The 57,671-nt window shown below is 71.6% G+C and carries 44 protein-coding genes, 1 pseudogene and 1 riboswitch (2 of these 46 only partly in view); of the genes and pseudogenes, 29 read left to right on the top strand and 16 right to left on the bottom strand.

The features are described 5' to 3' along the window. Nucleotides 1-1,172, top strand: the 3' portion of a protein-coding gene (locus ACFZBB_RS23135; RefSeq protein WP_391125432.1) for a glycoside hydrolase family 2 TIM barrel-domain containing protein. 628 nt of this gene lie to the left of the window's left edge; only the last 1,172 of its 1,800 coding nucleotides appear in the window; the start codon falls outside the window, past its left edge; its stop codon occupies nucleotides 1,170-1,172. A gap of 89 nt (nucleotides 1,173-1,261) precedes the next feature. Here ACFZBB_RS23135 and ACFZBB_RS23140 read toward each other — a convergent pair whose 3' ends face one another. The 6 genes from ACFZBB_RS23140 to ACFZBB_RS23165 all read right to left on the bottom strand — a co-directional run bounded on the left by ACFZBB_RS23140 (nucleotide 1,262) and on the right by ACFZBB_RS23165 (nucleotide 9,207). Beyond that, a complete protein-coding gene (locus ACFZBB_RS23140) occupies nucleotides 1,262-3,496 on the bottom strand; it encodes a TIM-barrel domain-containing protein (protein WP_391125435.1) in 2,235 nt (744 codons plus the stop codon). Beyond that, complete coding sequence (locus tag ACFZBB_RS23145) at nucleotides 3,493-4,605, bottom strand: glycoside hydrolase family 15 protein (RefSeq protein ID WP_391125438.1); 1,113 nt, start codon at nucleotides 4,603-4,605, stop codon at nucleotides 3,493-3,495. The genes ACFZBB_RS23140 and ACFZBB_RS23145 overlap by 4 nt, the downstream gene beginning before the upstream one ends. Before the next feature lie 115 nt (nucleotides 4,606-4,720). After that, nucleotides 4,721-5,989, bottom strand: a complete 1,269-nt coding sequence (locus tag ACFZBB_RS23150; RefSeq protein WP_391125441.1) for an extracellular solute-binding protein — start codon at nucleotides 5,987-5,989, stop codon at nucleotides 4,721-4,723. A 77-nt stretch (nucleotides 5,990-6,066) separates the two neighbouring features. Beyond that, a complete protein-coding gene (locus tag ACFZBB_RS23155) occupies nucleotides 6,067-6,984 on the bottom strand; it encodes an ABC transporter permease subunit (RefSeq protein WP_391125444.1) in 918 nt (305 codons plus the stop codon). Beyond that, complete coding sequence (locus tag ACFZBB_RS23160) at nucleotides 6,977-7,933, bottom strand: ABC transporter permease subunit (RefSeq protein ID WP_391125446.1); 957 nt, start codon at nucleotides 7,931-7,933, stop codon at nucleotides 6,977-6,979. Before ACFZBB_RS23160 ends, ACFZBB_RS23155 begins: the two co-directional genes overlap by 8 nt. Next, on the bottom strand, nucleotides 7,930-9,207 hold the full coding sequence (locus tag ACFZBB_RS23165; protein WP_391125449.1) for an ROK family protein: 1,278 nt from the start codon (nucleotides 9,205-9,207) through the stop codon (nucleotides 7,930-7,932). Before ACFZBB_RS23165 ends, ACFZBB_RS23160 begins: the two co-directional genes overlap by 4 nt. A 310-nt stretch (nucleotides 9,208-9,517) precedes the next feature. On the opposite strand from ACFZBB_RS23165, the gene ACFZBB_RS23170 reads away from it, so the two are divergent. Then, on the top strand, nucleotides 9,518-12,454 hold the full coding sequence (locus ACFZBB_RS23170; RefSeq protein ID WP_391125452.1) for a BTAD domain-containing putative transcriptional regulator: 2,937 nt from the start codon (nucleotides 9,518-9,520) through the stop codon (nucleotides 12,452-12,454). A 19-nt stretch (nucleotides 12,455-12,473) separates the two neighbouring features. Here the strand turns inward: ACFZBB_RS23170 and ACFZBB_RS23175 are convergent. The 7 genes and pseudogenes from ACFZBB_RS23175 to ACFZBB_RS23205 form a co-directional block, all read right to left on the bottom strand. Further along, a pseudogene (locus tag ACFZBB_RS23175) lies at nucleotides 12,474-12,908 on the bottom strand (LuxR C-terminal-related transcriptional regulator); the annotation flags it as partial. Between the two features lie 46 nt (nucleotides 12,909-12,954). Beyond that, nucleotides 12,955-13,680: a hypothetical protein gene (locus ACFZBB_RS23180; protein ID WP_391125455.1), complete on the bottom strand. Its 726-nt coding sequence runs from the start codon at nucleotides 13,678-13,680 to the stop codon at nucleotides 12,955-12,957. Beyond that, entirely contained in the window at nucleotides 13,677-14,405 is a 729-nt protein-coding gene (locus ACFZBB_RS23185; RefSeq protein ID WP_391125458.1) for a hypothetical protein, read from the bottom strand. Before ACFZBB_RS23185 ends, ACFZBB_RS23180 begins: the two co-directional genes overlap by 4 nt. Nucleotides 14,406-14,419: 14 nt before the next feature. Further along, nucleotides 14,420-15,850: a hypothetical protein gene (locus ACFZBB_RS23190; protein WP_391125461.1), complete on the bottom strand. Its 1,431-nt coding sequence runs from the start codon at nucleotides 15,848-15,850 to the stop codon at nucleotides 14,420-14,422. Nucleotides 15,851-15,972: 122 nt separating this feature from the next. After that, nucleotides 15,973-16,251, bottom strand: a complete 279-nt coding sequence (locus tag ACFZBB_RS23195; protein WP_355335544.1) for a hypothetical protein — start codon at nucleotides 16,249-16,251, stop codon at nucleotides 15,973-15,975. Further along, a complete protein-coding gene (locus ACFZBB_RS23200; RefSeq protein ID WP_391125464.1) occupies nucleotides 16,251-20,672 on the bottom strand; it encodes an FtsK/SpoIIIE domain-containing protein in 4,422 nt (1,473 codons plus the stop codon). The genes ACFZBB_RS23195 and ACFZBB_RS23200 overlap by 1 nt, the downstream gene beginning before the upstream one ends. A 77-nt stretch (nucleotides 20,673-20,749) precedes the next feature. Beyond that, a complete protein-coding gene (locus ACFZBB_RS23205) occupies nucleotides 20,750-21,049 on the bottom strand; it encodes a WXG100 family type VII secretion target (RefSeq protein ID WP_188285763.1) in 300 nt (99 codons plus the stop codon). Nucleotides 21,050-21,486: 437 nt separating this feature from the next. Here ACFZBB_RS23205 and ACFZBB_RS23210 point away from each other — a divergent pair, with 437 nt between their 5' ends. From ACFZBB_RS23210 to ACFZBB_RS23235, 6 genes are all read left to right on the top strand, one after another. Continuing rightward, a complete protein-coding gene (locus ACFZBB_RS23210) occupies nucleotides 21,487-22,908 on the top strand; it encodes a ricin-type beta-trefoil lectin domain protein (protein ID WP_391125467.1) in 1,422 nt (473 codons plus the stop codon). Between the two features lie 179 nt (nucleotides 22,909-23,087). Continuing rightward, nucleotides 23,088-24,059, top strand: coding sequence for an aldo/keto reductase (locus ACFZBB_RS23215; protein WP_391125470.1), 972 nt, complete (start codon nucleotides 23,088-23,090; stop codon nucleotides 24,057-24,059). 187 nt (nucleotides 24,060-24,246) lie between these two features. Next, entirely contained in the window at nucleotides 24,247-26,061 is a 1,815-nt protein-coding gene (locus ACFZBB_RS23220) for an amino acid permease (RefSeq protein ID WP_391125474.1), read from the top strand. Between the two features lie 105 nt (nucleotides 26,062-26,166). Continuing rightward, on the top strand, nucleotides 26,167-27,306 hold the full coding sequence (locus tag ACFZBB_RS23225; RefSeq protein WP_391125477.1) for a cation diffusion facilitator family transporter: 1,140 nt from the start codon (nucleotides 26,167-26,169) through the stop codon (nucleotides 27,304-27,306). A gap of 193 nt (nucleotides 27,307-27,499) precedes the next feature. After that, a complete protein-coding gene (locus ACFZBB_RS23230) occupies nucleotides 27,500-27,898 on the top strand; it encodes a DUF779 domain-containing protein (protein WP_391125658.1) in 399 nt (132 codons plus the stop codon). 160 nt (nucleotides 27,899-28,058) lie between these two features. Next, nucleotides 28,059-28,871: an SAM-dependent methyltransferase gene (locus tag ACFZBB_RS23235; protein WP_391125480.1), complete on the top strand. Its 813-nt coding sequence runs from the start codon at nucleotides 28,059-28,061 to the stop codon at nucleotides 28,869-28,871. Between the two features lie 75 nt (nucleotides 28,872-28,946). Here ACFZBB_RS23235 and ACFZBB_RS23240 read toward each other — a convergent pair whose 3' ends face one another. Together ACFZBB_RS23240 and ACFZBB_RS23245 are read right to left on the bottom strand one after the other, a co-directional pair. After that, nucleotides 28,947-29,849 (bottom strand): helix-turn-helix transcriptional regulator, encoded by a 903-nt coding sequence (locus ACFZBB_RS23240; RefSeq protein ID WP_355335562.1) that lies wholly within the window; start codon nucleotides 29,847-29,849, stop codon nucleotides 28,947-28,949. Nucleotides 29,850-30,011: 162 nt separating this feature from the next. Then, complete coding sequence (locus ACFZBB_RS23245; protein ID WP_355335565.1) at nucleotides 30,012-30,248, bottom strand: DUF397 domain-containing protein; 237 nt, start codon at nucleotides 30,246-30,248, stop codon at nucleotides 30,012-30,014. A 371-nt stretch (nucleotides 30,249-30,619) separates the two neighbouring features. On the opposite strand from ACFZBB_RS23245, the gene ACFZBB_RS23250 reads away from it, so the two are divergent. The 4 genes from ACFZBB_RS23250 (at nucleotide 30,620) to ACFZBB_RS23265 (ending at nucleotide 35,167) form a co-directional block, all read left to right on the top strand. Further along, entirely contained in the window at nucleotides 30,620-32,680 is a 2,061-nt protein-coding gene (locus ACFZBB_RS23250) for a GTP-binding protein (RefSeq protein ID WP_391125483.1), read from the top strand. Nucleotides 32,681-32,935: 255 nt separating this feature from the next. Next, entirely contained in the window at nucleotides 32,936-33,781 is an 846-nt protein-coding gene (locus tag ACFZBB_RS23255) for an LmeA family phospholipid-binding protein (RefSeq protein WP_391125485.1), read from the top strand. A gap of 141 nt (nucleotides 33,782-33,922) precedes the next feature. After that, a complete protein-coding gene (locus tag ACFZBB_RS23260) occupies nucleotides 33,923-34,576 on the top strand; it encodes a hypothetical protein (protein WP_391125487.1) in 654 nt (217 codons plus the stop codon). Nucleotides 34,577-34,672: 96 nt separating this feature from the next. Beyond that, entirely contained in the window at nucleotides 34,673-35,167 is a 495-nt protein-coding gene (locus ACFZBB_RS23265) for a DUF1269 domain-containing protein (RefSeq protein ID WP_355335575.1), read from the top strand. Between the two features lie 27 nt (nucleotides 35,168-35,194). Here the strand turns inward: ACFZBB_RS23265 and ligD are convergent, their stop codons facing one another. Next, nucleotides 35,195-36,085, bottom strand: a complete 891-nt coding sequence (ligD, locus tag ACFZBB_RS23270; protein ID WP_355335577.1) for a non-homologous end-joining DNA ligase — start codon at nucleotides 36,083-36,085, stop codon at nucleotides 35,195-35,197. A gap of 38 nt (nucleotides 36,086-36,123) precedes the next feature. Here ligD and ACFZBB_RS23275 point away from each other — a divergent pair, with 38 nt between their 5' ends. From ACFZBB_RS23275 to ACFZBB_RS23355, 17 genes are all read left to right on the top strand, one after another. Then, nucleotides 36,124-37,365 carry a Ku protein gene (locus ACFZBB_RS23275; RefSeq protein ID WP_391125491.1) on the top strand — a complete coding sequence of 414 codons (1,242 nt, stop codon included), beginning with the start codon at nucleotides 36,124-36,126 and terminating at the stop codon, nucleotides 37,363-37,365. Nucleotides 37,366-37,584: 219 nt separating this feature from the next. Then, complete coding sequence (locus ACFZBB_RS23280) at nucleotides 37,585-38,604, top strand: substrate-binding domain-containing protein (RefSeq protein WP_391125494.1); 1,020 nt, start codon at nucleotides 37,585-37,587, stop codon at nucleotides 38,602-38,604. Between the two features lie 400 nt (nucleotides 38,605-39,004). Then, nucleotides 39,005-40,369 carry an extracellular solute-binding protein gene (locus ACFZBB_RS23285; protein ID WP_391125497.1) on the top strand — a complete coding sequence of 455 codons (1,365 nt, stop codon included), beginning with the start codon at nucleotides 39,005-39,007 and terminating at the stop codon, nucleotides 40,367-40,369. Then, entirely contained in the window at nucleotides 40,366-41,337 is a 972-nt protein-coding gene (locus ACFZBB_RS23290) for an ABC transporter permease subunit (protein ID WP_391051199.1), read from the top strand. Before ACFZBB_RS23285 ends, ACFZBB_RS23290 begins: the two co-directional genes overlap by 4 nt. Before the next feature lie 13 nt (nucleotides 41,338-41,350). Continuing rightward, nucleotides 41,351-42,238: a carbohydrate ABC transporter permease gene (locus ACFZBB_RS23295; RefSeq protein WP_355335587.1), complete on the top strand. Its 888-nt coding sequence runs from the start codon at nucleotides 41,351-41,353 to the stop codon at nucleotides 42,236-42,238. Between the two features lie 82 nt (nucleotides 42,239-42,320). Beyond that, nucleotides 42,321-44,891 carry a CBM35 domain-containing protein gene (locus tag ACFZBB_RS23300; RefSeq protein WP_391125501.1) on the top strand — a complete coding sequence of 857 codons (2,571 nt, stop codon included), beginning with the start codon at nucleotides 42,321-42,323 and terminating at the stop codon, nucleotides 44,889-44,891. A 111-nt stretch (nucleotides 44,892-45,002) separates the two neighbouring features. Continuing rightward, complete coding sequence (locus tag ACFZBB_RS23305) at nucleotides 45,003-46,673, top strand: alpha-amylase family glycosyl hydrolase (protein WP_391125504.1); 1,671 nt, start codon at nucleotides 45,003-45,005, stop codon at nucleotides 46,671-46,673. Nucleotides 46,674-47,264: 591 nt separating this feature from the next. Further along, complete coding sequence (locus tag ACFZBB_RS23310) at nucleotides 47,265-48,311, top strand: ABC transporter permease subunit (RefSeq protein ID WP_391125507.1); 1,047 nt, start codon at nucleotides 47,265-47,267, stop codon at nucleotides 48,309-48,311. Next, nucleotides 48,308-49,120 carry an ATP-binding cassette domain-containing protein gene (locus ACFZBB_RS23315; protein ID WP_391125510.1) on the top strand — a complete coding sequence of 271 codons (813 nt, stop codon included), beginning with the start codon at nucleotides 48,308-48,310 and terminating at the stop codon, nucleotides 49,118-49,120. Before ACFZBB_RS23310 ends, ACFZBB_RS23315 begins: the two co-directional genes overlap by 4 nt. Before the next feature lie 132 nt (nucleotides 49,121-49,252). Next, nucleotides 49,253-50,278, top strand: coding sequence for a transporter substrate-binding domain-containing protein (locus ACFZBB_RS23320; protein ID WP_391125513.1), 1,026 nt, complete (start codon nucleotides 49,253-49,255; stop codon nucleotides 50,276-50,278). A gap of 54 nt (nucleotides 50,279-50,332) precedes the next feature. Next, nucleotides 50,333-51,448, top strand: a complete 1,116-nt coding sequence (locus ACFZBB_RS23325; protein WP_391125516.1) for an FAD-dependent oxidoreductase — start codon at nucleotides 50,333-50,335, stop codon at nucleotides 51,446-51,448. Between the two features lie 44 nt (nucleotides 51,449-51,492). Then, on the top strand, nucleotides 51,493-52,284 hold the full coding sequence (locus tag ACFZBB_RS23330) for a GNAT family N-acetyltransferase (protein ID WP_391125519.1): 792 nt from the start codon (nucleotides 51,493-51,495) through the stop codon (nucleotides 52,282-52,284). Nucleotides 52,285-52,354: 70 nt separating this feature from the next. Next, nucleotides 52,355-52,466, top strand: a riboswitch (SAM riboswitch). Nucleotides 52,467-52,499: 33 nt separating this feature from the next. Continuing rightward, nucleotides 52,500-52,631: a putative leader peptide gene (locus ACFZBB_RS23335; RefSeq protein ID WP_391125522.1), complete on the top strand. Its 132-nt coding sequence runs from the start codon at nucleotides 52,500-52,502 to the stop codon at nucleotides 52,629-52,631. A gap of 92 nt (nucleotides 52,632-52,723) precedes the next feature. Continuing rightward, nucleotides 52,724-53,989 (top strand): LLM class flavin-dependent oxidoreductase, encoded by a 1,266-nt coding sequence (locus tag ACFZBB_RS23340; protein WP_391125661.1) that lies wholly within the window; start codon nucleotides 52,724-52,726, stop codon nucleotides 53,987-53,989. Nucleotides 53,990-54,008: 19 nt separating this feature from the next. Continuing rightward, a complete protein-coding gene (locus ACFZBB_RS23345; protein ID WP_391125525.1) occupies nucleotides 54,009-55,394 on the top strand; it encodes an NtaA/DmoA family FMN-dependent monooxygenase in 1,386 nt (461 codons plus the stop codon). Further along, complete coding sequence (locus ACFZBB_RS23350; RefSeq protein WP_391125528.1) at nucleotides 55,391-56,509, top strand: LLM class flavin-dependent oxidoreductase; 1,119 nt, start codon at nucleotides 55,391-55,393, stop codon at nucleotides 56,507-56,509. Before ACFZBB_RS23345 ends, ACFZBB_RS23350 begins: the two co-directional genes overlap by 4 nt. Before the next feature lie 101 nt (nucleotides 56,510-56,610). Beyond that, nucleotides 56,611-57,671, top strand: the 5' portion of a protein-coding gene (locus tag ACFZBB_RS23355) for an LLM class flavin-dependent oxidoreductase (protein WP_391125531.1). 70 nt of this gene lie beyond the right edge of the window; only the first 1,061 of its 1,131 coding nucleotides appear in the window; it begins with the start codon at nucleotides 56,611-56,613; its stop codon lies beyond the right edge, outside the window.

Here is a 57,671-nt window from a genome sequence, read left to right on the forward strand (position 1 = left end):
TCAGCCGCTGGCCGCGCGGCCCGCGCGACCTCACGGTCCGCCTCACCGTCGGCGAGCGGGTGCTGGCCGAGCAGCGGATCCGTACCGAGGGCCAGGAGACCGCCTTCGACATCTCCGTCCCCGCGCTGCGGCACGGCCAGGACCTCGACGACCTGCTGTGGCGCCCGGAGAAACCGCACCTGGTGGACGCCACCGTGACGGTCACCGACCCCGCCGACGGAGCCCGCCTCGACCAGGTCTCCTCCTACCTGGGCCTGCGCGACCTCGGCTGGGACGACGGCGTCTTCCTGCTCAACCACCGGCCGTACTTCCTGCGCATGGCGCTCCAGCAGGGCTACTGGCCCGAGTCCCACCTCGCCGCGCCCGGGGAGGCGCTGCGCCGGGACGTGGAACTCGCCAAGGAACTGGGGCTCAACGGGCTGCGGATCCACCAGAAGATCGAGGATCCGCGGTTCCTGTACTGGGCCGACCGGCTCGGCCTGCTGCTCTGGGAGGAGATGCCGTCGGCCTACGTGTTCGGCGCGCCGACCGTGGAGCGGGTGGCGCACGAGTGGACCGAGGCGATCCGCCGGGACCTCAGCCATCCCGCGATCGTCGCCTGGGTCCCGGTCAACGAGTCCTGGTCGGTGCCGAATCCGGCGCTGGTGCCGGAGCAGCGGCACTTCATGGACGCCCTGTACCACCTGACCAAGGCGCTCGACCCGACCCGGCCCGCCGTCTCCAACGACGGCTGGGAACTGTCGGCGGCCGACATCTGGGGCGTCCACGACTACACCCAGCACGCCTCGGTCCTGGCCGACCGCTACGGCCACGCGGCCCTGCGCCAGGGCGCGTTCACCGAGCGCTGGCCCGCGGGCAAGCGGCTCACCCTGGAGGGCGTACGCCACCAGGGCCAGCCGGTGGTGCTGAGCGAATTCGGCGGCGCCACCTTCGAACCGGCCGACGGCGAGAACTGGTTCGGGTACGACACGGTGGCCACCGACGAGGACTTCATCGCGCGCCTCGACGCCCTGGTGACCGCCGCCGTCGACTCCGGCCTGGCCGGCTTCTGCTACACCCAGTTGACCGACACCCTCCAGGAGACCAACGGCCTGCTCACGGCGGACCGCGAGCCGAAGGTGCCGACGGAGACGGTGCGCGCGATCGTGGGACGGCCGCGGACGCTCGGATGAGGCGGAGGGCGCCGCCCCGACGCCGCTCAGGCGCAGTCGGGGCGGCGTCGGGGCGGCCCGTCCGGTGCGCCACCGTTCTGCGGCGTCGGTCAGCCGCCGGTCGTGAAGACCGGTTCCAGGTCGGCCCACCGGTCGGCGGTCGCGTACACGGGGATGAGGTCCAGCGGCGCGGCCCGTTCGACGACCCGGCTGCCGGTGTGGGTCCGCCCGGTCCAGACGTCGACCCAGTCGCCGTGCGGCAGATAGACCTCACGGCCGGTGGCGCCCGGCTCGGTGACCGGGGCGACCAGGAGCGCGGAGCCGAGCCGGAACTGGTCGGGGAAGTCCCAGATGCGCCGGTCCCGGGGATCGTCGAAGAACAGCCCGCGCATCAGCGGCTTCCCCTGCGCCAGGCCGGTGCGGGTCTCCTGCGCCAGGTACGGCACCAGCCGCTCGCGCAGGTGGGTGTACGTCCGGGAGATCTCCAGCACGCGCGGGTCGCCGGAGCGGTCCGCGATGTTCCACGGCGTACGGTCGCGCAGCGGCAGCCGGTGGTGGTTGTACTCCGAGTGGTACTGCATGATCGGCATGAAGCAGGACGCCGCGACGGCCCTGACGTACAGTTCGGCGTCCGGGACGTCCCCGGAGAACCCGGCGATGTCCCAGCCCCAGTAGACGATGCCGCAGGCCGAGGCGGTGATACCGGCGGTGAGGGAGTGCCGGTAGGCGTCCCAGGTGGAGTCCTCGTCGCCCGCCCAGAAGACGCCCGCGTTCTGCGAGCCGGTGAACCCGGCACGGCTGAAGGTGACCGGCGCCTTGCCGCACTCCCGCAGCAACTCGCCGTACGCGCGCGGGTATTCGACGGTGAACAGATTGTTGGTCAGCGCGCCCGTCGTGCCGTCGTCGTACCGCAGATCGTCGCCCCAGGCGTGTTCGCCGCCGTCCGTCTTGAAGCCGTCGACGCCGACCTCGTCCACCAGGTAGCGGCGCTTGGCGAGCCACCACTGGCGTGCCTTGGGGTGGGTCAGGTCCGGCATCAGCGCCTGGGGGAACCACCAGCCGCGGTTGCGGTAGGGCCGCGTGCCGCCCTCCTCCATGACGGTGTATCCGTGCTCGATCATCGCGCGGGCGTCGGCGGCGGCCTGGCCGCGCGGCGCCGGGCGCGTCTTCATCAGCGGGATCTGCCAGAGCAGCACCTTGATGTCGCGGCTGTGCAGCTCGTCGACCATGCCTTTGGGGTCGGGCCAGGCGCCGTCCGGCGGGAAGGTGAAGTCGCCCAGGCGGTGCGGGGCGCCGTCCTCCGTGACCGGGTACTGCGCGTCCCGGAAGGCGGTGAAGGTCGCCTCGTCGCTCCACGCCTCGATGACCAGCGCTCCGACCGGGATGTCCTCGTCGCGGTGGCGGTCCATCTCGGCCATCACCCTTTGCTGGGTGTTCCATTCGTTGCCGCTGGCCCACAGGCGGAAGACCCAGTCGGGCAGTTCCTCGGGGCGGCCGGCCTCGTCGAGGAAGGCGGACAGCAACTCGTGGGGCGCGCCGCCGAAGCAGACCGTCTCGACCGCGCCGTCCGGCGGTGTCTGCGCCTCGATCCACAGCAGGTCCGGGTCGCTCGCCGCGATGTCGTACCAGGTGCGTCGCGAAGTGCGGACGTGGAAGGCCCAGTTGTCCGCGCCGTCCCCGCCGAGCACCATCGCGAACGGCATGGGCAGATACGTACGGGTGGTGAAGCCCTGTCCCTTGTACTGCTCGAAGACCTGGGCGTCCAGGGTGTGTCCGCGTTGGTCGACGGCGTTGTAGCGCTCGCCGAAGCCGACCACATGCGCGTCGGGCGCCAGCCGCAGCGCGAAGCGGACCCGCAGCACCGCGCCGTCGGCGGCCACCAGGCTGGAGGCGGACCCTTCGACCAGGCGGCCGGTGTCCGCGGTGACCCGCAAGCGCGCGGCCCCTTGCCGCCACACCGCGGGGGCGACGGTGTGCCAGGACGTGGCGCGGGTGCGGCCGTCGCGGTGCCTGGCCACGAAGCGGTAGCGGGCGGCCGTGCCCTCGGCGAGCGGGGCGGGACGGACGACCCACCGGGTACGGTCGCCGCGGCCGCTCGCGGCCGCCGCGAGGTGACTGTCCGAGTCCCCGCCGTTGTCACCGGCCGGGTCGGTGCCGCCTTCGACGGCGGCGGTCAGCGCGGTGACGCCGTCACCGGCCTCCCACTCGCACACCACAACCTCGACATCGGCTCCGGTGGAGGCGCGTACCTCGAACGGCTCGCCCGCCGACGGGATCACGGGCACGCGCTGGTCGTCGGTCGGCTCGTAGGGGTGGCCCGAGCCGTGCGGACGGTGGCGGATCATACGGAGACTCCGAGTTCATGGGCGAGGATGAGGTACATGGCGTGGGACCAGAGCAGGGGGGTGGCGTTCGGCCCCCACCGCTCCTCCCACTCCGCGAGGTGTTCCGGCGCCAGCAGGCGTACGCCCGGGGCCTGTTCTGGCAGCAGTCCGTCGGCAGTGGACCGCGAGGCGATCCACTCCAGCTCGCGCAGAGCGTCGCCGGTACGGCCGACGCGTGCGTAGTGCCACCCGAGCAGCCCGGCGAGCACGGGCCACTGGCCGCCGCCGTAGAAGACGTCCTGGAGGTAGCGGTGCACGCCGCCTTCGGGCTCCACCAGGTCGCGCTCGACCGCGGCGAGCGTCGCGCGCGCGACCGGTCCTGCCGGGTCCACGGAGCCGAACGGGGTCAGGCAGGCCAGCAGGCTCGCGTCCACCGCCGCCCCGCCCAGCCATTTCGCCAGGCCGCCGCCGTACACGCCCTGTTCGCGGACGAGGGTGTCGATCCGGGTGACCGTGGGTCCGCACCGCCCCGCCCCGTCGAGCCCTGCCGCGCCCACTGCCGCGAGGCCGCCGCGGATGGCGCCGAGCGTGGCCACGTGCCGGTGCTCCTTGGACTCCTCCCACCAGTCGTAGCAGGGCAGGTCCCACGTCGCGGCGAGGTAGCCGACGGTGAGGCGGATCGCCTCGCGGTAGGGGGCAGGGTCGCCGCCGTGCCGGCGCAGGTGCTCGGTGAGCGCCCACAGCCAGGTGCCGTAGCCGTCGGTCTGGAAGTCCCACCAGCCGACGTCCCCGGTGTCCGCGCCGTCCAGGGTGTACCGGGTGGGCAGCAGATCGGCCTCGGCGGGCTGTCCTCCCGCGGCCCGTGCGGCGATGATCCGCTCGATACGGGAGGCACGGTCCGTGATCACCTTGGCGCACCACCGGTGGAAGGCGTCGGCGGAACCGGTCGCGCCGTACCGCGAGGCGGCCTCCGCGACGAACGAGCCGTCGCGGAACCAGGAGTAGCGGTAGACCTCGTAGCCGGGGCAGGCCGGGTACGCCCCGGAGGCGGCCTGGTGGGCGGTGATCACCTCCAGGCTGCGGCGGGCGAGGCGCGCGTGGCCGGGTGACTGCGTCGTGGAGGTGGACAAGGCTGGTGTCTCCTAAGCGGGCGATACGGGTGTCGCCGGGTGTGGCGGAGGGGTGCGGGGAGCGGGGGTCCGGGCGCCCGCGTGAGTGTCAGGTCTCCCGCGGGCGCCCGAAGTCTCACTTCAGCAGGGCGGTGACCTGCGTGGCCGCCTGCGACAGCGCCTTGGCGACGTCCGTCCGGCCGGCGGCGGCGTTGGTGAGGGCGTTGTTGATGATGTCCTGCATCTGCTGCTGCTTGGCGATGACGGGCGAGGCGGCCTGGTTCTTCAGGGAGTCGAAGACGGCCTGGCGGTTGGCCGGCTTGCCCGCGGTGAGGTATCCGGCGACCTTGCCGGTGTCGGACAGCGGCGGGAGCTCCCAGGAGGAGTCGACGCGGGTCTTCGCGGTGATGTCGGACGTGGTCAGGTAGTTCAGCCACTTGAAGGCCGCGCCGGAGTGCGCGGTGGCCTTGGAGACGGCGACGGAGTTCTGGAAGACCGCGCTGGCCTTGTGGGTGTCACCGGGTTCGACGGCCACGTCCCAGCCGAAGGGGACGTCCTTCAGGGCGCTGAACTGCCAGTTGCCGTTGTGCCACATGGCGAGCTTGCCGGCCTTGAAGAGGTTGGTGTCGAAGTCGGGGGTGCTCGCGCTCTTCGCTGCGTCGGGCATCGTCCGGTTGTTCTTGTCGATCAGCCATCTCGCGGCGGCGACGCCCTGTGGGCTGTCGAAGGTGGCTCTCGCGCCGTCGGCGGAGAAGAAGGAGCCGCCCGCCTGGTCGAGGGCCTTGGTGAACTCGTTGAAGCTGATGGGCTGGTAGTCGCCCCACACGCCCTTGGCGCGGTCGGTGAGCTTGAGCGCGGCGGCCTGCTCGTCCTTCCAGGTCCAGTCCGCGGTGGGGACGGGGACGCCGGCCTTGGCGAAGAGGTCCTTGTTGTAGATCAGGACCACGGTGGAGAAGGACTCCGGCAGCGCGTACTGCTTGCCCTTGTACTGTGCCGCTTCCAGGTTGGCCGGGGCGTACGCCGAGGCCTTGTAGGCCCGTTCCTCGGCGGCGGGGTCCGTCAGGTCGAGCAGGGCGCCGGAGGAGGCGTAGGTGACCAGGCTCTGCTGGTCGAGTTCGAAGGTGTCGGGCGCGGTGCCGCCGGCGATCGAGGTCTGGAGCGTCGTGGCGTAGTTGGCGTAGGGGACGGCCTGGACCTGGATCTTGATGGTGGGGTTCTGCTTCTCGAACGCGGCGACGATCGTGTCGAGGTCCTTGGTGTGGTCGGGCGCGGAGGAGAACGTCATGTAGCGGACGGTGGTCACGCCGTTCTCCGAGGTCGTTCTGGTGGCGGAGCCCTGGGAGCAGGCGCTGGTCAGGGCCAGTGCCGCGAGACCGGTGGCGAGGGTGATGTGGCGGGTGCGCATGTCGGATTCCTTGGGGTGGTGGCGAGTGGGAGGGTGTTCGGGAGGTGCGCCGGGGGCGGGGCCGCTCGGGCCGCCGGCTACTTCAGGCCCGACTGGGCGACGCTCTGGACCACGTGCTTCTGGGCGAAGAGGTAGATGGCCATGATCGGGAGGGTGCTGAGGACCGATCCGGCCATCACCACGTTCCACTGGGTGCCGAACTGGCCCTGGAGGTCGGCCAGTGCCAGCGGGAGGGTCTTGAACTCCGGCGAGCGGATGATGACCAGCGGCCACAGGAGGCTGTTCCAGCTGGCCATGAAGGCGAAAACGGAGAAGGTCGCGAGCGACGGGCGTACCAGCGGCAGCACCACAGAGCCGAAGATCCGCAGGTGGCCCGCGCCGTCCAGCCGGGCCGCCTCGTCCAGTTCCCGGGGTACGGCGTCCATGGCCTGGCGCAGCAGGAGGACTCCGAAGCCCGAGGCGAGGGTCGGTGCGAGCAGGGCGAAGTAGGTGTCGACCAGGTTCAGGGCCTTCATCTCCGCGAAGAGCGGGACGATCAGGACCTGGAGCGGGATCATCATGGTGGCGAGGTAGAGGGCGAAGACCAGGCCCCTGCCGCGAAAGCGCAGCCGGGAGAAGGCGTACGCGGCCATGGAGCTGGTGACCAGCTGCACGACGGTCGAGATCAGGGCCAGGCCGAGGCTGTTGACGGCGACCCGGGTGAAGGGCATCGCGCGGAAGAGGCTGCGGTAGCCGTCCGCGCTGACGGTGTCGGGTATCAGCGAGGGGGCGGAGATGCCGCTGCCGTGCGGTTGCAGCGAGGTGATCAGCACCCACAGGAACGGGAAGAGCATTCCGGCCGCCCCGAGGACGACCAGGGCGGTGACGCCGGCGGCCCGCAGCCGTCGGCGGGTGCTCGTCCGCGGGCCGCGGTCCGCGGTGCGGGACGGCGGGACGCGAGGGAGGTCCGCCGCGGGCGCGGGCTGTCGGGCGGGGGTCGTGGTCAGTTCAGGCATGGGTCACCCACCGCCGCTGGACTCGGGTCATGACCGCGGTGACGGCCATCATCACGGCGAAGAGCAGCCAGGACAGGGCTGAGCCGCTGCCGACCTGCCCGTACCGGAAGGACAGGTCGTAGACCTCTTCGACGACGGTGCGCGAGGACCCGGCGGGGCCGCCGCCGGTCATCACGAAGACCTGGTCGAACACCTGGAAGCCGTTGATCAGGGAGATGAGGACGACGAAGTAGGCGGAGGGCGAGAGCAGCGGAAGCGTGATGCGCCGGAACCGCTGCCAGGCGTTCGCTCCGTCGATGGTGGCCGCTTCGTACAGCTCCCGCGGGATCGCCTGGAGCCCTGCCAGCAGGATGACCATGACGAAGCCGAGGTCCTTCCACGCCGAGGCGAGGATCACCGAAGGCAGCGCCCAGGTCGGTGAGGCCCACCAGTCGGGGGTGGGCAGGCCCACGCCGCCCAGGACCCGGTTGAGCAGTCCCCCGTCGGGGCTGAGGATCCACTTCCAGGTCAGCGAGACCATCACCCAGCTGGTGATGACCGGCAGGAAGTAGACCGACCGCAGGACGCTGCGGCCCCGCATGCGGCGGTTGAGGGCGAGCGCCAGGACCAGGCCGCCCACGTACACCAGCGGGAGGTAACCGGCGATGAAGTACACGGTGTGCAGGAACGCGACCCGGGTGTCGCCGTCGCCCAGCAGGTGGCTGTAGTTGGCGAATCCGACCCAGCGCATCGGGGAGATCAGGTCCCAGGAGTGGAGGCTGATCCACAGCGAGGAGACCATCGGCGCGAAGGTGAACAGCAGCAGCGGGACGGCGCTCGGTGCCAGGAAGAACAGCACCGCGCCGCGGTTGCGCCACTTCCGCCGTCGGGCGGCGGCGGCTGCCGGGACGGACGCCGGGGCGGACACCGGGCCCCGGCCCGGGCGTCCGGAAAGGGGGCCGATGGTCATCTCACGGTCCGTTCGACCGCCGCGCCGCCGAGCCCGTGGATCCGTCGGCGCGGATCGACGCTGCCGACACCGCCGTCCAGGGACGCGGCGAGCACCAGGGCGGCGGCGCCCTGCGCCCAGATGGTCTCCGTGTACGGCTCGACGGTGATCGCCAGTTCCCGGGCGCGGCGGGGGGCGTGGCGTTCGAACGCCTCTCGGACGCCGGGCTCCCACCAGGGCCAGGAACGGGTCCCCTCCCCCATGACCACGATCTCCTGCGGGTCCAGGAGCGTGGCGAGTCCCGCCAGTTGGCGGCCCAGGAGCTGTCCGGCCTCGCACAGGACGCGACGGGCCGTCGCCGTACGGTCATCGGCGCCGTCCGAGTTGTTGGCGCCGTTCGAGCCGTCCGCACCGTTGGCGCCGTCCGAACCGTTCGCGAGATCCGCGAGGTCCGCGGGCGTGGCGCCCTCGCCGAGGATGCCGGCCGAGCGCGCCGTACGGAGCAGGGCGTCATCGCTGATCAGGGCTTCCAGGCAGCCGCGACTCCCGCAGGTGCACGGCGGCCCGTCCGGATCGACCGGCACGTGGCCGAAGTCTCCGGCGCCCCCGTGGGCGCCCCGGTAGACATGCCCGCCCGCGACGACGGCCAGGCCGATGCCGCGGCCGATGGTGACCACCAGGAAGTCGTTGAGACTGCGTCCCCGCCCGTACAGACGCTCACCGCTGCCCAGGGCGTTGACGTCGTTCTCCACCAGGACGGCGAGCCCCAAGGAGGCGCCGAGCATGGTGCCGAGCGGCACGTTCTCCCAGTTCAGCATCGCCGCGTCCACGACCCCGCTGTCCGGGCGGTCGACGGTGCCCGGCACGCCCACTCCTATCCCCAGCAGCGGCGGCACCCCCTGCGCGGACTCGGTGAACGGACGCAGGAGTTCGGCGATCGCGGGCACCGCCTCCAGCGCCGTGGCGTCGAAGGGGACCGTCATGGTCTCCGTGACCCGTCCGTCCAGGCGCATGTCGACCAGCGCGACGTGGTCGACGGCCACCTTGACGCCCAGCGCCCGGCCCGCGCTGCCGACCAGACCGATCAGCCGACCGCGACGGCCGCCCCGGGAGGGCTCCTGCCGGTCGAGCTCTTCGATCACTCCTTGCGTCAGCAGCCGCCGCGTCACCTGGGTCAGCGTCGCCGGACTCATCCCCAGGTCCCGCGCGAGCGCGGCCCGCGACATCGGCCCTGCCCTGCCCAGCAGTGCCAGCACGGCGGTGCTGGTGAGATCCTCGCCCGACGACCCGTTCATTCGCACTCTTTCTTTACTGGATAAATAAACTGCCTGAACGTTAGAGCGGGCTCACGACCACGTCAACCCCCGGTTTCCATGACGTTTCGGCCACCGCCGGGCGCGCGTCCGCCGCGGCCCGCGCACCGGCGCGCCCGGTGGGACGCCTGGGGCGTCAGTGCTGCCGGAGTGCGGGCTGTCGGACGGTGTTGGCGCGGCCTATAGTGCGGTTGCGACGATGCGACGCGGAGGAAACCACGACGTGAATCGCAGTCGTGGAACCGCGCGCGTGCCGCGCGGGGCCGGGGCACCGCCTCCTGGGAGTTCCGTGATGGACAACGGTCGTCTGAGGGTTGAGACGCTCGGGCCGCTGCGCGCGTACGCGGCGGGACGGGAACTCGCTCTCGGCCCGCCGAAGCAGCGCGCGGTCTTCGCGGTCCTCGCGCTGAGTGGCAACGCGGTCGTCTCGCGCGACCGTCTCATCGACGGAGTGTGGGGCGAGTCGCCGCCGACCACGGCCGTCGGCAGCCTGCACACCTACGTGTCCGGCCTGCGCCGGGCGCTGGACGGTCTCGGCGAGCCGCTGACCAGTTCGGCGGCGGGTTACTCGCTGCTGCTCGACCCCGACGGCCTCGACGTCACGGTGGCCGAGCGGCTTGCGGCGCGGGCCAGGTCCCTGGCCGCCGGGCGGGAACCGGCCGCCGCGGTCACCGTCTTCGAGGAGGCGCTGGCCCTGTGGCGCTCGGGCACGGCGCTCGGCGGCCTGCCGGGACCGTTCGGCGCGGAGCACCGCACCTGGGCGGCCGACCTTCGGTTACGGCTGGTTGTGGAGCACGCCGAACTGCTCCTGGAACTGGCCCAACCCGCCGCCGCGGCCGACCGGTTGGCGCTCCACGTGGCCGACCATCCCTACGACGAGCGGTTGCGCGCCCTGCTGATCACGGCCCTGAGCCGCAGCGGCAGGACCGCCGACGCGCTCGCCCGCTATCACGATCTGCGCAAGCTCCTCGCCGAGGATCTGGGCATCGACCCGTCGGCCGAACTGCGGGCGCTGTACGCGTCGTTGCTGGCCGACAGCGCCGGCGCGGACACCGCGCCCGCCGCCCTCGCTCCCGCCGCGACCCCGGTGCGCCCCGCGCAACTGCCGCGCGAGGTCGCCGACTTCATCGGCCGGGAGGACGCGGTGCGCCGGGTGCTGGACGCGGCGCGGGACGCCGCGCCCGACGGCGGGGGCGAGGCCGCGCCGCCGCGGATCGTGATGGTCGTCGGGGTCGGGGGCGTGGGCAAGACCGCGCTGGCGGTGCGGTGCGCCCACCTGCTGGCCGACGCGTACCCGGACGGCCAGTTGTATGTGAACCTGCGCGGCTTCGACCCCAAGCGCCCGGCCCGCTCCCCCGCCGACGCGCTGCACCACCTGCTCGCCTCCTCGCACGCGGGCACGGTCCCGACCGACCAGGAGGAGCGGGTCGCGCTGTGGCGCAGCACCGTCCGGGACAAGCGCATGCTCATCGTGCTGGACAACGCAGAATCAGCCGACCAGGTCGAGGACCTGCTGCCGGGCGACGGCCCCTCGTTCGTCATCGTGACCAGCCGCAACCGGCTCAGCGGCCTCGCGGTGCGGTACTCGGCGCACCGCGAGACGCTCTCCCCGCTCACCGCCGACGAGTCGCTGAGCATGCTGCGCACCTCGATCGGGGACGCGCGGGTCGGCGCCGAACTGCCCGCGGCCCGGCGGCTGGCCGAGCTGTGCGACCGCCTGCCGCTGGCCCTGCGGATCGCCTCGGAGCAGGTGACCTCCGGGTCGTCCCGGGTGCGGATCGCCGACCTGGCGGCCGAGTTGGAGGACGTGCGGTACCGGCTCGACGCGCTCCAGATCCCGGACGACGAGCTGTACTCGGTGCGCGGCGTGCTCTCCTGGTCCTACGCCCGGCTGGACGCGCGGGCGGCGCACGCCTTCCGCACGCTGGGGCTGTTCCCCGGGGTGAGCATCCGCGCGGAGGCGGCCACCGCGCTGCTGGACGTCCCGGCGCCGGTGGCCGCCGCCGCGCTGCGCAATCTCGCCGCGCAGCACCTGATGGAGACCACCGGCAACGGCTACTGGATGCACGACCTGACCCGTATCTACGCCGAGGAGGTCTCCGGCGACGGCGAGAGCGCCGAGTCCCGCAAGGGGGCGCTGCGCAGGGTGCTCCACTGGTATGTGCGGACCCTCACGCAGGACTACAAGTCCAACGCGGTCAAACTCCCCTTCACCCTCGACCCGGTGGCCCCGCACGCGCCGCTGCGCTTCGCGGACCAGAAGGAGTTGGTGACCTGGTGCGTGCAGGAGTGGGACAACATCTCCCCGCTCCTGCGCACGGCGCAGCGCATCGGCTGCCACGACGAGGCGTGGCAGTTGGCCTATCTGCTCTTCGACTACTTCTACGCGGCCGGGCAGACCAAGGACTGGGTCGAGGTGCTGCGGCTCGGGGTGCGCAGCACCGAGATGGTCGAGGACCGGCGGGCCCAGGCGGTGCTGCTCAACCATCTGGGCGTGGCCTACTCCCGGTTGGGGGACAACGAGGCCGCCGTGCACGAACAGCGGCGCGGTCTGCGGCTGTTGGAGGATCTGGGCGACGACGTCCTGCGCACCAGCCTGCTGGGGAATCTGGCGTCCACGCTCCGTGAGGCCAAGGAGTACCGGGCCGCGCTGTCCTACGCCAGCCAGGCCCTGGACCTGGCCCGCCACAGCGGCCACGAGTACTACGAGGCGGGCTGCCTGGACGTGCTGTGCGAACTCCACGCCGAGCTGGGCGAGTTCGAGGACTCGCTCTGGTACGGCACCTTCGGCCTCGCGGTGTCACGGCGCTGCGGGAACGTCCTGCTGGAGGCCAACATCCTGATCAATCTGGGCGGCGCCGAGTACGGGCTCGCCCACGACGAGAAGGCGCTGCGGTACTTCCAGGAGGCGTTGACGCTGTGCGAGTCGAGCGGCGACCACTACCACGAGGCGCTGACGCTGTTCGGTCTCGCCAAGGTGAAGCGGGCCAGGGCGGAACCGGACTCCGCGCGCGCCCTCGCGGACCGGGCGCTGTTGCGCCTGAAGGAGCTGGGCGCGGAGGAGGTCGGCGACGTCACCGAGTTCCTGCGCGCTCTGGACGCGGGACCGCAGGAAGCTCCGGCCGAGCAGCCCGGACCGCGCGCCGGTCGGTACCGTCCCACGGTCCGCGCTGTCCCCGCTGCCAGATCAGCACCGCCTCGACCCGGCTCTCGGCACCCAGCGACCTGAAGATCCGGTTGATGTGGTTCTTCACGGTCTTCTCGCTCACGTGCAGGCGCGCGGCGATCTCGGCGTTGCGCGCGCCTCGGGAGACCAGGGCCATCACTTCGTGCTGACGGCGGGACAGGGCCGGGGCCGTGTCCTCGGGGGCGGTGTCCTCGGGGGCCGCGGGCGCGTGCGGCCGTATCTCCAGGGCCGGTTGTCCCGCGGGCGGCACGCTCTCCACCGCGACCGCGCTCAGCCGGTACTCCGCGCACAGCCGGCGCGGGTCCTGCCCGGCCTGCGGGACCGCGGGCGCGGCGGCGGGGGCGACGGCCACCTCGACGTAGGGCATCCGCAGGAATTCCACGTCGAGGTTCTTACGGGCGAAGACCTGGCGGATCTGGGCGAGGATGTCCGGGCTCACAATGGCGATCCGCACCCGGGTCGGGCTGATCGGCGCGGAAGCGGCGACGACTGTCATACGGCCAGCGTGGCCGGGCCCGCTTCATACTTTCTTCGCGTTCGGTTCACGCGCCGGAGGCGTCGGCCGACGGCTCGCTCCGCGCGGAGGCCGACGAGCCGGTCGGCTGGTGATCCGGCGCGGGCTGGTCCATCTCGGCCAGTTGGGCCAGCACCTCGTCCTGGGTGGGGACGTCGACGCGGTTCGCCCAGCGCAGAGTCGTGACGATCATGTCGAAGAGCAGCACGACGGCCTGTACGGGTTCCGCGTCGATGTCGCCGTCGGTCAGCACGGTGAAGGTCAGCAGCCCCCAGGTGCCGGGCGCGTCAGGGTTCGAGACGTAGTACGAGACCCGCCAGGACGGCGCCTTGCGGCCGACCCGGCTGCTGTCCACCACCGAGGCGACCCGTACCGCCGGGGCTCCGCCGATCTCCAGATAGGTGCCGTCGGCCCCGGCGTCGGCGAGGAGGGAGGCCAGCAGCTTCTCCGGGTCCTCGGTCTCGTCCTGGCTCTCCAGGACCGTGACCAGCATCGATCCGGGCAGCCGGACACCGCTGAACTCCTGGAGCGGGAGCAGCACCGAGCGGGCGTTCTGCCGCGCGGCCTCCTCCGTCGCCTCCGTCAGCTCCTTGCGCAGCATCCGCCGCCACGGGCCCGCCGAGTCGCGCGGCAGCGAGTCCGGCACATGGTGGCGGATCACCGCGTCGACGGTCCTGCGGCGCAGCGCGGTCGTGTCGGGCGTGGTGGGAATCTGCACCCAGCCGTCGGGGAGTACGAGTTCGAAGTCGATCACCGCTGGCTCCCCTCGGTGGTGGTGGCGAACCCGAGCCTGGCCGGGCCCCCGTCGGCCGGGGGCGCGCAGTCGTGGGCGATCTGCTGCATCAACTGCTCGACACCGGCGCTGATCAGCGCCATCAGCCCCATCTCGAAGACGACGGTGGTCAGTACGACGTCGGAGCTGACGCTCGCGGCGCCGCCGACCGGCGGCACGTCCAGGCGCAACGCGGCTTCGGCGCGTCCGAACGCCGCGCCCTCCGGGGTCCGTCCGAGGGCGAAGACCTGCACTCCGTCGCCGATCGGGGTCGTCACGTAGTCGATCGTCGGCTGCCGGGCGTCGCCGTCACGGCCGGAGGCGCCGACGACCTCCATGAGGTAGTTGGGGTCCTCCTCACGGGGGCGGCGGAATTCCACCACCACCGGGACCGGCGCCCAGCGCGCGCTGCCCTGCACGAACGCCGCCCCCCAGGCGAGTCGGGACCACGGGGGCAGTTGGCCCGCCCGGTGCAGCAGCCATGCGGCGGCGCCCTGCCCCACCATGTCGGACGTGAAGGGGAATTCGACGCCGGCCTCGGCGGGCCAGGCCAGCCGGGCCGCGTCCAGACCCTCGGACGTCCAGTCGGCGAAGAGCGCCACGATGTGCGCGGTCCAGGCCGCGTACTCCTCGTCGTCCGGCCGGATGTCGGGCACCCATTCCCAGTGCCAGGGCAGTCCGTTCGCCGGGGCCGGGTCGTCGCTCATGTCGTCTCCACTGGTCATGAGGCGGCCACACCGGGCGGGTTGACCGCGGGAATCCAGCCGACCAGGCGTCCGCCGGTGTAGATCAGACCGCCCATGCCGAAGGCGCCGTTGAGACCGCCCCAGACGTACCAGAGCGGGGAGATCTTGCCGCCGATGGCCGCCATGACGGCCGACAGGTCACGGAAGCCGCTCAGACCGCCGATGACGCCCGCCCAGTCCTTGGCGAAGTTCAGCGGATCGGTGAACAGCTTTCCCCACATCGCGCCGGCGCCCTTGAACTGGAGTCCCGCCGACTCCCAGAAGCCGAGTTCGGGGGTGATGGCCCCGAACTTGCCCAACAGCCAGTTGGTGGCGGGGTTGTTGAACCAGTCCGACATGTTCGTCCAGCCGGTGGCCGGGTTGATCGGCATGACGAAGTCGCCGGGCACGGTGTTCACCCCGCCGATCACGCTGGGCCCGGTGCGGGTGCCCGCACCCGCCGCGGGACCCATCGGGGTCAGCTCGATCGGCGCGCCCGGACCCCAGTGCAGTTGCGGGGGGTTGGTCGTCACCGGGCGGGGCCGGCCGGCCAACTGGCCGAGCGTCTTGGCCGCGTTGGCCAGGCCCTTGGCGGCCAGCGAGGCGATGGCGCCGATGCCCGCGAGGCCGAGACCGACGGCCCCGAGGATCACGTCGACCAGACTGCCCTTGCCGTGCGCGTACAGCACGATGTTGGCGACCAGGGTGATCGCGCCTGCCACCACTCCGGCGATGATCAGCGCGTTCACACCGGGGATGAGGATCGCGAGGACTCCGAGGATCATGCCGATGATGGCGAAGATCTGGCTGATCTTGGCCATGACGGCGTCGAGCTTGTCCTTCCAGGAGTCGGTCAGGCCGTCGTCGTACTTCTTGCAGTTGACCGCGTCGCCGAAGCGCTTGCCCGCCACGTTCAGCGCGTCCATCGCGTTGGTCAGCCGCGTCTTGGCCGCCGCCAGCTTCCCGTCCGCGTCGGCGTTCGCCTTGTCCTTGTCGGAGCCCTTCTGCTGCTCCTCGGGGGTGGTGGTGCCGTCCGACTGCTTCTGCGGGTCGGGCATCGCGTGCGCCTTGGTCTGGTCGTTCTTGGCCTCTTCGGCGTCGGTACGCGCGGCGGCCGTCTCGTTCAGCCCCTGTTCGAGGTCGGGCTCGTACTTCTTGATCTCCGCGGCGACGTCGTGGTAGCGCACCGCGGCCTTGGTGAGGCTGTCCTTGACGCTGGTCGCCTCGGACCTCAGGCCCTCCACGTACTGGCCCGCCAGGCTGTCGCTGTCGGTGTCGACGATCCGCTGGAGCTTGGTGATCGCGTCGTCGATGGTGTCGGCGATGTGCTGGTAGCGCGTCTGCGCGCCGCTCACCACGTCGAGGTCGGTGTGGATCGGGTCCGAGTGCCGGTCCAGTGGCGACCAGTCGAGGTTTCTGATGGACATGCGGTTCTCCTTGTGACGCTCGTCAGCCGTCCTGGCGCTCAGCCGTGGACCCAGTCATGGCCTCAGCCTTGGGCCCGGCCATGGACCCGGCCATGCACCCAGTCGTGGACCCAGCCATCGGCTCAGCCGTCCTCGAACGAGTCCAGCAACTGCTGGTCCGCCTGCGCCCACGCCTCGTCGACCTTGTTGACCTTGTCGCGCAGGCTCTTCATGGACTTGACCATCGCGTCACGGTGCACGGTCCAGTTGTCGGCGAAGTCGCCCATCGACAGGTTGGCGTTGAGCTGACCCCACAGGCCCTTGTCGTCGTTCTGGAAGTCCAGCGCTCCCTCAAACTGACCGATCAGCTCGCTGAGGTCGCTCGCGAGGCTCTGGAGGTCCTTCACCACGAGGTCCGCCATCACTGCTCCCTGTTGTCGTGTGCGGAGTTGTCGCGTGCGGGCTCGCCGACGGTCGGCGGCAGCGGGATCTGGGCGGGCAGCAGGCTGCCGCTGCCCAGGTGCACCAGGGCCGCGCCCGGTACGACCCTGGCGGCGAGTTGGGAGCGGGACAGCCGCACCCCCACCAGGTCGCCGTCGTTCAAGGTGGGCGGCGACAGCAGGACACCGCGCCGGTTGCGCTTGACCTCGGACTGCCAGCCGGAGAAGCCCATCGCCACCGAGGCGACGTCCCCGCCGAGGACCACGCCCCGCTTGCTTCCCGACGCCTTCTTCACGAACGCCTTCAGCCAGTCGCGGCACGGCAGGTCGCGCCAGGTCTCGGCGTCGTCGACCACGAGGACGACGGGCCCGTCACCGGGGTTCAGCAGATCGGAGAACTGCTGCTCGGTGGGGGCGTCCGCGGTGATGACACCGCGCACCCCGGTCCTGCCCTCGAAGGCCCGCAGAGGTGAGTTCATGGGAGCGCCGATGACGATCTCGACGCCGCCGCGCAGCAGCGATTCGGTCATGACGGTCAGCGCGGTGCTCCGCCCCGACCTGGACGGTCCCGCGACCAGGAAGGTCGGCTGATCACCCATCAGGTCGGCGCCGACGGGTTCGAGGTCGTCGCCCGCGACGCCCACCAGGGCCCACATGGGCTTCGGCGTCTCCTCCACCATCTCCCACGCCTGGTCGAAGGAGAGCTGGGTGGGCAGCACCGCGATCCGGTTGGGGCGGGCCGATTTGGGGACCCCCGCCTCGCGCTCGGTGAGCCGGGCCGCCAGCGCGTGCACGGCGGCGGCCTGCGCGGGGCCCGCCGGGTCGTCCGCCACAAGCCCGACCTGGGTCTCGATCGCGCTGGGCGCGCGGTAGCCGCGGCCCGGCGGCAGATTCTCCGGGATCTTCCGCGAGTTCAGCCCCGCCAGGCCCATGTCGCTGCGGTCGGAGAGCCGCAGCACCAGCTTGTCGTCGCACAGCGAACTCATCCGGCCGCTCAGCAGCATGTGGTCGCCCGCGATGACCAGGTGCACCCCGGCGCTCGCGCCTTCCCGGTGCAGGGTCTGGATCAGATTGGTCAGCGACCCGCTGTCGTACTCGCTGAGGGTGCCCATGAACCCCTCCCAGCGGTCGAGCAGCAGTACGATGTGCGGCAGCCTTTCGGCCTCGGGCCGGGCCGCGCGCTGCTCGGTCACATCGGCGAACCCGCCCTCGCCGAGCAGTCGTTGACGGTTCTGCACTTCGGCGTGCAGCCGCCTGAGCAGCCGGGCGGCGCGGTCGGTCTCCGAGCGCTGCACCACCGCGCCGCAGTGCGGCAGCCGGGTGAGCGGCAGCAGGGCGCCGTTGCCGCAGTCGAGCCCGTACAGGTGCAGGTCGGCGACGGTGGACTGGCTGGCCGCCGCGGCGGCGAAGGTGCGCAGCGCCATGGAGCGGCCCGAGCGGGGCGCGCCGACGATGTGCAGGTGGCCGAAGGTGGCCAGGTCCACCGTCACCGTCTCCTGGCGCTGCCGCATGGGCAGGTCCTGGATGGCCCACGAGAAGGACGGGTCCTGCCGGGAGCCGCGGACCGGGTCGGCCGTCAGGTCGACCACCGCGGACAGCGGCAGCGGCGGCAGCCACGGGCGGCGCTGCGCGGCGATGCCCAGCATGGCGTTGGCCTGTCCGATGGCCGACACCAGGACCGACAGGTCGGTGACCTCGTCGGTCTCGGCGACGGTGCGCGGGCGCTGGGGCGCTGGCAGGCCGAGGTCGAGCCAGGAGACCGGGCGCAGGAAGGGCGCGGCCGTCGCGGCGGTCCTGTCGGCCATGGGACGGCGGCCCCCGACCCGGCCGGTCTGGAACGGGATCAGCGAGCTGTGCCCGAGCCGCGCGTACGCCCGTCCGGGCGTGGCCGTCGTGATGGCCGCGGCCTCCCGGGCGTCGATGACGTCGGTGCTCTCCCCCGCGTCGGTCACCCGCAGGGCGACCCGCAGGTTGGTGTTGGCGCGGATCTCCGCCGACACCACGCCGGACGGGCGCTGCGTCGCCAGGATCAGGTGGATGCCGAGGGAGCGCCCGCGCTGGGCGATGTTGACCAGGCCGGTGACGAAGTCGGGCAGTTCACGCGCCATCGAGGCGAACTCGTCGATGACGATGACCAGTCGGGGAATCGGGGGCAGTTCCGGCCTGCGGCCCGCATAATCGAGATAGTCCTCCAGGTCCTTGGCGCCCGCCGCCGCCAACTGGTGCTCGCGGTGGGTGAGTTCGGCGCTCAGCGAGGTCAGGGCCCGCTCGACGAGATGCGGGTCGAGGTCGGTCACCAGGCCGACGGTGTGGGGCAGGTCGACGCAGTCCTTGAACGCGGCGCCGCCCTTGTAGTCGACCAGGACGAAGGTCATGGCGTCCGGGCGGTTGGCGACGGCCAGCGAGGCCACCAGGCTCTGCAGGAACTCCGACTTGCCCGAGCCCGTGGTGCCCGCCACGAGGCCGTGCGGGCCGTGGTTGACCAGGTCCAGGGCGAACGGCCCGTTGAGCGAGTAGCCGACGACGGCCTTGGTGCCACGGCCGGAGGAACGCCAGCGGGCGGCGATCGCCGCGGGGGTCGGCTCCTCTAGGCCCAGGATCTCCAGCAGCCGCGCGGAGGCGGGCAGCGCGGCGTCGCCCTGGTTCTCGCTGACGTCGCGCAGCGGTGCCAGTCTGCGTCCGGCCGCGGCGTACCAGCTCTCCGGGACCTCGTCGGAGACGATCCCGTCGACCTGCGCGGCGCGCTGTCGGCGCAGGGTGGCCGGGCGCGAGCCGCCGCCGATGACGACGGTCGCGCACTCCTCGGGCAGTGTGCGCTCGTCGGCGTCCACGCAGATGCTGTAGACGCCGACCGCGGGGCCTTCCTGGAGGATCGCCACCACTCCGGGCAGCGCCCGCAGCCGCCGGGCGCCGTCCATCAGCACGACGACGTCGGGGTCCGCGAACGCGGCGCCGACCCCGGCGTTGAGCCGGGCCTGCTGGCGTACGTGGATGAGTTCGCTCAGTTCCGCGACCCGGCGGCCGAGGGTCTCGGCGTCGGCGCCCATCAGGGACAGGGCCTGCTGGCCCAGCAGCGGCCGGGAGTGCGGCAGCCAGGCGGCCCACTCCCACAGGGACTCGCCCGCCGGATCGGTCAGGACGTACAACTGCACGTCGCGGGGGCTCTGGAGGACGGCGAGCTGCCCGGTCAGCCAGCGCGCCATGTGCCGCGGCCAGCCCTCGGGTCCCACGACGCCGACGACTCCGGCCTCCGCGATGGAGAAGGCGGCCGGTACGTCGGGGGCCGCCCGCAGGTCCCGGCCGCGCCGCGTGCCGTCGCCCTGCTCGACGGCGATGGCCGTGGGCAGGTCGGCGATGCCGACCCTGACCAGCAGGTGGTCGGGGTCGGTGCGGCGGCGTTCCCAGAGCCGGGACCGCGGGCCGGTGGCGATGACGAGCAGTTCGGCGGGGTCGGGGCTCGCGGCGCGGCGGTCGCGGCGCTCCTGTTCGAGCGCCGTCGCGATCTCGGCCTCGGTCGCCTCCAACTGGGCGCCGTACTCGGCCACTTGACGGCGGTGGCTGATCCGGCCCTGCCGCCGTCCGGTGAACCAGCTCCCGAGCATCATGACCGGCGACATCGCCGCCATCATCAGGAACATCGGGTTGTGGAACATCACCGCGATGAGGCTGCCGAGGACGGCGGGCAGGGCCGCGGTCAGCCACGGAAGCGCGTTCAGGGAGGGCGGTCTTGGCTGGGACGGCAGCCGGAACACGGTGTGCTGCACGGGGGGAAGCAGCCGGGGAGGGCGGTTGTAGTCGAGGTACTCGCCGTCGGGCGAGGGTTCGACGACCGCGTCGGGGCGCAGCAGGGGGTGCGCCTCCAGGAAGGTCTCCCCGACCAGGAGTTGGGCCGTCTCGGGCCAGGTCACGTCGTGGTCGGGCAGGGCGACGCGGTCGAGCAGCGCGGAGTGCCCGACGGCGCGCACCCGTACCGAGGCGTCGAGGGAGATCCGGACGACGGCGGCCACCGGCGGCCCGCCGCCCACGTCGACCTGGCAGTCGGTGCCCGATCCGACGCGGTACTCGCCCGCGCCGAGGTACCAGATCCGTCCGGCGCCCGCGCCCGCGACGGCCCGGACGGTCACCAGGCCGACAGGCGGGGTCTCGACGGGTCCCGGCCGGTCGAGCCAGAGCACGGTGCCGTCGTGGATGCCGCTGCCGGCCAGGGGCAGCGAGAGGTCGAGCGGCTGGTCGGCGAGGTAGACGGCCGCCTCCGCCGAGCCACCGAGCGTCGGGGGCCGCGACCCGTCGAGACTGTCCAGCAGATTCTTGACGACATCGCGGAGCGGGGTGGTGGGATCGGCGTCCACCGCGACGTCGGCCGACCAGTCGGGGGATCGGGCGATGGTGATCATCATGGGCATGGTTCCCCCCTCGTGGATCGGACGCCCGCACGCCCGGCGCGGGGTGCGGGCGGCGCCGGTGGACCGGCCGCGGCCCGCTACTTCTGGTTGAGCGAGCTGGCGAGCTGGGTGTCCATGTCCTGCATCGCGTCCACGGCCTTGTCGAGCCACTGCGACAACTGGTCCAGCGTCTCCATGGCCTGGTTGGCCGACGTGACGAATTCGGTGTGCACCTCGTCGAACCTGCCGGACGCCTGGTCGGTGACGAACCCCGAGCCGGTGAGGTTGTCGACGATGTTCTTGCACTCGGTGAGCTTCTGGTCGATGTCGGCCTTGTTGTTGCGCATCTTGCTCGCGCTGTCCGACATCTCCTGATACGTGATGTTCAGATTCGTCATCGTGCGTCCCTTCTGACGTTGCCGGGCTTGCCGGTACGCGGCGGCACGCCGGGCCCGGACGCGGTCGATGCTAGGAACGGCTCCGATGCCTGGTCCAGGGCTCGCGGGCGACCTTGGGCCCCTGGGCCCAAGGGGTCGCCGCCGCCCCGCGCCCGGCGTTGACACCCCCCGTGGCGGGCAACCACCGTTCACAGGACACAGCGTGCGCGGCACACCGCGGGCGCGGCGCGACCGTCCTGTGACGACGTGAGTGAACGTGCTGACGGCGTGGGCGGACGCGAGTGAAGACGTGAGTGAAGGAGACACAGGTGACACCCCCGTCCCGATCCGCCGATCGCCTTCCTCGCCGCACCGACTGGAGCGCCCGGCTGCGCCGGTCGCGAAGGTCCGGGCAGCGACCGGGTTCGGCGCCGCGTGCCGATCACGGTCTGTGGACCGTGGACCGGGTCATCCGCGTCCTGGCCACCGCCTGCGACCGCGAGAACCGCGCCGTTCCGGTGGCCCATGTGGTGGTCGTCGGGCCCGAGACCGTCTGGTTCCACCTCAGGACGCCCGATCAACGGCCACCGGCCGGGTGGACCGCGGACCAGGACGGGCGGACCTGGCACGCCCAGTTGCGCTGGCTCCAGAGCGCGAGCGTGGCGGAGTCGCTGCCGGAGCCGTATCCGCGACTGGTCCCGCTCGGCAACACCAGCAAGGGCTTCGTGCTGCTCAACCTCGGCGAGGTCGGCGGGCTCATCGGCCTGGAGGGCGACGCCCGGCAGGCGCGGGCCCTGGCCCACGACTGGGCCCGCGAACTGGCCGCCAGCCCCTGGTCCCGCGAGGTGCGCGTGGTCCGCGTCGGCTTCAAGCCGGTCCCCGGCGCGGCGGCGCCGGCCGAGCCGCAGGACCCGGCCGACACCGACGCGGCGCTGGAGGACGAGGCGGGCGGGGTGCTGCTGCTGGGCGGCTCGCCCGGCGGCCGGGACCGCGAACGCTTCCAGCGGCTGGCCGACGATCCGGACGGCCGGTGGGCGGTCGTCGTCGTCGGCCGCACCGATCAGCCCCGCTGGCGCTTCACCATCGACTCGGCCGGCGTCGTGGACACCGGGCTGCTGGACGAGCGGGTCGCGCACCGGCTCGACCCGGACGCGGAGTTGCCCCCGCCCCGGGAAGGCGACGACATTCCCGTCGGCCGCACGGCCGGGGGGACCGCCGAGCCCGGCCCGCGGACCAAACCCGTCGTCACCCGGGGCCGGGTCGTCGTCGCGTCGGTCGCCGTGCTCTGCCTCGCGGGGGTCGGGCTCGGGCTGGCGCTGCACGGTTCCTCCTCGCCCTCGACCACGGTCGCGCACGCCGCCGACACCACGACGGCGCCCGCGCCGACCACGGCCGGTCCGTCGCCGTCGGCGGCCTCGCCGTCCGGTGCCGCGCCGGGCTCGGCGCCGCCCGCGTCCGCACCGCCCGCGTCCGCGCCGGCCTCGGGACCGGCGTCGGCGGCCAACGCGCCGAAGCCGCCGGGGGCTCCGCTGAAGAACGCGGCGACCGGCAAGTGCCTCACCGCGGGCGCGGGTACGGACGGCACCCCGCTGGCGCTCGCGGCGTGCGACGACAGCCTCGTCCAGCAGTGGCACATCAGCCCCGATGGAACCATCCGCGCCAACGACCTGTGCATGGACGCCGCCTGGGGCGGGACCACCCCCGGCACGGTCATCCAGGTCGCGAATTGCAGCGGCAACGTCGCGCAGAAGTTCTCGCTGCGCGGCAGCACCGTGTACTCCGCTCACGCGGCCCTGTGCCTGAGCGAGGTCGACAACGGCACCGGCGTCCGTCTGGCTCCCTGCGGCGCGGGCGGCCCCGAAGCCTTCAAACGGCCCTGACCCGAACCTCGACCCCTCTCCGACGCCCGGCCGCCGCGATGGCCGGACGGCGGAGAGGGGCCCTGCCACACCCCCGCTGTCGCCCCTCCGCCTGTCCCGGCCTGTCGTGGGCGGGCGGAAAGAGGCAGGCTTGGCCGGACAGGACAAGATCGCCGCCGTCCGCCAGGAGAGAAGAAGCGATGAAGCACATCACCCTGCGTGACCTGGACGTTGCCCGGATCGGCCTGGGCGCGATGGGCATGTCCCACGCCTACACCGGCGCGGGAACCGACGACACGGAGTCGATCCGTGCGCTGCACCGCGCCCTGGAACTGGGCGTCACGTTCATCGACACCGCCGAGGTCTACGGCCCCTACACCAACGAAACGCTCGTCGGCCGCGCACTCAAGGGCCGCCGCGACGAGGTCGTGCTGGCCACGAAGTTCGGGCTGATCTCGCACACCGGCCGCCAGGGCGCGGACAGCACTCCCGCGAACATCCGCGCCGCCGTCGAGGGCTCGCTGTCCCGGCTGGACACCGACCGCATCGACCTGTACTACCAGCACCGGGTCGACCCCGGCACCCCGATCGAGGACACCGTCGGGGCGCTCGCCGAGCTGGTCGCCGAGGGCAAGATCCGGCACATCGGCCTGTCCGAGGCCGGCCCGGAGACCATCCGCCGCGCCCACGCCGTCCACCCGGTCACGGCGGTCCAGTCGGAGTACTCCCTGTTCACCCGCGACCCCGAGGCGCGCGTGCTGCCGGTGCTGCGCGAGCTGAACATCGGCTTCGTGCCCTTCTCGCCCCTCGGGCGCGGCTTCCTGACCGGCGCGATCCGCTCCACCGACCAGTTCGACGCCGACGACTTCCGGGCCGACAACCCCCGGTTCACGAAGGAGAACTTCCAGCACAATCTGCGGCTGGCCGACGAGGTCGCCGCCGTCGGCGCCGAGATCGACGCCCCCTCGGCCCAGGTCGCGCTGGCCTGGCTGCTGGCCCAGGGCGACGACATCGCGCCCATCCCCGGCACCCGGCGCGTCGCCCGCGTCGAGGAGAATTCCGCCGCCGACGCCGTCGAGCTCAGCGCGGAACAGCTCGACAGGCTCAGCAGCCTCCCCCCGGCCGCGGGAGACACCCACAACGAGGCCCAGATGCGCATGATGGAGCGCTGACCCACGCCGCCGCACGACTGACGGGCCGCACGGGAGCGAGCGACACCCGGCCGGGGAGGCGGCACCCGGCCGGGGCCGGCGGCCGCGCGGGCGGTCTACGGCCGCGCCTCGGCCGCCCTTCGCTGACGGTCCGTCAGACTGGGCATGACGCGTCCCCGCGTGTCGTCCCCTGCACCCCGAGGTACCGATGACCTTCGGTCTGGCCCGCCGCGAACTGCGGCCGAGAGTTCCCCTGCGGCCGGGCGAGGGGGACAAGCAACACCTGACCAGCATCGAAGGGCTGGCGGCACTGTCACTGGACGCGCTCAGCTCGGTCGCGTACGGGCCCGAGGCGATCGTGCTGGTCCTGATCGCCGCCGGTTCCGGGGCGCTCAGCGCGACACTGCCGGTGACCCTGGTGATCGCCGGCCTGCTCGCGGTGCTGGTGGTCTCGTACGGGCAGGTCATCGCCGTGCACCCGGACGGCGGTGGCGCGTACGCGGTGGCGAAGAAGGACCTCGGGCAGGGCATCAGTCTGCTCGCCGCCGCGAGCCTCGTCGTCGACTACGTACTCACCGTCGCCGTCAGCCTCGCCGCGGGCGCCGCGAGCCTCGCCTCCTCCTACCCCTCCCTCGCGCCGCATCTGCTGCCGGTGTGTCTGCTCGGGCTCGCCGTGCTCACGGCCGTGAATCTGCGGGGCGTGGCCGAGAGCGCCCGGGTGCTGATGCTGCCGACGGCGCTGTTCATCGCGAGCGTCCTCGGGATCATCGTCTTCGGCCTGGTGCGTTCGCACCCCGTGGCCGTCGTCGGCACTCCCCAACCCGTGCACATCACCGAGTCGTTGGGGCTGCTGCTGCTCCTGAAGGCGTTCTCGGCCGGCTGCTCCTCGCTGACCGGCGTGGAGGCCATCGCCAACGGGGTGCCCGCCTTCCGCAACCCGCGGGTCAGGCGGGCGCAGCGCACCGAGCTGATGCTGGGCGGGCTGCTCGGGCTGATGCTGGTCGGGCTCGCGGTGCTGATCCGCCGCGACCATGTGGCGCCGCGCGGCGACGTGACCGTCCTGGCGCAGCTCACCGCGGGGTCCTTCGGGACCGGCTGGCCGTACGACGCGACGAATCTCGTCGTCACCCTGGCACTGGCGCTGGCCGCCAACACCAGCTTCGGCGGGCTGCCGGTCCTCATGAGCCTGCTGGCCCGCGACCACCGGCTGCCCCACCTGTTCGGTCTGCGCACGGAGCGCCCGGTGTACCGCTGGGGGGTGGGCGCCCTCGCGCTGCTCGCCGCGCTGCTGCTGATCGCCGTGGACGCCGACACCCACCGCATGCTGCCGCTGTTCGCGATCGGCGTGTTCATCGGCTTCACCATCAGTCAGATCGGCCTCGTACGGCACTGGCGCGGGGCGCGTCCCCGCGGCTGGCGTCAGCGCGCGACGCTCAACGGCTTCGGCGCGGTGCTGACGGCGATCGCGGCCGTCGTCCTGCTGGCCGACAAATTCCTCGCCGGGGCCTGGGTGGTGGTGGTCACCGTGCCGCTGCTGATGCTGCTGTTCGCCCGTATCCAGCGCTACTACACCGAGGTCGGCAAGGAGTTGGGGCTCGGTGAGGTGCCGCCGCCGGTCCGGCGCACCGTGTCCCTGGTGATCGTGCCGGTCGGCGAGGTCAGCAGGCTCACCCAGCAGGCGCTGACGGCGGCCCTGAACCTCGGCACCGCCGTCGTCGCCGTCGCCGTGCAGGGCGACCCCGACAAGGCCCGTGCGCTGCGAGAGAGTTGGGACCGCTGGAATCCGGGCGTACGGCTGGACATCGTGGAGAGCCCGCACCGTTCGCTGGTGCAGCCGATCGTCTCCTACGTCGAGCGCGAGGTGGCCAAGGGGCAGCACGTCTCCGTCCTCATCCCCGAGGTGGTACCGCGCCACCGGCGCTACCAGATCCTCCAGAATCAGCGGGGCCTCCTGCTGGCCTCCGCGCTCAGAGCCCGTACCGACGTCGTGGTGTGCACGATTCCGTACCGGCTGAGCCTGTGAGCGGCCCCTGTCGCCCAGCGGGGGCTGTTGCGAGGGCGTCGCAGCTGGTCACAGGTGGTATTTCGGGAGTGGCCGCAAGGGGTTCGGTGTGCCACGGTGTCCGGCATGGCGGGGACTGAGCACACCCACGGCGAGGCGCACGGCGCCGGTCACACACACGACCACGATCACGCCGACGACCACGGCCACGACCGCGCGCACGGCCACGCACGCGCGACGGGCGGTCGTACGCACCCCGGATCGTGGCTGCGGCACCGGCTCGGGCATCTCCTGCGGCCCCATTCGCACGAGGCGGCGGACAGCGTGGACGCGGCGCTGGAGTCGTCGGCGCGCGGGATGCGGGCGCTGTGGGTGTCGCTCGCGGTGCTGGGCGCGACCGCGCTCGTCCAGGCGCTGATCGTCGTGGTGTCCGGGTCGGTGGCGCTGCTGGGCGACACCGTGCACAATGCGGCGGACGCGCTGACGGCCGTGCCGCTGGGCATCGCCTTCGTCCTCGGTCGCCGGGCCGCCGACCGCCGCTATACGTACGGCTACGGGCGGGCCGAGGATCTGGCCGGGGTCGCCGTCCTGCTGGCCATCGCCGCGTCGAGCGCCTTCGCGGCCTGGACGGCGGTGGACCGGCTGCTCGATCCGCGTACGGTCACCCACCTGTGGGCGGTGTCCGGTGCGGCGCTGGCCGGGTGCGTGGGCAACGAGTGGGTGGCCGGATACCGGATCCGCGTCGGGCGCGACATCGGCTCCGCGGCCCTGGTCGCCGACGGCCTGCACGCCCGTACCGACGGCTTCGCCTCCCTCGCGGTCCTGCTCGGCGCCACCGGTACGGCCCTGGGGTGGCGCCTCGCGGACCCGGTCGTGGGGCTGCTGATTACCGTGGCGATCCTGGCGGTGCTGCGGGACGCGGCGCGCGGGGTGTTCCGGCGGCTGATGGACGCCGTCGACCCCGAACTGGTCGACCGGGCCGAGCGGGCGCTCGGCGCGGTGCCGGGGGTGGAGGGGGTCGGGCCGGTCAGGATGCGCTGGATCGGGCACGCGCTGCGGGCCGAGGCCGCGGTCGTGGTCGACCCCGGCCTCAGCGTCGTCGCGGCGCACGCCGTCGCCGTACGGGCCGAGCACGCGCTGCTGCACGCCGTGCCGCGGCTGCGGGCCGCGACCGTCCACATCGACCACGCCCCGGTCGGTGCCCACGTCCACGTCCACGGCGCCGCGGACCCGCACGCGCTCCTCGCCCACCACCAGCCCGTCTGACGCCCGGTGCCGGGCGCGGTCCGGTCCCTGGACGAAAGCCGTCGCAGGCGGGAGGCTGGTACGAGAACGCCGACGCATCCGGCGGTCGGCGGATGGGAGCCCCGTGATGGACGCCACCAGGTCCGATACCGCCCGGCCCGACACGGCCCCGGCCGGCCCCGCCTCGCCCGGACGTCCTGTGGGGCGCGTCGAAATGACCCCGGCCGCCGAAGCGATGGTCGACCAACTGGCCCGGCGGCACGGCCCCCTGATGTTCCATCAGTCCGGCGGCTGCTGCGACGGCAGCTCACCGATGTGCTACCCGCGCGGTGAGTTCCGGGTGGGCGGCGCGGACGTCCTGCTCGGCCGGGTCGCCGGGGACACCCCGTTCTGGATGAGCGCGAGCCAGTACGCGTACTGGAGCCACACCCACCTCACCGTGGACGTCGTGCCCGGCCGCGGCAGCGGCTTCTCACTTGAGGCCCCCGAAGGTGTCCGCTTCCTCCTGCGCTCCCGGCTGATGACGGACGAGGAGGTCGAGCGGATGGAGGCCGAGCCGCCGCTGCCCACCGGGAACACCGTGGACACCAAGGACACCGAGGCCGCGGGCTAGGACCGGGCCGCGCCCGAAGACGGACCGGACCGGAACCGGGCCGCGCCCGGAGTCCCGTCACGCAACCGCCTGGTCTGCGCTCTCGACCGGACGATCACGTCTCCCTAGGATGGAAGTCGTCACCGCAGCTTTCGATCAACGAACCACCGTGAGGGGCCCGATGGAGCACCGGGACGCACCGCTTTCCGACAAGATAGATGTGACGGTGCCCGCTGTGGCACGCATGTACGACTACTTGCTGGACGGGAAGGACAACTACCCGGCCGACCGCGAGGCCACGGAGCAATTACTCCTCCAGGTCCCCAGCATGAAGATCCTGGCCCTGAACAACCGTCAGTTCCTGCGCCGGGTGGTGCGCAGGCTCGCGGAGGACTACGGCATCAAGCAGTTCGTGGACCACGGCTCCGGTCTGCCGACGCAGGACAATGTGCACGAGATCGTGCAGCGCATCAACCCCGACGCCCGCGTGGTGTACGTCGACAACGACCCGATCGTGCTCGCCCACGGCCGCGCGCTGCTCCAGCAGAACGAGAACACCTCGGTGATCCAGGCGGACTTCCGCGACACCGAGAGCATCTGGCAGCACGAAGAGCTGACGCGGCTGATAGACCTCAACGAGCCGGTCGCCGCGCTCTTCGTGTCGGTGCTGCACTGCATCCGCGACACCGACGACCCCGCGGGCGTCGTCCGGCGCGTCGCCGACAAGCTGCCCAAGGGAAGCTTCCTGGTGGTCTGTCAGCTCGTCAGCGACGACCCCGAGACCCGCCGCTTCGTCACCGAGTTCATGGACCAGTCCACCGGCGGCCACTGGGGTGAGGTGCGCAAGCCCAGCGACCTCGCCGGTTTCCTCGAAGGCTACGAGATCATCGAGCCGGGCCTGGTGGAGGTCTCCACCTGGCGCCCCGACAGCGACCTCGGCCTCAAGCAGCCCAGCAAGGAATGGATCGAGTACGGCGGCGTGGCCCGCGTGTAGCAACGCCCAGGACAGAGCTTCGGCCCGCACCCCCGACGAGGGGGATGCGGGCCGGCGTCGTTCTCGCGAGCCGCTCTACTTGTAGCGCTTCAGCGCCTCTTCCAGCAGTACGCGGCTTTCCACCGGCGTCGCCGCCAGCGCGCTCAACTCATCCAGCGCGGCACGGTACTTGTCCAGCTCTTCCAGCCGGTCCAGGTACATCGCGCTCGTCATGTGCTCCAGATAGACCACGTCGGGCAGGAAGCCCTGGGCGAAGCGCAGATACGTGACCGCGGAGCCGGGCGTCGCCGCCGCGCTCGCCGACCAGGAGGCGATCTGGAGCCGCACACCGGGCTGGCGCAGCACCACCAGCAGATACTCCAACTGCTCGCGCATCACCGCGGGGCCGCCGACCGGGCGGTGCAGCACGCCCTCGTCGATCAGCGCCCACAGCACGGGAGCGCCGGGCTCCGCCATCCTGCGCTGGCGCTCCAGCCGCAACTCCACACGCCGCTCGACCTCTTCGGGCGAGGCGAGCCGGTGGCCACTGCGCACGACCGCCTGCGCGTACGAGGGCGTCTGGAGCAGGCCGGGCACGAACTGCGTCTCATACGTACGGATCACGTGGGCGTCGCGCTCCAGACCGATCAGGCCCTGGAGCCAGTCGGGAACGACCTCGCCGTACGGCTGCCACCATTCGGGCTTGGCCGAGCGCTGGACCAGAAAGGCGATCTCCGCCCGTTCCTGCTCCGCGACGCCGTAGAGCGCGAGGAGGTCGTCGACGTCCCTTAACTTGAGGGAGACGTGCGCCGTCTCCATGCGGCTGATCTTCGAGGCGTGGCCACGGATGCGCTCCCCGGCCTGTGCCGGGCTGACCCCGGCGGCCTCGCGCAGGGCACGCAGATAGTTGCCGAGCACACGTGCCAACGCCTTGGCGCCCATGTCCGGGCGGCGCTCCAGCAGTTGCAGCGGTGATACGAGTTGCGGCTGAGCGGACATGCGGGCTCCCGGTAGAAACTGGACGCACGCCAGTATTGCACTGCGGGGCGCGCTGTCGCGCCCCTACCGGAGTCACGAATTCCCGACTTCACGCCGTCGCGCTCAGCCGTCAACCGTTCTTGTCGTCATTCACTCAGACGGACGCGCCTGAGCGTAACCGCCTCACGCGGTGAGGAAGTCGAAGTCCCCGTCCTTGGCGCCACCGATGAAGGCGACCATCTCGTCGTGCGTGTAGACGAGCGCGGGACCGTGCGGGTCACGGGAGTTGCGGAATGCAACGCCGCCATCAGGCAGTTTGGCCGCCTCGACGCAGTTGCCGCTCTGATTGCTCCGCCCGCTCTTGACCCACTCGACACCCGGGATCTCGTCCGCCCGCACTCCGTTGTCGAACTGCTTCATCCGGCACCACTCCTCTGTGAGTTGTACTCGATCGCTCGCAGTCACAAGCATGCCCGCGACCGCAACTGCGGATGCAATTCCAGATGCAATTGCATCCAAAGTCGTCTCGCTGATGATACTGACAACGGAGGTGTGATCGAGACTCCTGAGCCCCACCAGTACGTGAAGAAACGGCGGAGGCCGAGGCACGGACGCCCTCGTACGCGGACAAAACCGGTTGTCCGTCGCGTACGGCTCTGCTGTACTCCCGACGACAGTCCAACGGCCCCGTACGACCGGACCGGCCGACCGTACCCAGGAGATGATCATGCGCGGAACTTCAGTCCCCACCCAGACGGCAACTCCCACCGATCTAGAGGACTTGAAGCTTCTTGCGTACGTTGAACCTGGGCATCCTGGCGCACGTCGACGCCGGTAAGACCAGCCTGACCGAGCGGCTGCTGTTCGCCGCCGGAGTCATCGACGAGGTCGGCAGCGTCGACGACGGCAGCACGCGGACCGACACCCTGGCGCTGGAGCGCCGACGCGGCATCACCATCAAATCGGCCGTCGTCTCCTTCGAGGTCGACGACGTCACCGTCAATCTCATCGACACCCCCGGCCACCCGGACTTCATCGCCGAGGTGGAGCGAGTGCTGAGCGTGCTCGACGGCGCGGTGCTGGTGATCTCCGCGGTCGAGGGCGTGCAGGCGCAGACCCGCGTCCTGATGCGGACGCTGCGACGACTGCGCATCCCTGTCCTGATCTTCGTCAACAAGACCGACCGCCGCGGCGCCCGCTGCGACGAGGTGCTCCGGAGCGTCCGGGGCAAGCTCGCGCCAACCGCCTTCCCGATGGGCCGGGTTGAGGAATCCGGCACGCGGGGCGCGCGCAGCGTCCCGTTCACCGACGCCGACCAGGACTTCGTCGCCGGTCTGGCCGACCTGCTCGCCGAGCACGACGACGCGTTCCTCGCCGACTACGTGGCCGACGAGTCCGCGGTCTCGTACGACCGGGTGCGCGCCGAGTTGGCGGCGCAGACCACGCGCGGACAGGTGCATCCGGTCTTCTTCGGTTCCGCGATCACCGGCGCGGGCGTCGACGCGCTCACGGCCGGTCTCACCGAACTGCTGCCCGCGGCGACGGGTGACGCCCACGGCCCGGTCTCGGGGCGGGCGTTCAAGATCGAGCGCGGCCCGTCCGGTGAACGGACCGCGTACGTACGGCTGTTCTCCGGGACGGTACGCACGCGGGACCGGCTGCCGTTCGGCCCGGACTCCGCGGTGAGCAGCGAAAAGGGCCACGGGGACAACGGGGCCGCGTCGGCCGGCGAGGCCAAGATCACCGGCATCAGCGTCTTCGAGCGGGGCGCCGCCGTGCCCGCCGCATCCGTCTCGGCCGGGCGGATCGCGCTGCTCAAGGGCCTGGCCGACATCAGGATCGGTGACACGGTCGGCGATCCGGGCGCCGCTCCCCCGGACGGCCGGCACTTCTCGCCTCCGACGCTGGAGACGGTGGTCGTCCCCACCCGCGCGGGCGACAGGGGGACGCTGCATGTGGCGCTCGCCCAACTCGCCGAGCAGGACCCGCTGATCAATCTGCGGCTGGACGGAGTGCGGCAGGAGATCTCGGTCTCGCTCTACGGCGAGGTGCAGAAGGAGGTCGTCCAGGCCACGCTGGCCGACGAGTTCGGGGTCGATGTCACCTTCCGCGAGACCACGACGATCTGTGTCGAGCGCGTGGTGGGCTCCGGGGAGGCCGTCGAGTTCAACAAGAAGGACGCCAATCCGTTCCTCGCGACGGTCGGGCTGCGCGTCGAGCCCGCGCCGCCGGGATCAGGGGTGGCGTTCCGCCTCGGGGTCGAACTCGGCTCCATGCCCTACTCGTTCTTCAAGGCCGTCGAGGAGACCGTGCGCGAGACGCTGCGCCAGGGCGTCCACGGCTGGGAGGTGATCGACTGCGTCGTGACGATGACGCACTCCGGCTACTCGCCCCGGCAGAGCCACGCGCACGCCGTGTTCGACAAGAGCATGTCCAGTACGTCGGGCGACTTCCGCAATCTGACGCCGCTGGTGCTGATGGACGCGCTGCGCGGGGCCGGGACCAGGGTGCACGAGCCGATGCACCTCTTCCGGCTCGACGTCCCCGCCGACACCTTCGGCGCGCTGCTGCCCGTCCTGTCCCGGCTCCGCGCCGTACCGCGCGCGCCCGAGCCGCAGGGCGACTCGTACGTCCTGGAAGGCATGGTCCCGGCCGCGCGGGTGCACGAACTGGAGCAGTCGCTGCCGACGCTCACGCACGGCGAGGGCGTGCTGGAGTCGGCCTTCGACCACTACGAGCCGGTGGTCGGCGCGGTGCCGGAGCGGCCGCGGTCCGACCTCAACCCGCTGAACCGCAAGGACTACCTGTTGCAGGTGCAGCGCCGGACGAGCGCGGGCCGGGAGGAGGCATGAGGCGTGTCCCGGGTGCGGCGGGGCGCGGGACGGGAACGGCGGCGGGTCATGACCGCGGGCGCGCCCGCGACGGCCCGGCAGGCGACGCCGACGGTTCGAACGGGCCCGTAGGCTGAGACCGGCGGGGCCGCCGACCGGCAGGCGCGGCACGGTGGATCGGCCACGGGTCCGGCCCGGCCGCCGCCCGCACCCGCACCCGCACCCGCACCCGCACCCGCACCCGCACCCGCACCATCGGATCGGACACCGCGCATCGTGAAGCCCCGCCCGGCACGTCGTACCGCCACGGCCGATTCCGCGTCGGAACGTACCCCCGGACGTACGGCGGCGGACGGCGCGGAGCCCGGCGCGGAAGCCGGCGCCGGCCGGCGGTCGGCGCCGCGCCGCAGGCCGCTCGTCGTCACGGCCGCCGTGGCCGCGCTCCTCGCCGGCACCGCGACCGCCGTCGACCTGGCCGTCGAGCACACCGCGCGCGGCCGTATCGCCGAGGCGGTGGCCTGCCGCCTGAAGCCCACCGGGCCGGTGACCGCGGAGCTGACCAGCGCCTTCGCCGGGCTCCGGGTGCTCACGGGGAATCTCGGCAGCGCGCACATCGCCGCCGAGGGTGTGCGCAGGGGCGACACCGAGGTGAATGTGGCGGTCGACCTGCACGACGTGTCGACCGACGGTACGACCAGCGGCGGTACGGCGACCGCGACCATCGCCTACGCCGAGTTGCAGAAGCGGCTGGCCGCGCGGGACGGCAGGGTCGCGGGGCTGACCGTGGGCGGCGACGGCGGCGGGCTGGTACTCACCGGCAGCATCGGCGGTCTGCGCGTGCCGATCACCGTGCACACCCGCGTCACGACAGGGAAGGACAGTCTCACGGTCACCCCGACCACCGTCCGCGTGCTCGGCCGGGACGTCGCCGTCGCCGATCTGGCGTCGATGCACGGCGGCGGCGGTCTGGCCGGGCGCCTGGGCCCGCGCACCGTGGCGCTCCCCGAACTGCCGGACGGCGTACGGCTGACCGGCGCGCGCACCGACGGTACGGGGCTCGCGCTCTCCCTGGAGCTCGCGCGGGGCGCGGCGGGCAAGGACAAGGACGCCTCCTGCGCGTGAGCGCCTCGGTGCTCAGTGCGCCGGCGCCTCCGCGCCTCGACGCCGGGTGGGACCGCGTCCCCGCGAGCCGCCCACGACACGTACCCCGCGCGCGGAAAATCCCTCGCGGGGCGGCCGGGTCCGCGCGGTACGGTGCCTGGCATGCCGGAAACCGCTGACCACACGACCGGGCCCGTCACGGCCGACGATCTCGACCGCTCGGTCCAACTCGCCGTCGCCGCCCTGCGCGAGGCGCCCGCGTCGGCGTGGGAGGACCGCAAGGCCGGGTCGCTGGAGTGGGACTGTTGGGAGACGGTGGAGCACCTGGCCGACGACCTGTTCGCGTACGCGGCCCAACTGGGCCCGAGGCAGCCCCCGTTGAGCACGGACGTGCCCTTCTCCTGGTCGCCGCGCCGGCCGGGCGGCCCGCCCAACGCCATCCACGCCGACCGGAAGGCGGGCCCGGAGGGCCTGTTGCAGGTGCTGGAGGCGACCGGCGCGCTGCTGGTGGCCATGACGCGTACGGCGTCGCCCGAGGTCCGCGCCCACCACAGCTACGGCGTCTCCGACCCCGAGGGTTTCGCCGCGATGGGCATCGTGGAGACCCTGGTCCACACCTACGACCTGGCGGCCGGGCTCGACCTCGCCTGGAATCCGCCCGCCGATGTGTGCGCGAGGGTGCTGGCCCGGCTGTTCCCGCACGTCCCGCTGACCGCGGACCCCTGGTCCACCCTGCTGTGGGCCACCGGCCGGATCGACCTCCCCGACCACCCGCGCGTCACGTCCTGGCGCTGGTACGGCGCGCCCCGGCCGTAGCCCGCGCCCCGTACGCGGCGGCGCGCCTCCCCCTGCCCGAACTCCGAAACGGACATATCGTGCATCCTGTCGCCCCACGCCACTAGGAGGCCCGTGATGTCCGAACTCATCGTGATCGGTTACGAGGACCCGACCGTCGCCAAAGACGCCTACACCGCCGTGCAGAATCTCCAGAACGACTACGTGGTCAATCTGACCGGTCTTGCCATCGTCTCGGTGGACGAGGAGGGCAAGACGCACGTGGACACCCCGAGCAAGATCGTCGGCGTGTCCGCCGCGTCGGGCGCGCTGTGGGGCATGGTCTTCGGCATCCTCTTCCTCGTCCCCGGCCTGGGCCTGCTCATGGGCGCCGCGATGGGCGGGCTGCTCGGCAAGCTGGGCAAGTCCGGGATCGACGACCAGTTCCGCGGCCAGGTGCAGGCGCTGCTCACGCCGGGCACGACCGCGGTCGTGATCATGGCCTCGAAGATCACCGAGGACAAGTTCGCCGACGCCATGCAGGCCTACGGCGGCACGCTGCTCAAGACCTCGCTCTCGGACGAGGACGAGGAGGAGCTGTCGGAGCACCTGGCGGGCGCCCAGCAGAAGTGACACCGCCCCGCGCGGCCCCGCCTCCGTTCAGTGCGGCGGCAGCGGGGCCGCGCGGGCGGGGTCGAGGAGCGGCGCGAGCAGGTCGCCCTCGACGCTGAGCCGCGCGGGCAGGTCGGCCAGGGTGAAGGTGAGGTCGTCCGGGGTGTGCGCGGCGGCGATCTCCGGCCAGGACAGCGGCGCGGAGACGGTCGGCGTCGGGCGGGCGCGGACGGTGTACGGGGCCGCGGTGGTCTTGTTCCCCGAATTCTGCGACCAGTCGATGAAGACCCGGCCGGAGCGCGCGGCCTTCGTCATTCGGGAGATCACCCGGTCCGGGTGCCGGGCCTCCAGCTCCTGCGCGACCCGTTTGGCGTAGGCGGTCGCCGTCGCCGGGGTCGCGTCGCGCAGCGCGGCGAGCAGGTGCAGGCCCTTGGAGCCGCTGGTCTTGGCCCAGATCTCGATGCCGTCCTCGGCGAGCCGTTCCCTGAGCAGCAGTGCCACCCGGCAGCAGTCCACGACCGTGCAGCCGTCGCCGGGGTCGAGGTCGAGGACCAGCCGGTCGGCGACGCCGGGCTCGTCGGCGCGCCACTGCGGGGTGTGCAGTTCCACGCAGGCCAGATTGGCCGCCCACATCAGCGTCGGCAGGTCGTTGACCTGGACCTGCTCCATGAATTCGCCGCTGCGCCTGACGGACTGCGAGACGGTCACCCAGTCGGGCGTACCGGCGGGCGGCCGTTTCTGGAAGAAACGCTTGCCGTCCACACCGTCCGGGGTGCGGACGAAGCTGACCGGACGGCCGCTGACGTACGGCAGCAGGCCGGTGGCGACGCTCGCGTAGTAGTGCAGCAGCTCGCCCTTGGTGGTGCCGGTCTCCGGCCAGAGCACCCGTTCGAGGTGGCTGACCTTGATCCGACGACCCTCGACTTCCGTGATCGGCATATCATAAAGGTCCCATAGCCTGACAAAAAGGACTCGCTATGCGCAGTGTCTGGTCGGGGAATCTGGCCTTCGGGCTGGTTTCCATACCCGTGAAGCTCGGTTCCGCCGTGTCCAGCCACAAGATCAGCTTCCGGCAGGTCCACCTCACCGACCAGGGCCGGGTGCGGTACCAGAAGACTTGTGAGCTGGACGAGGAGGTCCTGACCGCCGCCGACATCGGCCGCGCGTACGAGACGCCGGACGAGCAGCTGGTCGAGATCACCGACGCGGACCTCAGGGCGCTGCCGCTGCCGACCGCGAAGACCATCGAGGTGAGCGGTTTCCTCGACGCGGCCTCTGTCGACGCGATGCAGCTCGACACCCCGTACTTCCTGACCCCCGCCTCCCCCGCCGCGAACAAGCCGTATGTGCTGATGCGGGAGGCGCTGGCACGCGCGGGCAAGGCCGCGGTCGGCAAATTCGCCATGCGCAACTCCGAGCATCTGGCGCTGATCCGCGCCCACGACGACGTCCTGCTGCTCCAGACCCTGCGCTGGCCCGACGAGTTGAACTCCCCCGCGGAGGCCGCCCCCAAGGGCAGTGTCAGCATCAGCGATTCGGAGCTGAAGCTCGCCGACACCCTCATCTCGGCACTCGGCGAGGCGGATCTGACGAGCTATCACGACGAGTACGCGCAGGCCGTGGAGGCGCTGGTCACCGCGAAGCTGGAGGGTTCCGAGCTTCCGGCGGCCGAACAGGCGGGACCGGGCAAGGTGGTCGACCTGATGGCCGCGCTGCGCGCGTCGGTGGAACAGGCGAAGGGCGGGCGCGGCGAGGGCGCGGGGTCGGGCACCTCGGGTGCCTCCGGTGCTTCCGGCGCTTCCGGCGCTTCCGGCGCTTCCGGTGCCTCCGGCGCTTCCGGCGCATCCGGCGCATCCGGCGCTTCCGCTACGGACGAGGCGGCGGACGGCGACGACCGCAGCGGGCACGCCAGCGTCACCGAGCTGAAGTCGTCCCGCAGGTCCGGCGCGAAGAAGGCGGCGGCCGGGAAGAAGGCGACCGCCTCGAAGTCGAGCGGTACGCGATCGGGCGGCGCGGGGTCGAGCGGTACGAGGTCGAGCGGTACGAGGTCGGCCGGGGCGAAGTCCGCGAGCGCCAAGTCGGCGGGGACGAAGTCGACGGCGTCGAAGACGGCCGCCGCGAAGGGCGGCACCTCGAAGGCGGGCGCGCGGAAGACCGCGGCCACGAAGAAGACCGCCGCCGCGAAGAAGACGGCCGCCTCCCGACGGAAGGCGGGCTGATCCGCCGCCGGGACCCGAACCCCGTCCCCGGTCGACCCCTGATCCGCCCGTCCGTCCGCGAGGCGCTCCCGTACCCGGCCTCCCGCGCGGCCCCGCGCGCCTCGGTACAGCCTCGCTCCCCCTCCCTCCCCTGCCCGCATGATCTTCCTCTGCGCATGTCGCGTCATTTTCTTGCGTTACTGATCTTTGTTTTTGCGTACCATCCTGTAGATTGCCTCTGTGACGAAACGACTCTCCCAAGTGGCCAGGTTCGCGGGTGTCAGCGAGGCGACGGTCAGCCGTGTTCTGAACGGCAGCCCTGACGTGGCGCAGTCGACGCGGGACGCCGTGCTCACCGCACTGGACGTCTTCGGGTTCGAGCGGCCCGCGCGGATGCGCAGCGCGCGGGCGCCGCTGGTCGGCCTTGTCGTCCCTGACCTGCAAAATCCCATCTTCCCCGCGTTCACCGAGGCGCTGGCGGGGGCGCTGAACAAGCGGGGGCTGATCCCGGTGCTGTGCACCAGGACCGCGGACGGCGTCTCGGAGGCGCACTACATCCAGATGCTGCTGGAGCAGAACATCGAGGGGATCATCTTCGTCGGCGCGAGCTACGCGGACGCCGGCCCGGAGCACGGGCGGGACCTGCGCGAGCGCCAGGTGCCCATCGTGCTGATCAACGCGGCGGACGAGAACCGGCAGATATCCCAGGTCTCGGTGGACGACGCGGCAGCCTCCGAGCAGGCGCTGACGCATCTGACGGGGCTGGGCCACGAGCGGATCGGCCTGGTGCTCGGACCGGTGGGGCATGTCCCCTCGGCCCGCAAACTCGCAGGTTACGCGGCCTTCTGGGAGCAGCGGGGGCTGTCGCCTGCGGACTGGCGGCCACTGGTGGCGCACGCGATGTTCTCGATGGAGGGCGGGGCGACGGCGATGCCCCGGCTGTTCGCGGAGGGGGTCACCGCGGTGGTGTGCGCGAGTGACGCGCTCGCACTCGGCGCGATCCGGGCGGCCCGGCGGCACGGGATGAAAGTCCCGGACGATCTGTCGGTGATCGGTTTCGACGACTCGCTGTACATGGTGGCGACCGATCCGCCGCTGACCACCTCGCGCCAGCCGGTGCAGGCGATGGCCGCTGCGGCCATCGCGTCGCTCGTCACACAGATCGACGGCCACGCGGTCACCGACGAGGTGATGCTCTTCGAACCGGAGCTGATCGTGCGCGGCTCCACCCGGATGCGCAAGGTCGTGAAAAGCCTCTGACCTGCACAGTCGTCCGTAGGGCGACGGCATTCCGACTCCGCGTGAGGGCGGGGCACCAGGACCGGTTCACGGTCCCGGCGCCCCGCCCTCCGCTTATGCGCTCGCGCCCTCGGCCGGTCCGGCGCCGGCTCGCGCCGGCCCGTCGCCGGACGCGTACCGCCGCCCGTCCGGACACCCCGGTCGGCCCGCGTTTCGATGACACTGCGTTACGGGCACAAATCCTTCGGATTACTTTCTTGCGCAGATTGATTGACATCTTGCGCGACCCGATCCTACTGTCGGCGCCAACGCCAGGCGGCCGGACGTCCTGGTAACCCCGCCGTTACGCAAGCGGACGCAAGCGCACTCGCCCCTCGGGACGGGTACGTCCGCTGCCGTTTCCCAGGAAGGTCCGATCCCCATGGACGGCTCCAGAACCCGCCCCGCCCTCGGCGTCACCGCCATCGCCATCTCGCTGGTCCTCGGCGTCACCGCATGCGGCGGCGGCTCGTCCCACTCCTCCGGGGCGGACAAAAACGGCGTGGTCACGATCAGCGTGAACGGGCTGCCTCCGGCCACCCAGACCGTCGACCGAAAGAACTTTGAGGACGACATCAAAGCCTTCGAAGCGAGCCACCCGAAGATCAGGATCGACGCCCGTGAGGGTCTGATGGACCCGAAGACCTTCGCCGCGAAGCTCGCGGGCGGGCAGTTGGAGGACGTCTACTACGTCTACTTCACTGATCCCGCGGGGCTCATCCACCGCCACCAGGCCGCCGACATCACCGCGCAGCTCAAGGACTTCCCCGCCCTGAACGACGTGCGGCCCGCGTTGCAGAGCGTCTTCAAGGACGCGGGCGGCAAGGTCTACGGCCTGCCCACCGGCAACTACTCGCTCGGACTGGTCTACAACCGGGCGCTGTTCACCAAGGCCGGGCTCGACCCGGACAAGCCGCCGACCACCTGGGACGAGGTCCGCGCCGACGCCAAGAAGATCAGCGCGCTCGGCGACGGCACCACCGGCTACGCGGAGTTCAGCAAGAACAACCAGGGCGGCTGGCACCTCACCTCGTGGATCTACTCCGAGGGCGGCGACGTCGCGGTGAAGGACGGCGGCGTCTGGAAGGCCGCGTTCAACAGCGACGCGGGCCGCAAGGCGCTCCAGACGCTGCACGACATGCGCTGGACCGACCAGTCGATGGGCACCAGGCAACTCCTGGAGATCCCCGACGTGCAGAAGATGATGGGCGCGGGCAAGCTCGGGATGTACATGGCGGGCCCGGACAACATCCCCACGATCGTCAAGCAGTTCGAGCGGAAGTACGACGACTACGGGCTGGCCGCGCTGCCCGGCACCGCGACGCTCGGCGGCGGTGACGGCTTCATGTTCAACCCGAAGGACAGCCCGGCGAAGATCAAGGCCGGTCTCACCTGGATCCAGTGGAAGTACCTCGACCCGGACCGCGAGGAGGAGATCACCAAGAAGTCGGCGGGCACCGACATACCGATCGGCCTGCCGCAGCCGAACCTGTGGAGCGGGGCCGGCCAGGCGAAGGTCGACGCGGCGCACAAGAAGTACGCGAACGTGCCGCAGAAGAACTACCAGCCGTTCGTGGACCGCAGCGGCGAGGTCGCGGTGAAGGTCGAGCCGCCGAACGCCCAGCAGATCTACACCGTGCTCGACGGTGTCATGCAGGCGGTGCTCACCAAGAAGGACGCGAACATCGACCAGCTTCTCAGCGACGCCGAGAAGAAGGTCAACACCATCCTGGCCACGGTCAAGTGACAGCCGAACCGCTGACGTCGGCCCGCGCCGCCACCGCGCGGACGCCGAAGGCGCCTGCCGGGGCGGGGCGGTCCGGCCGGTCCCGCCCCTCGCGGGACCGGCTGCGCCGGGCCGTCGTCGACAACCTGGTGGCGTATCTGTTCCTGGTCGCGGGCGTCGCCGCCTTCGCGGTGTTCTCCTGGTACCCGATCGTCCGCGGTGTGCTGCTCAGCTTCCAGCAGGTCAACTACGCGGAACCGGCGCGGTGGGTGGGCCTGGACAACTTCCACCGCCTGTTCGCCGACCCGCTGTTCGTCACCGCGTGGCGCAACACCGCGTACTTCAGCCTGCTGGCCCTGGTCTTCGGCTTCGCGGCGCCGTTCGTGACCGCGATCGTGCTCAACGAACTGCGGCACGGCAAGGCGTACTTGCGGATGACGGTCTATCTGCCGGTGATGCTGCCGCCGATCGTCACGATGCTGCTGTGGCGCTGGTTCTACGATCCGGGGCCCGGCCTGTTCAACAACGTGCTGCGGATCGCGCACCTGCCCGCGCAGTCGTGGCTGGAGTCGCAGAATCTGTCGATGATCTCGCTGGTCCTGGTCTCCACCTGGGCCAACATGGGCACCACGACGCTGATCTACCTCGCGGCGCTCGGCGGTGTGCCGGGCGAGCTGTACGAGGCCGCCGAGCTGGACGGCGCGACGGTACGGCAGCGGCTGTGGCATGTGACGATCCCTCAGATGCGGTTCATCCTGATGATCACGCTGCTGCTCCAGGTGATCGGCACCATGCAGGTGTTCATCGAGCCGTTCGTGCTGACCGGCGGCGGACCCGACGACGCGACCGTGACCGTACTGCTCCTGCTGTACCGCTACGCGTTCGTCTACAACGACTTCGGCCTGGCCAGCGCGATGAGCACGGTGCTCTTCGTGGTGCTGGGGATCTTCGCCGGGGTGTATCTGCGGCTGACCCGCAGCAAGGGCTGAGAGGGGAACGACCATGGCCGCACAGACCGCTGTCCGCACGCTGATCGCGCCGACCGAGATGAACCGCCGCACGGGGAGGTTCCTCTACCGGTTCGTGCTGGGCGCGACGCTGCTCGGCTTCACCGCCGCCTTCCTCTTCCCGCTGTACTGGATGGCCTCGGGCGCGCTCAAGTCGTCGTCGGAACTGGCCCAGCCGAGGCCGACGATGGTGCCGCACTCCTGGCATCCGGAGGCGTACTCCGAAGCCTGGTCGTCGGTCGGGCTCGGCCACTACTTCCTCAACACGCTGCTGCTGGCGGCCGGGGCGTGGGCCTGTCAGCTCGTGGTCGACGTGGCCGCCGCGTACTCGCTGTCCAAGCTGCGGCCGGTGCTGGGCAATGTGGTGCTCGCCATGATGCTGGCCACGCTGATGCTGCCGGTGTCGGCGCTGCTGGTGCCGACGTATCTGACCGTCGTGGACGTGCCGTTGATCCACGTCAATCTCATCAACACGCCGATGGCCGTCTGGCTGCCGGCCTGCGCCAACGCCTTCAACATCTTCATCCTCAAGCGGTTCTTCGACCAGATCCCCACCGAACTGCTGGACTCCGCCCGGATCGACGGCGCGGGCACGGTACGGATCCTCGTATCGCTGGTGCTGCCGCTGTCCCGGCCGGTGCTCGCGGTCGTGTCGATCTTCGCGGTGGTCGGTGTCTGGAAGGACTTCCTCTGGCCGATGCTCGTGCTGCCCGATCCAGCGAAGCAGCCGATCACGGTCGCCCTGAACCGGTTGGCGGACGACATGCCCGCCAACCAGTTGCTGGCCGGAATGGTGATGGCGAGCATTCCGCTGCTCGTCCTCTTCCTCATCTTCCAGCGCAGCATCATCAACGGCCTCACCGCGGGCAGCCTCAAGGGCTGACCGGGCGCGGGCCCGCGCTCACCCCCCACGCATGGCAACCCCCGCCGCACGACGTCGTGCGGTGCTCAGGGAAGGATCACCCATGTCTCCAAGCGCCCCAACCCACCGCGCCAGAACGCTCGCGGCGGTGCTGCCCGCGGTACTCGCGGTCCTGATCGCACTGCTGGTCTGGCAGGCGTCGCCGTCGGCGCACGCCGCGACCACGGTCGTCGAGGCGGAGTCCGCGACGCTGTCCGGCGGCGCGGTCGTCGCCACCGACCACACCGGCTATACGGGCAGCGGATTCGTCGGCGGTTACACCGACGCCAACAAGGGCACCGCGTCCACCGCCTTCCGGGTCACCGCGACCTCGGCGGGCGCCGGAAGCCTCAAGATCCGCTACGCCAACGGCACCACCGCCACCATGACACTCAGCCTCTACGTCAACGGCGCCAAGATCCGCCAGATCAGCCTCCCCGCCACCGCCAACTGGGACACCTGGACCACCACCGACCAGGCCGTCACCTACACGGCGGGCACCAACACCATCGCCCTGACCTTCACCACCGCCGACAGCGGCAACGTGAACCTGGACAACGTCGTGGTGACGACGCCGACGACGAGTACGACGCCGCCGACCACACCTCCCACGACGCCGCCCACCACTCCCCCGGCCGGCTCGCTCACGCACCAGGCGGAGGACGCGTACTTCTCGGGCGGGCCGGGCGTGGCCACGACCGCCTCGGGGTTCAGCGGCAGCGGGTATCTGACGGGCTTCGGCGCGCAGGGCGCGCGGGTGGTCTTCGCCGTCAGCGCGCCCAGCGCGGCGAGCTATCCGGTGGCCGTCGCGTACCGGACCGGGAGCGGTTCCGCCGCGTCGATCACCCTGACGGCCAACGGGCTGAAGGTGGCGCAGGTCGCGCTGCCGGGTACGGGCGGGGCGTGGTCGACGGCCACGGTCAGCGCGCCGCTGCGGGCCGGGCTCAACACGCTGACGCTGCGCACCGAATCCGGTGACTCGGGCGCGCCCGACATCGACGGCGTCGCGGTGACCGGCTCGGTCGTCAACGCCACGCGCGGCGCCACGGGGCCGTACACGTCCTACGAGGCGGAGAGCGGCACCACCAACGCGAGCACGATCGGCCCCGACCGCACCTATCGGACGGTGGCGTCCGAGGCGTCGGGACGCAAGGCGGTGGTGCTCAACAGCACCGGCCAGTATGTGCAGTTCACCCTGACCAAGCCCGCCAGCGCGATGACGCTGCGCTACTCGATCCCCGACAACGCGGCGGGCACCGGCACCTCGGCGCAGCTCAGCCTCTACGCCAACGGCAGCAAGGTCCGCGATCTGGACCTGTCGTCGAAGTACGCCTGGGTGTACGGCGGTTACCCGTACAACAACGACCCCTCGCAGGGCTCGGCGCACCACTTCTTCGACGAGTCGCGGTTCAAGATCGGGGACTTCCCGGCCGGGACGGTGCTCAAGCTCCAGAAGGACGCGGGCAGCACCGCCGCCTCGTACACCCTGGACCTGATGGAGACCGAGCAGGTCGCCGCCGACCAGGCGATGCCCGCGTCCGGCTTCGTCTCCGCGACGACGCTCGGCGTCACGCCGAACGACGGGAGCGACGACACCTCGGCGCTCAACAGCGCGGTGGCGACGGCCAAGTCGCAGGGCAAGGGCCTGTGGCTGCCCGCGGGCACGTACAACATCTCCGGGCACGTCAATCTGACCGGGGTCGCGCTGCGCGGCGCGGGCGAGTGGGCCACCGTGCTCCAGGGCCTCAACGGCAAGGGCGGGCTCTTCGGGCAGGGCGGCACCAACATCGTCCAGGACCTGACGATCTCCGGTGACGTGTCGTACCGCGACGACGCGAATTTCGACGCCGCGATCGAGGGTGACTTCGGCAACGGCTCGACCATCCAGGACGTGTGGATCGAGCACACCAAGGTCGGCCTGTGGATCGACGCGCCGACCAACGGCCTGTACGTGGGCGGCCTGCGGATCCGCGACACCGCCGCTGACGGCGTCAACCTGCACAAGGGCACCGCGAACACCGAGGTGTGGAACACCAGCGTCCGCAACACCGGGGACGACGGTCTCGCGATGTACTCCGAGGCGAGCGCGGTCACCAACTGCGCCTTCCGCTTCGACACCGTGCAGGTGCCGCTGCTGGCGAACGCCGCCGCGATCTACGGCGGCAACGGCAACCGGATCGTGGACAGCGTCGTCGCCGACACGGTGACCGGGGCCTCCGGCATCGCGGTCAGCACCCGCAACTTCAATCCCGCGCCGGTCCCGTTCAGCGGCACCACCACCGTCGCGCGCAACACCCTGCTGCGCACCGGCGGCTACGAGCCGAACTGGCAGAGCAAGCTCGGCGCGCTGTGGATCTACGCCGACGGCTCCGACATCACGGCGCCCGTCGTGGTCAAGGACCTCGACATCACCGACAGCACCTACAGCGCGGTCCTGATCTCGTATCAGAAGACCGTCACCGGCCTGACGTTGAACAACGTCAGGATCCAGACCGCCGGCGCGTACGGCCTGGAGATCGACTCGAAGGGCTCCGGCACCTTCGGCGGCGTCACGGTCAGTGGCGCGGCCTCCGGCGGGCTCAGCACCACCGGGACCTTCACCATCAACCGCGGCTCCGGCAACACCGGCTGGTAACGCCCCCGCACACACCGGTCCGCCCCGCACCCCTGACGGGGCGGACCGGCCCCCGCGCATGCCCTGCGGCCCTCCGGGCCCTGGCTCTCCACGACCGTCAAGGAGACTCCCGTGACACTGCCCGCCTCCCCCACCGCACCCGCCTGGTGGCGGCACGCCGCGATCTACCAGATCTATCTGCGCAGCTTCGCCGACGGCAACGGTGACGGCATGGGAGACCTCGCCGGGGTCCGCGAGCGCCTCCCCTACCTGCGGGATCTCGGGGTCGACGCGCTCTGGTTCAACCCCTGGTACGTCTCCCCGATGGCCGACGGCGGCTACGACGTCGCCGACTACCGTGACATCGACCCGATGTTCGGGACGCTCGCCGAGGCGGAGCGGCTCATCGTCGAGGCGCACGAGCAGGACCTGCGGGTCATCGTGGATCTGGTGCCCAACCACGCGTCCGACCAGCACCCCTGGTTCCGGGCCGCGTTGGCGGCAGGTCCGGACGCGGCCGAGCGGGAGCGCTTCTGGTTCCTGCCGGGCCGGGGCGCGGACGGCGAACTCCCGCCCAACGACTGGCAGTCGTACTTCGGCGGCGCCGCCTGGACCCGGATCACCGAGGCGGACGGCACGCCCGGCCCCTGGTACCTGCACATGTTCGCGCCCGAGCAGCCCGATCTGAACTGGGAACACCCGCAGGTGCGGGCGGAGTTCGAGAGCATCCTGCGGTTCTGGCTGGAGCGCGGCGTGGACGGCTTCCGGATCGACGTGGCGCACGGTCTGGCCAAGAAGCCGGGGCTGCCCGACGTCGGCCGGGACCCGGACGTCACCGACCTGCCGTACCAGGACTGCGACGCGGTGCACGAGATCTACCGCGACTGGCGGAAGATCGCGGACGGTTACGCACGCAGCCCCCGGCCCGGCGGGGCGCCCGGCGAGCGGGTGTTCGTCGGCGAGGTGTGGCTGCCCACGCCCGAGCAGTTCGCCCGCTATCTGCGCCCCGACGAGCTGCACTCCGCCTTCAACTTCGAGTTCCTGTGCTGCGCTTGGGACGCGGCCGGGCTGCGCGAGGTCGTCGACGGGACGCTCGCCTCGCACCGGCTGGTGGGCGCGCCGCCCACCTGGGTGCTGTCCAACCACGACACGATCCGGCACGTGACGCGGTACGGCCGCGAGGACACGTCCTTCGACATGGGCGACAAGCGGCTCGGCTCGCCGAGCGACACCGTCCTCGGCCGCCGCAGGGCCCGCGCCGCGGCGCTGCTCACGCTGGCCCTGCCGGGCGGTGTGTACGTCTACCAGGGCGACGAGCTGGGCCTCGCCGAGGTCGAGGACATACCCGACGACCTGATCCAGGACCCGACGTATGCCCGCTCCGGGGGCCGCGACCGGGGCCGGGACGGCTGCCGGGTGCCGCTGCCGTGGTCTGCGGAGCCGGGCTCGCTGGGCTTCTCGCCGGACGGCGCGAGCGCCGGACCGTGGCTGCCGCAGCCCGCCGAATGGTCGGGGCGGTCCGTCGCGGCCCAGCAGGGCGACCCGCACTCCGTGCTCGCCCTGTACCGAGCCGGTCTCGCGCTGCGCGGGGAGTATCTCCGGTGGCTGCCGGAGACGCTGGAGTGGGTGGACGCGGGTCCCGGCACGGTGGCCTTCCGCCGGGACGGCGGCTTCCAGTGCCTGGTCAACCTGTCCGCCGAGCCGGTCGCGCTCCCCGCCGGGCTCCGGGTGCTGCTGGCCAGCGGCCCGCTGGAGGACGGCCTGCTGCCCTCCGACACCTGCGTCTGGCTGACCGCCGAATGACCGGCGTGCCCGCGCGCTGATCCGGCGCCCCGTCCGCGTTGATCCCACGCGCCCCGGCCCGTCCCCGCTGATCGCGTAGAAGACCGCGTCCCGGCCGATCCCGCGGAAGACCGCGTCCCCCGCCGATCCCGCGGAAGACCCCCGTCCCCGCCGATCCCCGTGTCCCGTCCCGGCCGACCGCCGGGGGACGCGGGGATCCGTGCGTGGCGGTCGGCGGACCGCGCGTCCCACCTGGCGGAATTCACAACGCGTTCATTGACGTGGCACGCGCCACCTGGCTGACTTACGCCCAGGCCGGACCGCTGTCCGGCCCGGACTCACTACGCGAGGCCCCTGCGGGCCGGCACAAGGGGAGGTGACCAGGGTGTACGCAGCTACGAGGACGGCCGCCGCCTGGCGCCGTCATCTCCGGGACGACGCGTACCGCAACCGGCACATCGACCTGCTGCGTGTCAGCAGCGCTCTGTGTCGACGCTGAATCCCGGGCCCGCCGCACGCTTCTGACGCGTTGTCACATCGGGCCCCCGCGCACTCCACCGCCCCTTCGCATGGGGCGGCTGCCGACGTCTCCCTTCGCGCTGGAGTTCCCCGATGAGCGAGCCACCCCGCCCCGCCGTGCCCGCGGGCGCGACCGACACCTCCGTGCCGAAAGGGACGACCGACACCGTCACCACACCTGCTCCACCGCCGCCGCGCACCCCGCCCGCCGACGACAGACGCGTCGGCCGGTCGGCGCAGCGCGTCGTCCCGCTGCGGCACCCCTGGCGCTGGGCGCTGACCGCCGTCGCCCTGGTGCTCGTCGCGCAGATCACGCACGGCCTGGTCACCAACCCCTTCTTCCAGTGGGACCGCTTCCGCTACTGGTTCCTGCGGCCGGTGATCCTGGACGGACTGCTGGTCACGCTCCAAGTCGCCGCCTGGAGCGCCCTGTTCGGACTGCTCGGCGGCATCCTGCTCGCCCTGTGCCGACTGTCCAGGAGCCCGGTGCTGCGCTCGGTGAGCTGGATCTACATCTGGCTGTTCCGCTCGGTGCCGCTGATCGTCATCCTGCTGTTCCTTTTCAACTTCTCCTCGCTGTACGCCACATTGAGTCTGGGTGTGCCCTTCGGCCCCGGCTTCGTGCACTTCGACGAGTCGCGGCTGGCCACCGACATGGTGGTGGCCGTGGTCGGCATCAGCCTCAACGAGGCCGCCTACGCCGCCGAAGTGGTGCGCGCCGGAGTCCTCTCGGTGGACCAGGGACAGCACGAGGCCGCCGCCGCGCTCGGCCTGCCGCGCGGCTACCAGTTCACCCGGATCGTCTTCCCGCAGGCGCTGCGGGCGATCGTGCCCTCGTACGTCAACCAGTTGATCGGGTTGATCAAGAGCACCTCGCTGGTCTTCTACGTTTCCCTGCTCGACCTCTTCGGCAAGGTGGAGAGCATGGGCAGTACGTATCCGGGCGACGTCGTCCCGCTGCTGCTGGTGGCGACCGTCTGGTACGTGATCCTGACCAGCGTCGTCTCGGTGGTCCAGTTCTACGTCGAGCGGTACTTCTCACGCGGCGCGCTGCGGACCGTACCGCCGACGCCGTTGCAACGGCTGCGTACGGCAGTGCGCGATCTGCGGGCGCGCGCCGAGATCGGATCGATCGCATGAGCGCCGACCGCGTCCCCGCCGACACGGCGGTCACCGCGGTGACCGCGCGCCCCGCCGCCGTGACCGTCCACGACGCGCACAAGTGGTACGGCACGCACCAGGTGCTCTCCGGTGTCGATCTGACCGTGCAGCCCGGACAGGTGACGGTGATCCTCGGCCCGTCGGGCTCCGGCAAGTCGACGTTGCTGCGGGCGATCAACCACCTGGAGAAGCTGGACATCGGCTACGTCAGCCTCAACGGCGAGCCGATCGGCGTACGGCACCACCGCGGCCGGCTCAAGGAGATCAGCGAGCGGGCGATCCTCGCCCAGCGCCGCCGGATCGGCTTCGTCTTCCAGGGCTTCAACCTCTTCCCGCACCTCAGCGTGCTGGACAACGTCGCCGCCGCGCCCGTCGCGGCCCGGCAGAAGACCAGGGCCGAGGCGGAGGAACTGGCCCGCGCGCTGCTCGGCCGGGTCGGGCTCGCCGACAAGGTCGACGCCTACCCCCGGCAGCTCTCCGGCGGCCAGCAGCAGCGGGTGGCCATCGCCCGCGCGCTGGCCCTCGAACCCGGCGTCATCCTCTTCGACGAGCCGACCTCGGCGCTCGACCCCGAACTCGTCGGCGAGGTACTGGCCGTCATCAGGGATCTCGCCACCAGCGGTACGACGCTGATCGTCGTCACGCACGAGATCGGCTTCGCCCGCGAGGTCGCCGACACCGTCGTCTTCCTGGACGGCGGCCGGATCGTCGAACAGGGCCCGCCCGACCAGGTGTTGGACAACCCCCGGCACCCCAGGACCCGCGAATTCCTCAGCAAGGTCCTCTGAACCCTCCTCCGAACCCCCGTACGCCGCGGGCCAAGGCGCGGACAAAGGCGCCTTCCACAGCGATGGCCGCCTGCCCGCGGGCGCCCGATACGTCACCCCCAGCACATCCGCTCACCATCAGCGAGGTTCACCATGCCCGACATCCGTACCACCGCCACCAGACGCGTCGCCGCGGGCATCGCTGTCGCCGCCCTCACCTTCGGCCTCGCCGGCTGCGGCAGCGACAGCGGCTCGGACGCCGCGGCACCGGCCGCCGCGGACGCCAAGGGCACCGTCGTGATCGGCGCCCAGTCCAACGGCGCCGCCAAGGAGATCACGCTCACCGTCCCGGAGGTCGCCGCCATCCGCGCCGAGCTGCCCAAGTCCGTGATCGACAGCAAGCAACTCGTCATCGGCCTCGGCTTCCTGCCCGCCGGCTCGCCGCCGATCGGCTACGTCGGCGCGGACCAGAAGACCATCACCGGCTCCGAGCCCGACCTCGGCCGGCTGATCGCCGCCGTCTTCGGCCTCAAGCCCGTGCTGTCCAACGCCACCTGGGACAACCTCTTCGTCGGCATCGACAGCGGCAAGACCGATGTCGGCTTCTCCAACATCACCGACACCGAGCAGCGCAAGGAGAAGTACGACTTCGCCAGCTACCGGCAGGACAACCTCGGCTTCGAGGTGAAGAAGAGCGACCCCTGGAACTTCGACGGCACCTACCGCAGCCTGGCGGGCAAGACCGTCGCGGTCGGCGCGGGCACCAACCAGGAGAAGATCCTGCTGAAGTGGCAGAGCGAGCTGAAGGCCGACGGCAAGAAGCTCACGATCAAGTACTTCCAGGACTCCAACAGCACCTATCTGGCGCTCAACTCCGGCCGGATCGACGCCTACTTCGCGCCCAACCCGAGCATCGCCTACCACGGCACGCAGACCGCGGGCTCGCCGAACGCCACCCGCAGCGCGGGCAAGTTCTCCGGCGCCGGGGCGTCCCTGCAAGGGCTGATCTGCGCCACGGCGAAGAAGGACAGCGGCCTGGCCAAGCCCCTCGCCGACGCGATCAACCACCTGATCAAGAATGGTCAGTACGCGCAGTGGCTCGCCGCGTGGAATCTGGCCAACGAAGCGGTGCCCGCCTCGCTGGTCAACCCGCCGGGGCTGCCGCTGACCAACTCCTGACCCCGTACCGGCCGCGGCACGGGCCCCGCACCGACCGAAAGGAAGTCGACCGCCATGACACGCAGGAAAATCGTCGTCGTCGGAGGCGGGGCCATGGGCTCGTCCGCGGCCTGGCACCTCGCCTCGCGCGGCGCCGAGGTCACGCTGCTCGAACAGTTCGCGCCCGGCCACGACCGGGGCAGCTCGCACGGCAGCTCCCGGATCTTCCGGCTCGCGTACGCCGATCCGTTCTACGTCGGCCTCGCCGTACGGGCGCTGCCGCTGTGGCGGCGGCTCCAGGACGAGACGGGCAGCACCGTACTGACCCTGACGGGGGCCGTCGACCACGGGCCCGCGCAGGCCATCGCGGCGCTGCGGGACGCGCTGCGCGGGGCCGGGCGGCCCAGCCAGGAGCTGACCCCGCGGGCCGCCGCCGAGCGCTGGCCGGGGCTCGTCGCGGACACCACCGCGCTGTTCCACCCCGAGGCCGGGCGGCTGCACGCCGACGACGCGGTGGCCGCCTTCCAGCAGGCCGCGCAGGCCAAGGGCGCGACCGTACGGCACGGCGTCAAGGTCGGCGCGCTGCGGCGGCGCGGCTCGGGCGCCGAGGTGGTCACCGCGCGGGACGAGGTGATCGCCGCGGACGCCGTGGTCGTGGCCGTCGGCGGCTGGGCGGCCCGCACGCTCGGCCAGGTCACCGAGGGGCCGCCGCCGCTGCGCGTCACCCAGGAACAGCCGGTGCACTTCCCCGCCCCCGACGCGCCGGACTGGCCCGCCTTCATCCACCACGGCGGGGCCGGTCTCGACGAGGCCGCGGGGGTGTACGGCCTCGGCAGCGCCGACGGGGTGAAGGCCGGATTCCACGGGATCGGCCCGGTCGTGGACCCGGACGACCGGGACCGCACGCCCGATCCCGTGGTCCTCGGCAGACTCCAGGAGTACGCCGCCCGGTGGCTGCCCGGTGTCGATCACACCCGGCCCACCCCGGTGACCTGCTTGTACACCACGACCCCCGATCATGACTTCGTGATCGACCGTGTGGGACCTTTCACCGTCCTCGCGGGATTTTCCGGGCACGGATTCAAGTTCGCATCAGTGGTCGGCGAAATCGCCGCCGACCTCGTGGACGGCCGTCCGGGGTCCGGACGGTTCGCGATCGGCCGCCCCTACCGCCCGGCGACAGCGCAGTGACGGCGACGCGCCGTACGACAGCAGAACGGAGAGCCACGGCGACCATGTCGACCAGCCTTCAGCACCCGCAGCAGCAGCCCCAGAACCCCGGACCGACCGGCGACCAGGTCTTTCCCGCGTCGCCGCACCCTCTGGACAACCCCGCCTGGGCCGCGCTGACCGGGGCGCACCGCCATCTCGCGCAGATCGTCGGCTCCGCCGCGCGCTACCCGGAGGACGTCTCGCCCTTCGTGGCGCTCGCCGATCCCGCGGATCCGGGCGCGTGGGCGGACCTCGCCGCCCTCATGGGTCCCGGCGCGACCTTCGCGCTGGCCGGCGTCCCGGCCACGCCCGACGGCTGGCGCAGCGAGTGGGGAGCCGAGGGCGTGCAGCTCGTCGGGACCGACGCGCTGCTGGACGAGGCCGATCCGGAGGCGCGCCCGCTCGGCCCGGCGGACGTACCGGAGATGCTGGATCTGGTCGAGCGGACCAAGCCGGGCCCGTTCAGGCAGCGCACCATCGAACTGGGCGCCTACTACGGCATCCGCCGTGACGGAAAGCTCGTGGCCATGGCCGGTGAGCGGCTGCGGCTCGACGGCTGGACCGAGATCAGCGCCGTGTGCACCGACGACGCGTTCCGCGGCCAGGGCCTGGCGTCCCGGCTGGTGCGGCACACGGCGGCCGGGATCCGCGGCCGGGGCGACCGCCCGTTCCTGCACGCGGCGGGCAGCAACGTCAACGCCATCCGTCTCTACGAGTCGATCGGCTTCGCTCTGCGCCGCACCACGCACTTCCAGGGCGTACGGGTGCCGGGCGGCGACGGGGACGCGGAAGCCACCGGCGGCGCGGGCGAATGAACGCCGGTGAGGGACACCGGTGACGGACGCCATTGCGCGGGACGGTATCCGCGAGATAGCGTCGAATTCAGGTGATGAGTGTCAGCGACAAGCCCTGGCTGGCTGACCGGCAACCCTCCCTCGCGGCGGGGTGCTCCAGGTGACAACCAGGCGGGTCCCGACCGGACCCGCAAGCGCGACTCCGGTACGGCCCCGGCCGTACCGCCCGGACGGGGGTGACGACAGTGCGAGCGGACTTCGACCGCGCCGACGTGCGCATCCTCGTCCCGCGCGGGCCCGTCGTGCATCTGTACGGGCGCCAGCACATCGATCTCCAGCGCGTCGCCGGCGCGCTCTGTTGCGCCTGATCTGACCCAGCCGACGCGACCGCCATGGGGCGGCCGTGTCCTCCTCCGGTCGATCAGGAAGGCACTTCGCCGTGTCCGCACACTCGTCATCCCTGTCCTCCTCCGCCTCCCCCGAGCCCGCTTCATCACCTTCGTCCGCTCCGTCGGCGTCCGCCGCCCGTCCGCCGCTGCACCTCGCGGTCGCCCTGGACGGCGCGGGCTGGCACCCAGCCGCGTGGCGGGAGCCGGACGCGCGACCCGGCGAACTGTTCGACGCCGCCTACTGGGCGGACGCAGTGACCGAGGCCGAGCGCGGCCTGCTGGACTTCGTCACCATCGAGGACTCCCTCGGGCTCCAGTCGACCGGTTACGGCGACCCCGACGAGCGCACCGACCAGGTGCGCGGCCGGCTGGACGCCGTACTCATCGCGTCCAGGGTCGCCCCGCTGACCAGCCACATCGGTCTGGTACCGACCCTGATAGCCACCCACACCGAGCCGTTCCACCTGTCCAAGGCCATCGCCACCCTGGACTACGTGAGCGGCGGCCGGGCCGGGCTGCGCATCCAGATCTCCGCCCGTCAGCACGAGGCCGCGCACTTCGGCCGCCGCGAATTCCCGCCGTTCCGCATCGAGGAGTACGACCAGCCGCACGTCCAGGACCTGGTCACCGACCTCTTCGACGAGGCCGCGGACTACGTCGAGGTGCTGCGGCGGCTGTGGGATAGCTGGGAGGACGACGCGGAGATCCGGGACGTGGCCACCGGCCGCTTCGTGGACCGCGACAAGCTCCACTACATCGACTTCCAGGGCCGCCACTTCGGCGTCAAGGGCCCCTCGATCACACCACGCCCGCCGCAGGGCCAGCCGCCGGTGACCGCGCTCGCGCACGCGACCGTGCCGTACCGGCTGGTGGGGCGCGCCGCGGACATCGGCTATGTGACCCCGCACGACGCGGGGCAGGCGGCGGCGATCGTCGCCGAGATCCGCGCCGAGCAGCGGGCCGCGGGCCGGGAGGCCGAACCGGTCCATGTCTTCGGCGATCTGGTGGTCTTCCTCGACGCCGACCGCGCGGCGGCCGAGGCGCGCAGGGACCGGCTGGACGCGCTGCTCGACCAGCCGTACACCAGCGACGCGACCGTCTTCGCCGGGACGCCCGCCGAACTGGCCGACCTGCTGCTGGAGTGGCAGGACGCCGGGCTCACCGGTTACCGGCTGCGGCCCGCGGCGCTCGGCCACGACCTTCCCGCGATCACCCGCGGCCTGGTGCCCGAGTTGCAGGCGCGCGGCGCCTTCCGGCGCGAGTACGAGGCCGACACGCTCCGCGGCCTGCTGGGGCTCGCGCGCCCCGCGAACCGTTACGCCACCACCAGCGCCTGAGCCGGAGGATCCGACCGTCATGAGCAAGCCCCTGAAGCAGATCCATCTCGCGGCCCACTTCCCCGGCGTCAACAACACCACCGTGTGGAGCGACCCGGCCGCGGGCAGTCACATCGAGTTCAGCTCCTTCGCCCACTTCGCGCGCACCGCCGAGCGGGCCAAGTTCGACTTCCTCTTCCTCGCCGAGGGCCTGCGGCTGCGCGAACAGGGCGGCCATATCTACGACTTGGACGTCGTCGGCCGCCCGGACACCTTCACCGTGCTCGCCGCGCTGGCCGCGGTGACCGAGCGGATCGGCCTGACCGGCACGATCAACTCGACGTTCAACGAGCCGTACGAGGTGGCCCGGCAGTTCGCCAGCCTCGACCACCTGTCCGCGGGCCGCGCCGCGTGGAACGTCGTCACCTCCTGGGACGCCTTCACGGGCGAGAACTTCCGGCGCGGCGGCTTCCTCCCGCAGGACGAGCGGTACTCCAGGGCGCAGGAGTTCCTGGCCACCGCCAATGAGCTGTTCGATTCCTGGCACGGCGACGAGATCGTCGCCGACCGGGAGACCGGGACGTTCCTGCGGGACGCGCGGGCCGGGGCGTTCGTCCACAAGGGCCAGCACTTCGACATCCAGGGGCAGTTCAACGTCCCGCGCAGCCCGCAGGGCCGCCCGGTGATCTTCCAGGCGGGGGACTCGGACGAGGGACGCGAATTCGCCGCGTCGAGCGCGGACGCGATCTTCAGCCGGTACAGCGCTCTCAAGGAGGGGCGGGCGTTCTACACGGACGTCAAGGGGCGCCTGGCCCGGCACGGCCGCAGGGCGGACCAGTTGCTGATCCTGCCCGCCGCCACCTTCGTGCTCGGCGACACCGACGCCGAGGCGGAGGAGCTGTCCCGCGAGGTGCGCCGCGCCCAGGTCAGCGGTGCCACCGCGATCAAGCACCTGGAATTCGTCTGGAACCGCGACCTGTCCGGGTACGACCCGGAGGGCCCGCTGCCCGAGATCGACCCGGATCTCGGCGAGCACACCATCGCCCGCGGCCGGGCCCAAGTCCGGATGTACCGCGACCCGTTGGCGACCGCCCGCGAGTGGCGGGAGCTGGCGGCGGCCAACAAGTGGTCCATCCGCGACCTGGTCATCGAGACCGGCAACCGCCAGTCGTTCGTCGGCTCCCCCACGACGGTCGCGGAGACCATCAACTCCTTTGTGCAGGCCGACGCGAGCGACGGTTTCATCCTCGTCCCGCACATCACCCCCGGCGGTCTCGACGTCTTCGCCGACACCGTCGTGCCGCTGCTCCAGGAACGCGGTGTGTTCCGTACCGAGTACGAGGGCAGCACCCTGCGCGACCACCTCGGCCTGGCCCACCCGGACGCCGGGGGCGACGTCGCGGACGTACGGGAGTCGGTGGCATGAAGTTCCTCGCCATCACGCTGATCGTGCACCGGCCCGACCCGGTCACCGGCGTCCTGAAGTCCACTCATGAGCGCTTCAGGGAAGTCCTGGACAACGCGGTGCTCGCCGAGGAGTTGGGCTTCGACGGGTTCGGGGTGGGAGAGCGGCACGAGCGGCCGTTCATCTCCTCCTCGCCGACGGTGGTGCTCAGCCATGTCGCGGCGATCACCCGGCGCATCCGGCTCTTCACCGCGGTCACCACACTGAGCCTGCTGGACCCGGTCAGGGCGTACGAGGACTACGCGACGCTCGACCATCTCTCCGAGGGCCGCCTGGACCTGATCATCGGCAAGGGCAACGGCGCGGCGCAGCGCGAGCTGTTCCACGTCACGCCCGAGGACCAGTGGGACCGCAACGCCGAGAGCTACGAGGTGTTCCGGCAGATCTGGCGGCAGGACAAGGTGACCGCGCGGACCCGCTTCCGCCCCGAGTTGAAGGACGCGGAGGTCTGGCCGCGGCCGTACCAGCGGCCGATCCGGGTCTGGCACGGCAGCGCGACCAGCAAGGAGTCCGTGGACCTCGCCGCCCGCTACGGCGATCCGCTGTTCTCGGCGAATGTCACCAACCCCATTGAGCCGTATGCCGAGTTGATCCGTTACTACCGGGAGCGCTGGGAGCACTACGGGCACGATCCGGCGGACATCGCGGTGGGCGCGGGTTCCGCGGGGCTGTACGTGGCCCGCACCTCGCAGGAGGCGCTGGAGGTCTACCGGCCGATCTTCGAGAGCAATCTCGCGTTCCAGAAGGAGGTGGGCCTGCCGGTGGTCTTCGGGACGCTGGAGGACTTCGTGGAGCGCAGTTCGGCGCTGATCGGCAGCCCGCAGCAGGTGATCGAGAAAGTGCACCGCTATCACGAGGAGTTCGGGCACACCGTGCTGCATCTGCACGCGGACGCGAGCGGGCTCGGCGAGGCCGAGCACCGTACGTCGCTGGAGCGTTTCCAGTCCGAGGTCGCGCCCGTGCTCCGCGCGGAGATACCCGATCCGCCGTGGGACTGGGGGCCGGTGAACACGGCTTCTCCGCGTAAGGACACCGTCGGCGCAGGCACCATCGCAGAGGAGGGCGACGCCGCATGAGCGTTCCCGCAGCTTCCGGCTCATCGAACCCCTCACGTCCGTCGGACCCTTCGAGTTCCCCTGACCCTTCCGCCTCTTCGGCTTCTTCGACCTCGGCGTCGGTGCCGCTGTCGATTCTCGACCTGTCGCCGATCAGTTCGGGCTCCACCGCCGCGCAGGCGCTGCGCAACACCGTGGACCTGGCACAGCGCGCGGAGGCCGCCGGATACGCGCGCTACTGGCTGGCCGAGCACCATCTGACGACCGGGGTCGCCGGGGTGTCGCCCGCGCTGGTGATCCAGCTCGTGGCGGCGGCGACCTCCCGGATCCGGGTGGGCGCGGGCGCGGTGCAGCTCGGGCACCGCACACCGCTGTCGGTGGTCGAGGAGTTCGGGCTGCTCGACGCGCTGTACCCGGGCCGGATCGACCTGGGCCTCGGCCGTACCGGATTCCGTAAGCCGTCCGCGTCCGGCGGCGCACCCGCCGCTCCCCCGGCGCCGCGCCGCACCGAGGCCCGGTACACACCGGAGGGGCTGCTGATCCCCGCGCCGTACGACTTCAGCCGGCTGATCGGCTCTCCGCTGCTGACGCGCTACACGCAGCTCGTGCAGTACCCGGGGGCCGAACTGCCCGAGTACCGCGACCAGCTCGACCAGATCCTCGGGCTGCTGCGCGGCGACTACCGGACCCCGGAGGGACTCGACGCGCACGCGGTGCCCGGCGAGGGCGCCGATCTCCAGGTGTGGGTGCTGGGCAGCAGCGGCGGGGCGAGCGCGCAGGCGGCGGGCGCGCTCGGCCTGCCCTTCGCGGCGAATTACCACGTGAGTCCGGCCGCCGTCCTCGAAGCGGTGGACGCGTACCGCAAGGCGTTCGTGCCCTCCGCCACGCTCGACGAGCCGCATGTGCTGGTCTCGGCCGATGTCGTGGTCGCCGAGGACGACACCACCGCGCGGCACTTGGCGTCGCCGTACGCGCTGTGGGTGCACAGCATCCGCTCGGGTCAGGGCGCGATCCCCTTCCCGAGTCCGGAGGAGGCCGCGGTCCACTCGTGGACGGCGGCCGAGCGGGCGCTGGTCGAGGACCGGGTGCGCACCCAGTTCACCGGCTCTCCCGAAAGTGTCGTGGACCGGCTGCGGGTGCTCCAACAGGCCACGGGCGCTGATGAGTTGCTGGTCACCACCAT

Origin of the sequence: Streptomyces sp. NPDC008139 (assembly GCF_042957025.1) — a bacterium.
In the GTDB taxonomy this organism is placed as follows: Bacteria; Actinomycetota; Actinomycetes; order Streptomycetales; family Streptomycetaceae; genus Actinacidiphila.

Bases quoted from the DNA above. Each gene is read 5' to 3' on its own strand.
- ACFZBB_RS23215 (WP_391125470.1), top strand. From the start codon at position 23,088: ATGAAGCACATCACCCTGCGTGACCTGGACGTTGCCCGGATCGGCCTG.
- ACFZBB_RS23200 (WP_391125464.1), bottom strand. From the start codon at position 20,672: ATGCCCATGATGATCACCATCGCCCGATCCCCCGACTGGTCGGCCGAC.
- ACFZBB_RS23285 (WP_391125497.1), top strand. From the start codon at position 39,005: ATGGACGGCTCCAGAACCCGCCCCGCCCTCGGCGTCACCGCCATCGCC.
- ACFZBB_RS23245 (WP_355335565.1), bottom strand. From the start codon at position 30,248: ATGAAGCAGTTCGACAACGGAGTGCGGGCGGACGAGATCCCGGGTGTC.
- ACFZBB_RS23165 (WP_391125449.1), bottom strand. From the start codon at position 9,207: ATGAACGGGTCGTCGGGCGAGGATCTCACCAGCACCGCCGTGCTGGCA.
- ACFZBB_RS23345 (WP_391125525.1), top strand. From the start codon at position 54,009: ATGAGCAAGCCCCTGAAGCAGATCCATCTCGCGGCCCACTTCCCCGGC.
- ACFZBB_RS23225 (WP_391125477.1), top strand. From the start codon at position 26,167: ATGGCGGGGACTGAGCACACCCACGGCGAGGCGCACGGCGCCGGTCAC.
- ACFZBB_RS23320 (WP_391125513.1), top strand. From the start codon at position 49,253: ATGCCCGACATCCGTACCACCGCCACCAGACGCGTCGCCGCGGGCATC.
- ACFZBB_RS23315 (WP_391125510.1), top strand. From the start codon at position 48,308: ATGAGCGCCGACCGCGTCCCCGCCGACACGGCGGTCACCGCGGTGACC.
- ACFZBB_RS23330 (WP_391125519.1), top strand. From the start codon at position 51,493: ATGTCGACCAGCCTTCAGCACCCGCAGCAGCAGCCCCAGAACCCCGGA.
- ACFZBB_RS23350 (WP_391125528.1), top strand. From the start codon at position 55,391: ATGAAGTTCCTCGCCATCACGCTGATCGTGCACCGGCCCGACCCGGTC.
- ACFZBB_RS23150 (WP_391125441.1), bottom strand. From the start codon at position 5,989: ATGCGCACCCGCCACATCACCCTCGCCACCGGTCTCGCGGCACTGGCC.
- ACFZBB_RS23195 (WP_355335544.1), bottom strand. From the start codon at position 16,251: ATGGCGGACCTCGTGGTGAAGGACCTCCAGAGCCTCGCGAGCGACCTC.
- ACFZBB_RS23300 (WP_391125501.1), top strand. From the start codon at position 42,321: ATGTCTCCAAGCGCCCCAACCCACCGCGCCAGAACGCTCGCGGCGGTG.
- ligD (WP_355335577.1), bottom strand. From the start codon at position 36,085: ATGCCGATCACGGAAGTCGAGGGTCGTCGGATCAAGGTCAGCCACCTC.
- ACFZBB_RS23220 (WP_391125474.1), top strand. From the start codon at position 24,247: ATGACCTTCGGTCTGGCCCGCCGCGAACTGCGGCCGAGAGTTCCCCTG.
- ACFZBB_RS23325 (WP_391125516.1), top strand. From the start codon at position 50,333: ATGACACGCAGGAAAATCGTCGTCGTCGGAGGCGGGGCCATGGGCTCG.
- ACFZBB_RS23170 (WP_391125452.1), top strand. From the start codon at position 9,518: ATGGACAACGGTCGTCTGAGGGTTGAGACGCTCGGGCCGCTGCGCGCG.
- ACFZBB_RS23275 (WP_391125491.1), top strand. From the start codon at position 36,124: ATGCGCAGTGTCTGGTCGGGGAATCTGGCCTTCGGGCTGGTTTCCATA.
- ACFZBB_RS23260 (WP_391125487.1), top strand. From the start codon at position 33,923: ATGCCGGAAACCGCTGACCACACGACCGGGCCCGTCACGGCCGACGAT.
- ACFZBB_RS23310 (WP_391125507.1), top strand. From the start codon at position 47,265: ATGAGCGAGCCACCCCGCCCCGCCGTGCCCGCGGGCGCGACCGACACC.
- ACFZBB_RS23205 (WP_188285763.1), bottom strand. From the start codon at position 21,049: ATGACGAATCTGAACATCACGTATCAGGAGATGTCGGACAGCGCGAGC.
- ACFZBB_RS23295 (WP_355335587.1), top strand. From the start codon at position 41,351: ATGGCCGCACAGACCGCTGTCCGCACGCTGATCGCGCCGACCGAGATG.
- ACFZBB_RS23185 (WP_391125458.1), bottom strand. From the start codon at position 14,405: ATGAGCGACGACCCGGCCCCGGCGAACGGACTGCCCTGGCACTGGGAA.
- ACFZBB_RS23190 (WP_391125461.1), bottom strand. From the start codon at position 15,850: ATGTCCATCAGAAACCTCGACTGGTCGCCACTGGACCGGCACTCGGAC.
- ACFZBB_RS23160 (WP_391125446.1), bottom strand. From the start codon at position 7,933: ATGACCATCGGCCCCCTTTCCGGACGCCCGGGCCGGGGCCCGGTGTCC.
- ACFZBB_RS23140 (WP_391125435.1), bottom strand. From the start codon at position 3,496: ATGATCCGCCACCGTCCGCACGGCTCGGGCCACCCCTACGAGCCGACC.
- ACFZBB_RS23230 (WP_391125658.1), top strand. From the start codon at position 27,500: ATGACCCCGGCCGCCGAAGCGATGGTCGACCAACTGGCCCGGCGGCAC.
- ACFZBB_RS23240 (WP_355335562.1), bottom strand. From the start codon at position 29,849: ATGTCCGCTCAGCCGCAACTCGTATCACCGCTGCAACTGCTGGAGCGC.
- ACFZBB_RS23235 (WP_391125480.1), top strand. From the start codon at position 28,059: ATGGAGCACCGGGACGCACCGCTTTCCGACAAGATAGATGTGACGGTG.
- ACFZBB_RS23265 (WP_355335575.1), top strand. From the start codon at position 34,673: ATGTCCGAACTCATCGTGATCGGTTACGAGGACCCGACCGTCGCCAAA.
- ACFZBB_RS23155 (WP_391125444.1), bottom strand. From the start codon at position 6,984: ATGCCTGAACTGACCACGACCCCCGCCCGACAGCCCGCGCCCGCGGCG.